Raw genomic sequence first — 57,286 nt, forward strand, 5'->3', positions numbered from 1 at the left:
GGCCGGGTGTTCGACGATTTTGCCACCGTCGATTCCTCCTATGGCCGCGCGGCTGGCGGTACCGGGCTGGGGCTTGGCATCGCGCGACGGCTGGCACAGGCGATGGGGGGCAGCATCGGCGTTGAAAGCAACCCCGGCGAAGGCAGTCTGTTCTGGCTGCGCCTGCCGCTGCCAGCCGTCGCCCCGGCACCACCACTGGCAGACCTGCCGGTTCCAGCCCTGCGGCTCGCGCCCGCAAAGCAGGAACTGGATATTCTTCTGATCGAAGACAACAGCATCAACCGCTTTTTGCTGCGCCGCACCCTGAGTGACCTGAACCACCGGGTGACCGAGGCTGAAGACGGCATCGAAGGCGTCGCCATCGCAGCCCGGACCCGGTTCGATCTGATCATCACCGATATTTCGATGCCACGCCTTGACGGGATCGACGCGGCGCGGCGCATTCGCGGCGGTGGTGCGTCAATGCAGGCGCGGATCATCGCGCTGACCGCACATGCGCTGCCCGAAGATGTCGAGGCGTTCCGGCAGGCGGGGCTGGATGCCTGTCTCACCAAGCCCGTCACGCGTGAGGCGCTGCTGGCGCAGCTTTATGGCGACGCTGATCCGGCGGCGTTACCGACCCGCGACAAGTTGGAAAACACCGCCCTTGATGAACTGGCCGAGGCGTTGGGAAAGCCCGTCGCGGCCTCGCTGATCGACCGGATGGTGGCCGAAGGCGACGACACGCTGGCCCGGATCTGCGCGCACCCGGCACCGGATGCCGAAACCGCCCGGATCGCCCACCAACTGGCGGGCGGCTGCACAACCTTCGGCGCGATTGCGCTGCGCGATGCCTTGGCGGCATTGGAGCGGGCCATTGATGATGCCAACCGGGCAGAGGCAGCGCGGCTGATTGCAACGCTGCCGGCGCTCTGGGCCGACACAAGACAGGCGCTTGCCACGCGCAGTGGCTTACTGGTCGCCTGACCCACCGCGCAAAGCGCTGGCAATCAGTCCGGGCACCCGCGCATCGCGCCCCAGCGCGGGCAGCACCCGGCCGGTGAACCCGGCCTCGGCCAAGGCGGCGGGCAGATCATCGGTGACGTGTTCCCCTTCTGCGGCAAAGAACGGCAGGCAGACCGCGTCGGCGGGGAATCCGCTCACCTCGGCCAGTCGGGGGTGCTGGTCGATAAAGGCGGCATCACACCGGGCCAGCAGCAGACCCTCTTTCAGCCGCCCGGCGACCGCATTGGCCACATCCGACGGGGCCGAACTGCGGCCCGAGCCATGGGCGGCAAGCAACACCTCTCCGCCCGGCGGCACCCCGGCTTCGTGCAGCACGCGCAGCGCAAGGTTCTGCACGTCAAGGTCAAGCCCGAAGGGCGGCAGGCAGCGCCACCGCGCACAACCCGCCGCCCCGCCGCAGCCGTCCCGGTCACAGGGGCCGGCCTCAAACAAGGCCGCACGGCAGGCTTTGGCCAGACGTTCGGGCAGATGCTGGCGGGTGAACCAGCCATCGGCCATGAACATCGGGTAGACCAGTCCGCCGTCGCCGCCTGCCCGCGCCAAGGCCGCCGTCAGCCTGCCCTCGGCGGCCAGTGTCGCCGACTCTACCTGCCAGCCGGGCAGGTGCGCCGCCACATCAGCGGCCAGCGCGGCAAGCGCCGCCTCGGCAGGTTCCGGGTCAGAGGGTTGGCCATGGGCCACGATCAGGGCGGTTTGTGTCATATACTGGATTTAGGGGCGCGATACGGCGCGACAAGGGGGTTAACGCGGTGGGGGTCACAGGGGCGCGACGTCACAGCTCATACGGCCATGTCGCCTGCGAAAACACCCCGCCATCGACCCAGATTGTCTGGCCGGTGACAAAGCTGGCGGCATCCGAGCACAAAAACAGCAAGGGGCCCGTCAGATCTTCGGGCGTGCCCACCCGGCGCAGCGGGGTGACCTTTGACCATGTGCCTGCGTAATCGCCCGCCTCTGCCGCCGTGCGGTCGGTGGCAATGGCGCCCGGCGCAATGCAGTTGACGCGGATACCATGCGGCCCCAGCTCCACCGCCGCCGATTTCGTGAACTGTTCGATCCCGCCCTTGCTGGCGGTGTAATCCACCAGTTTCGGGAAGGCGAGCTTGTTGCAACCAGACCCAAGGTTCACGATGCTGCCCCCCTTGCCCGCCGCCACCATGGCGCGGCCCGCGGCTTGAGTGTTCAGAAACGTGCCGCGCAGATTGGTGTGCATCACCGCATCCCACTGATCGGCCCGCAGGTCCAGCAGGCCTGCCCAGGTCTGAATGCCCGCGTTGTTCACCATCACATCGGGCGCGTCGCCCGCCCAATCGGCGGCCTCGGCATGCAGGCGTTGCACGGCACCTTCGTCGCCGGCATCCGCTTCCCACGCCCGGGCGCGGCGGCCAAGGCCCTGCACCTGCCCCACCAGATCGGCGGCGGCGGCCTCTGCGCCCAGATGGGTGAAGGCCACATCATACCCGGCCCCGGCAAGCGCCGTGACCAGCCTGCGTCCGATGGCCGATGGCCCTGCTGTAACAATGGCAAACATGGTGATTCCTCCGCTTGCCCCATGCTTCGCGCGCGAAACATCTGGCGGCAAGGGGTCAACTGGCCCGATCAGGTAGCCGGGCGGCGGATCAGCGGGGCCGCGTCGATGACCAAGGGCCGCAGACCCGCGCCGCCCGCATCCAGCATCTCGAACAGCTGGCGCCGCATACGGGGTTCCCAGAAATCATTGATATGGCTGGCAAGACCTTCGCGCCCTTCGGCGTGGGGCTTGCTTTCCATGAACTTTGCGATCTGGTTGGCCATCACGATCAACTTGGCCTGCGGATTGTGGTCACGCGGCGCGTCGTTGGAAAACGCTGCAGTGGTTTCAAGCGACATCAGCCACCTCCTGACCCCCGCGCAAACGGCGGGGGTGCGTGTAACAGTCAAACCTATCGGGGCGCGCATTTGCAATAAGCGTCAGCCCCGCCGCTTCGGCCATCGTCACCGCTGCCGCTGTCGGGGCCGACACCGCGATCAGCACCGGAAAGCCCGCCGTGCAGGCCTTTTGCACCAGATCAATTGACACGCGGCTGGTCAGGATCAGCGCAGCGCGGTCGGCGGGCTGCGTCATCGCGCCGACCAGCTTGTCGACCGCATTGTGCCGCCCCACATCCTCGCGCGACAGCGCGATGCCGTCAGCGGTCCACAGCGCCGCGCAATGCGCAGCGCGGGTGATGTCGTGCAGCGGCTGGTGCTGCGGCAGGTCTGCCACCGCCGCCATCACCTGCGCGGGCGTCATCCGCAGCGCGCCCTGCACCTGTGGTGCATCACGCACCGCCTCTTCCAGAGAGTCCAGCCCGCACAACCCGCAGCCCACCGGCCCCGCCATGCTGCGCCGCCGCTGCGCCTGACGCGCGGCTGCCCCTTCGGTCAGCCAGATCTGCAGATCAACCCCCAGCGGGGTTTCCACTGCGTCAATCCGCTCAATCTCTTCCAGCGTCGCGATGCCTTCGGCCAACGTGAACCCACGCGCGAAATCGGTCAGGTCGGCGGGCGTCGCCATCATCACCGCATGGGTCGACCCGTTGTAGGACAGCGCCACCGCCACTTCCGCAGGCAAAACCCGCTGGCTTTGCCGCCCGACCCCGCCCGGGAAGGACAGCCGCGCAAAGGGTGCATGGGACTGCATCATTCCGCCGCTGGCAGAATGCGCCGGGCAAGTGCTGCCTGCTCGGCATAGTCTTCCTGCCATTCCGATGGGCCGTTGGAGGGGCTGACCTGCACCGCTGTTACCTTGTATTCCGGGCAATTGGTCGCCCAGTCGCTGAAATCGGTGGTGATGACATTGGCCTGCGTTTCGGGGTGGTGAAAGGTGGTATAGACCACGCCCGGCGACACCTTGTCGGTGATCTCGGCCCGCAGCGTCGTGACACCCGAGCGTGAGGCCAGCCGCACCCAATCCCCTTCGCGGATGCCGCGCACCTCGGCGTCATGCGGGTGCACTTCCAGCACATCCTCGGCATGCCAGACCACATTCGCCGTGCGCCGGGTCTGCGCCCCGACGTTGTACTGCGACAGAATACGCCCGGTGGTCAACAGCAGCGGAAAGCGCGGGCCGGTTTTCTCATCCGTGGCCACGTATTCGGTGCGGATAAACCGCCCCTTGCCGCGCACAAAGCCATCGACATGCATCAAGGGCGTGCCTTCGGGGTTGGCCCCATTGCAGGGCCACTGCACAGACCCAAGCGTTTCCAGCCGCTCATAGCTGACCCCGGCAAAGCTGGGCGTGGTCAGGGCGATTTCATCCATGATCTGGCTCGGGTGAGTGTAGCCCCAGCTGGCACCCATGGCGTTTGCGAACAGCTGCGTCACCTCCCAGTCGGCATAACCCTGCTTTGGGGCCATCACCTTGCGCACGCGGTTGATGCGGCGTTCGGCGTTGGTGAAGGTGCCGTCTTTTTCCAGAAAGGACGATCCGGGAAAGAACACATGCGCGTAGTTCGCGGTTTCATTCAGGAACAGGTCGTGCACGATCACACACTCCATCGCCGCCAGCCCCGCCGCGACGTGCTTGGTGTCGGGGTCCGATTGCAGGATGTCTTCGCCCTGACAATACAGCCCCTTGAACGTGCCCTCGACCGCTGCATCCAGCATGTTGGGAATGCGCAGGCCGGGTTCATTGTCGATCTGCACCCCCCAGACCCGTTCAAACACCGCGCGGGCGTCATCCAGCTTCACATGGCGATAACCCGGCAATTCGTGCGGGAATGACCCCATGTCGCACGATCCCTGCACGTTGTTCTGGCCGCGCAGCGGGTTCACGCCCACACCGGGCCGCCCGATATTGCCGGTCAGCATGGCAAGGTTGGCAATGGCGATCACGGTGGTCGATCCTTGGGAATGCTCCGTCACGCCCAGCCCATAGTAAATCGCCCCATTGCCGCCCCTGGCAAACAGCCGCGCCGCCGCCCGCACCTCTGCCGCCGACACGCCTGTCAGCAATTCCACCGCTTCGGGGGCGTGATGCGGGGCCGCAATGAAGTCTGCATAGTCCTGAAAAGCATCCCAATCGCAGCGGTCACGGATAAACGCCTCATCCATCAGCCCTTCGGTCACAATCACATGCGCCATGGCCGAGACGATGGCGACATTCGTACCGGGCTTGAGCGCAAGGTGGTGGTCGGCCTTGTAATGCGCGCCCTCCACCATCTCGGTCCGGCGCGGGTCAATCACGATCAGCTTCGCGCCTTGGCGCAGGCGTTTCTTCAACCGGCTGGCAAAGACCGGGTGGCCGTTCACCGGATTTGCCCCGATCACGATCACCACATCGGTTTCTTCAACCGAGTCGAAATCCTGCGTCCCCGCGCTGGTTCCAAAGGTCTGGCCCAGCCCATAGCCGGTGGGGGAATGGCATACCCGCGCGCAGGTGTCGGTGTTGTTGTTCAGAAACACCGCCCGGGTCAGCTTCTGCACCAGATAGGCTTCTTCATTGGTGCAGCGGCTGGAGGTGATCACCCCCACCGATTGCCGCCCATACTGTTCCTGAAGGCCCTTCATCCGGTTGGCGGCAAATTCCATCGCCTCTTCCCACGACACTTCCCGCCAAGGGTCAGTGATTGCCTCGCGGATCATCGGTGACAGGATGCGGTCCTTGTGGCTGGCATAGCCATAGGCAAAGCGGCCCTTCACACAGGAATGACCCCGGTTGGCCTTGCCATGTTTATAGGGCACCATGCGCACCAGCTCATCCCCGCGCATCTCGGCCTTGAAGCTGCACCCCACCCCGCAATAGGCGCAGGTGGTGATGACCGACCGTTCCGGCGTGCCGATGTCGATGATCGAGTTTTCCTGCAAGGTCGCGGTCGGGCAGGCCTGCACGCAGGCCCCGCAGGACACGCAATCAGAGGTCAGCGCGGTGTCAGTCTTGGCCCCGAAAGACACCCGGCTGTCAAACCCGCGCCCTTCGATGGTCAGGGCAAAGGTGCCCTGCACCTCTTCACAGGCGCGCACGCAGCGGCTGCAGACGATGCATTTGGCGGGGTCATAGGTGAAATAGGGGTTGGAATCATCCTTTGGGTTCCACTGCGGATTGGCCTCACCGCTGGTGTTTTTCGGCTTGAAATGCGTATCCACAGCCTCATACCGCACATCGCGCAGGCCCACGGCCCCCGCCATATCCTGCAACTCACAGTCGCCATTGGCCGAACAGGTCAGACAATCCAGCGGATGGTCGCTGATATACAGCTCCATCACTCCGCGCCGCAGTTTTTTCAGCCGGGCATTCTGGGTGGAAACCTTCAGCCCCGCCGCCACCGGCGTAGTGCAGCTGGCCGGCGTGCCATTGCGGCCCTCTATCTCGACCAGGCACAACCGGCAGGACCCGAAGGCATCCACCGAATCCGTCGCGCACAGCTTTGGCACCGAAATCCCCGCCTCCGCCGCAGCCCGCATGATGCTGGTGCCTTCCGGAACCGTCACATCAAAGCCGTCAATCGTCAGCGTGACCATCACCTTCGACTTCGCCGCAGGCGTGCCGAAATCGCGGTCCGGGATGATGAAATCCTTCATTCGGCAGCCTCTCTTGCGCGGGCAAAATCATCCGGAAAATGGGTCAGCGCCGACAGCACCGGATAGGGCGTAAAGCCCCCCAGCGCGCACAAAGACCCGGCTTTCATCGTGTCGCACAGATCATGCAGCAGCGGGATAGCTGCCGCGTCGCCCTGCGCGATCCGGTCCACCGTTTCCACCCCGCGCACCGCGCCAATCCGGCACGGCGTGCACTTGCCGCAGGATTCGATCGCACAAAACTCCATCGCAAACCGTGCCTGCGCCAGCATGTCGGCACTGTCATCAAACACCACAATCCCGGCATGGCCGATCAGCCCGCCCTGCCCGGCATAATCCTCATAGCCAAACGGCACATCGAACAGTGCCCGCGGGAAATAGGCCCCCAGCGGCCCGCCGACCTGCACCGCCTTGACCGGACGGCCAGTGGCGGTGCCGCCCGCCAACCCGTCCACAATCTCTCCCAAAGACAGGCCAAAGGCTGCCTCGAACAACCCGCCCTGCGCCACATTCCCGGCAATCTGCAACGGAATCGTCCCGCGTGATCGCCCGATGCCATGCGCGGCATAATCCGCCGCCCCGCGCTCAAAGATCACCGGGATGGTCGCCAGTGAAATCACGTTGTTCACCACGGTCGGCTTGCCCATAAAGCCTTCCAGCGCCGGCAGCGGCGGCTTGGCCCGCACCACCCCACGCTTGCCTTCAAGGCTGTTCAGCAGGCTGGTCTCCTCGCCGCAGACATAGGCCCCGGCCCCGACCCGCACCTCGATATCTAAGGCCAGCCCCGAGCCCATGACCGAACCACCCAGCATCCCCGCCGCCCGCGCCGCCAGAATCCCCCGGTTCATCATCGCAATCGCATCGGGATACTCGCTGCGCAGATAGACGAACCCCTTGGTCGCGCCCACCGTGATCCCGGCAATCACCATGCCTTCTATCAGCGACAGCGGATCGCCTTCGATGATCATGCGGTCAGCAAAGGTGCCGCTGTCGCCCTCATCCGCGTTGCACACGATGTATTTGCGGTCAGCCACCGCCCCCGCCACCGTGCGCCACTTGATGCCGGTGGGAAAGCCCGCCCCGCCCCGCCCGCGCAGGCCCGAGGCTGTGACCTCGGCCAAGCGCTCTTCACCGCTCATCGAAAGCGCGCGCATCAGCCCGGCAAACCCGCCATGCGCGCGGTAATCGTCAGCCGACAGTGGATCAATCACACCGCAGCGCGCGAATGTCAGCCGGGTCTGCGCCTTCATCCACGGCAGGTCTGCAACCGGCCCAAGCGCCAAAGGACCGCCATCAAATACCTGCCCCACCGCCTTTGGCACCATCGGGCCAAAGCCGATACGCCCATTCGGCGTCTCCACCTCGACCAGCGGCTCCAGCCAGACCATCCCCCGGCTGCCATTGCGCACGACGGTCAGGTCAATCCCGCGCCGCCCGGCCTCGGCCTGCAACGCCGTCACCACCTCATCCGCGCCAAGCGCACGGGCGGCGGCATCCAGGGGCACATAGATCTTCATGCCTGCCCCCCGGCCACAGCCGCCACAACCCGCGCCGCATCGGCCCGCCCGATCAGCCGGCCAGCCACCTGCGCCGCCGGTGCACAGGCGCACAGCCCCAGACAAAACACCGGCTCCAGCGTCACCGCGCCATCGGCGCTGGTGTCATGCCAGCCCAAGCCAAGCTGGGCCTGCACCTGGGCCGCAAGCTGGTCGCCGCCCATCGCCTGACACGCCTCGGCCCGGCACAGACGCACGACCGTCGCCCCGGCAGGCACCTCGCGGAAATCGTGGTAAAAGCTGACAACCCCGTGCAATTCCGCCCGCGTCACCCCCGCACCTGCGGCGAGCGCAGGCATCGCGGCCTGCGGCACATGGCCAAACTCGGCCTGCACGGCATGCAGCATCGGCAAAAGCGCACCTTCAACACCCTGATGCGCCTGCACAATTTCTGCTGTGCGTGTCAGGATGGCGTGATCGTCAGGCATGGCTGCTCCCGTGGCTCTGCTTTGCGCCGCATCCTAGCCAGCCTGACAGGCAAATCAATATCGATATACCGTCACATGATAGACAAATCCTATCAATCTGACCCCCCAGCCATCCGCCGCGCCGCCTCCATCAGCGCCTCGATCAGCGGCGTCGGCGGATCGCGTCGCGCCGCAATCAGCCCGACCAGATGCTCGGCCTCCGGCTCCACAATCGGCACCGCCCGCACCGCGCCCGATTGCGCGAACAGATCGGCCAGCGCTTTCGGCAGAACCGACACCCACTGCCCGGTGGCCACATGCGCCATCAGAGCAATCGTCGAATTGCTCTCGATCCCGGGCTCTGTGCGCACGCCAGCCTCGGCCAGATGCTGGGCCACGATGCGCCGGTTCTGCATGTCGCCGGTCAGCAGACACAGCGGCAAGCCCGCCAGATCGGCCCAGCGCAGCTGCGCCCGGTCCGCCATCACGGTGCCCGGCGCACAGATCAGCCGGTAGAACTCGGCATAAAGCGGCAGGCTCAGCACCCGCCCCAGCGGCTCGTTGTCCAGATAGGTGATGCCCGCATCCAGCTCCAGCCGCTCAATCCCGGTCAGGATCTCGGCACTGGTGCGTGACAGAATGGTCACCGATACCGCCGGATGGCGCCGTGTGAAGGGCACAGTCAGCTGCGCCACCATCGGCAAGGCGGTGGGGATCACCCCGATCCGCAGCTTACCCGCCAGCCCCTGCTTGGCAAAGCGCATCTCGTCGCGCAGTGCCCGCACCTCGGCCACAATCCCCTGCGCCCTTTCAAGCACATGCTGGCCCTCGGGCGTCAGCCCCTGATAGCGTGCGCCGCGAAACACCAGCTGCACGCCCAGCTGCTCTTCCAGCTGCTTGATCGCCGCCGAAAGCGAGGGCTGCGACACCCCGCACGCCTCTGCCGCACGCCCGAAATGCCGCGCGCGGGCCAGCGCAATGAACATCTCCAGCTTGTCGATCAACGGCCAACCGCCCCGGCTTGCAGCTTTCCCAAATACTCCCGCCGGAGGCCCCGGCCTGCCCCGCGCGCAACGCCCGTCGCATGTCCGCGGCAGTGCGGCCGAGCGGGGGCTCGATGCCCCCCGAGGCCGCCCCCGTGGCAGGTCACGGCATCACCTCGAACCGGTCCACATCCACCATCCCCATATCGGTGATCTTCAGATGCGGGATCACCGGCAGGCACAGGAAGGCCAGCTGCAGAAACGGCTCTTCCAGCTCCACCCCCAGCCCTTTCGCCGCTGCCCGCAAAGCGATCAACGCATCCCGCACCGTCTCGAACGGCTCAAGGCTCATCAGCCCTGCCACCGGCAGCGCCAGTTCGGCCAGCACCTCGCCGCCTGCAACCACCACAAACCCGCCCTCGATCTCGCCCAGCCGGTTCGCGGCCAGCGCCATGTCGCCATAATCCGCGCCCACCACCGCAATGTTATGATGGTCATGGCAGACGGTCGAGGCGATGGCCCCGCGCTTCAGACCAAAGCCCTGCACAAAGCCGGTGGCCATATTGCCGTTCACCCCATGCCGCTCGATCACTGCGATCTTGACCAGATCGCGCGCTATATCCGGGCGCTTGTCACCATCCACCGGGGCGATCTCAAACGTCAGGTGTTCGGTGATGATCTTGCCCGGCAGAATGCCGATCACCGGCGTCTCAATCCGGTTGCCGCCGGTGCGGAAATCCTGCGCCACCACCCGCGGCGCCTTGACCGAGTGCCGCGCCACCGGCTCAACCCCGCCGCGTGCGGCAAAAGCTGCTGCATCGGCCAGAACGCCGCCCGCCAGCACCATGCTGGCATGGCATCCCTCCAGCGTGTCGATCACCGCGATATCGGCACGCTTTCCGGGTGCGATCAGCCCGCGATCCTTCAGCCCGAAAGCCTCTGCCGCCGACAGGCTGGCCGCGCGGTAGACCGCCAGCGGCGGGCAGCCAAGGGCAATCAGGGTGCGGATCATGTAATCCAGATGGCCATGCTCGGCGATGTCCAGCGGGTTGCGGTCATCGGTGCACAGGCACAGATATGGCGCGTGCCGTTCGGTCAGCAGCGGGGCCAGCGCGTGCAGGTCCTTGCTGACCGAGCCTTCGCGGATCAGCACCCGCATCCCCTTGCGCAGCTTTTCCAGACCCTCTTCTGCCGTGGTCGCCTCATGCTCGGTGCGGATCCCGGCACTGATATAGCCGTTCAGCTCATTGCCCAGCAGCAGTGGCGCATGGCCGTCGATGTGGCGGCCCTGCCAGGCTTCCAGCTTGGCCATGCAGCCCGCGTCCTGCATCAGCACGCCCGGAAAGTTCATGAATTCCGCCAGCCCGATCCCGCGCGGATGGTCGCGCAGCGGCAGCAGATCCGCCGCCACCAGCCGCGCCCCGGCGGTTTCCATATGGGTCGAGGGCACGCAGGACGACAGCTGCACCCGGATGTCCATCAGGCAGTGCAGCGAGGCTTCAAGAAAGTAGTTCACCCCCGTGATGCCGCAGACATTGGCGATTTCATGCGGATCGCAGATCGCCGTCGTCACCCCGCGCGGGGTGACGCAGCGGTCAAACTCGAACGGCGTGACCAGGGACGACTCGATATGCAGATGGGTGTCGATAAATCCCGGCACCAGAATCTTGCCCGAGACATCCAGCTCGCGTTGCCCTGTATAGTCGCCGAACACGCCCACAATGGTATCGCCACAGATCGCCACATCGGTTTGCACCAGATCGCCGGTGATCAGGTCGAACACCCGCCCGCCCTTCAGCACCAGATCGGCAGGCTGTTGCCCCCGGCCTTGGGCGATCCGGGCAGAGAGCGGGGCAGAGGGGGCGATATGCGGCATGGGACGACTCCTTTGGCGACAGAAAACCAGACCTGCCCCGGATTTGCCACCGGCAAAGCAAGCCATGCACTGGCGGCCAAGCCGCATTGTGCCGGGGACAATCCCACCCCTTGCGGCACCGCGCCTTCCCCGCCACCATGGCGCATCATGAATCCGTTGCGCGGCATTGCCCTTAAAATCATTTCTGTCCTGTTGTTCATCACGATGTCGGCGATGATCAAGGCCACCTCTGAGCACATTCCACCGGGCGAGGCGGTGTTTTTCCGATCCTTTTTCGCCATCCCTGTCATCCTGATCTGGCTGACCTGGCGGCGTGAATTGTCGACCGGATTGCGCACCAGAAATCCGTTCGGGCATTTCTGGCGCGGGCTGATGGGCACCATGGGGATGGGGCTTGGCTTTGCCGCCCTTGCGTATCTGCCGCTGCCCGAGGTGACCGCCATCGGTTACACTGCGCCATTGCTGACGGTGATCTTTGCCGCGATGTTTCTGGGCGAAGAGGTCCGCGCCTTTCGCATCACCTGCGTTATATTGGGCATGGCGGGGGTGCTGATCATCGTCTCGCCGCGGCTGAGCGTGCTGAACGGCGGCGGCAACCCGGCTGAGGCGTTCGGCGCGATGATGGTGCTGAGCAGCGCGGTGTTTTCCGCGCTTGCGCAGGTGTTTGTGCGCAAACTGGTGCAGACGGAACAGACCGCAAGTATCGTGTTCTGGTTTTCCGTCACCGCCACCCTGCTGTCGCTGATCACCCTGCCCTATGGCTGGGTGATCCCGACCCGGACCGAGGCCGCACTGCTGGTCACCGCCGGGCTGATCGGGGGCCTGGGGCAGATTTTCCTGACCTCATCATATCGCAGCGCCGATGCTTCGGTGATTGCGCCCTTCGACTATGCCTCGATGCTGTTTGCGCTGCTGTTTGGCTGGTTCTTCTTTTCCGAGGTGCCGACGCTGACCATGCTGGCCGGGGCGGCGCTGGTGATCACGGCGGGCGTGCTGATCATCTGGCGCGAGCGGAAACTGGGTCTGGAACGCGCGCGCCAGCGCAAGGCGATGGCACCGGGGTCTTAAGCTTTCGGGCGGCGCGCCGGTGGCTGTCGTCGCAAGGGGGCTGCCGCCCCCCTCTTGGCGCAAGCGCCAATTCACCCCCTGCGAGTATTTTGGTCAAGATGAATGACAAAAGCAGGGCGCGGGCCGGTCAGGACCAGCGGACCTTTACATCCGCCGGACGCGAGGCTGCGATGGTGCGGCGGATGTTGGGCATATCGTTGCTGTCGATCCACGCCCGCGCCTGTTGCGCGGTTTTGCCATGGTGCAGCCAGCGCTGCATCAGGCGGCGGTCGAGTTCCGCTTCGGGTACGTCGATCCAGACCGTCAGGTCAAAGGCACGCGACACGGCCTGCCATGGCGGTTCGTTGAGCAAAAGGTAATTGCCCTCAATCACCAGAAAGCGGTCTTGCGCCAGCACCACATCAGCGGCGGCGCGGGACAGCTCCCTATCGCGGTCAAAGACCGGGATCGCGACTTCGCCCTCATCGCGCAGGCGCCCGATCAGATGGGTGAACCCGGCCACGTCAAAGGTTTCGGGGGCACCTTTGCGGGCGCGCAGGCCACGCGCGGTCAGCACCGCATCGTCATAGTGAAACCCGTCCATCGGCACCACGCGGGCCCCGGGGCCAAGCGCTGTCACCACCGCATCGGCAAGGGTGGATTTGCCCGCACCCGGCGGGCCTGCAAGGGCGGTCAGGAACCGCCCCTGCCCCAGCACCCGTCCTGATGCCCGCGACCGGATCAGATCGGCCAGAGCGTCGGGTGTCATGCCGGTTCTGCCACACCTTCGGGCAGCTTCGCCCCGGTCATATAGGCCACCGCGTCCGACATCGAATGCTCGCCCGGCTTGATCACGCACAGCCGCTTGCCCAAACGGTGAATGTGGATGCGGTCGGCCACTTCGAACACATGCGGCATGTTGTGGCTGATCAGGATGATCGGGATGCCGCGCGCCCGCACATCGCGGATCAGTTCCAGCACCCGGCGGCTTTCCTTGACGCCCAGCGCGGCGGTGGGTTCATCCAGGATCACCACCTTGGAGCCGAACGCCGCCGCCCGCGCTACCGCGACGCCCTGACGCTGACCGCCCGACAGGGTTTCCACCGCCTGATTGATGTTCTGAATCGTCATCAGCCCCAGCTCGTTCAGCTTTTCGCGGGCGAACTTTTCCATCCGTGGCCGGTCCAGCTTGCGGAACACCGATCCCATGATCCCGGGGGCGCGCAATTCGCGGCCCATGAACATGTTGTCGGCAATCGACAGCGCGGGCGACATGGCCAGCGTCTGGTACACGGTTTCGATCCCCGCCGCCCGCGCCTCGATCGGGGTGGAGAAGCGGATCGGCTTGCCCTCCAGCGTGATTTCGCCCTCATCCGGAATGACAGCGCCGGAGATGGCCTTGATCAGCGTGGATTTGCCCGCCCCGTTGTCGCCAATCACCGCCAAAATCTCGCCGGGGTAGAGGTCAAAGTCGCAATGGTCGAGTGCCGTGACCTTGCCATAGCGCTTGACCAGATTTGTGCCTTTCAGAAGCGGTTCCATCAGCTTGCCACCTTTCTGATCCACTGATCCACGGCGACCGCAAAGATGATCAGCACGCCGATAAGAAAGAACGTCCATTGCGGGTCGGTGCCCACCAGCCGCAGGCCCATTTCAAACACGCCGACGATCAGCGCGCCAAAGAACATGCCGACGATACTGCCACGCCCGCCAAACAGGGAGATGCCGCCGATCACCACAGCCGTGATCGACTGGATATTGCCCAGCTGCCCGGTTGAAGCGGTGGGCGAGACGGACCCGAAACGCCCGATCATCACCCAGCCGGCGACGGCACAGAAAAACCCGGCCAGCGCATAGACCTGAATGAGCACGCGTTTGGTCGGCACCCCGGCCAGTTCTGCCGCCTGCGGATCATCGCCGGTGGCATAGACATGGCGGCCCCAGGCGGTATTGCGCAGAATCCACGCCATGATGGCGACCAGTGCGATCATCAGAAACACGGCATACAGAATCTTCACACCGCCCGGCTCGATCGAGCCGCCCCATAACTGCAAGGCAGGGGCGTTTGCGGCGATATCGGATGATCGTATCGTCTCATTTTTCGAAAAGATGAAGTTCGACGCCAGCAGAACCTGCCATGTGCCCAGAGTCACGATAAAGGGCGGCAGCTTCATCCTTGCGATCAGAAAGCCGTTCATCGCCCCCATGCCGGTGCCAAGGATCAGGCCGATAAGGATTGCCAGTTCCGCCGGAATGCCGAAGCGAAAGGTGATCTGCCCCATCAGCACCGATGAGAAGACCGCAATCGCGCCAACCGAAAGGTCGATCCCTGCGGTCAGGATCACGATGCTTTGCGCGCAGCCCAGGATTCCCACAATGGCAATCTGCTGCAAAATAACAGACAGCGTCCCCGCCTTGAAGAAATTCTCGGACAGCAATCCGAACACGATCAGCGCCGCCACCAGAACAATCAGCGGCACCGCCGAAGGAGTCTGATGCAGCCAGTGCTGCAGCTTTTTCAGCAGGCTCTGCTCTTCATGAAACTCGGCCACTTTGTCCGAAGCGCCTTTCAGGCCCTCTTCAAAACTGGACCCGGTTTTTGCATCTGATGCCATGTCGTTCCCCTCCCCGGCACAGCGGTCGCGCGGCTGTGCGTTGGTTGTGACAAGGGCGGCGCGATGGCCGCCCTTGCGTTAGTCTGAGGTCAGGTAGCGCCGCAAATCAACAGCGACGTCCCTTTGGTGCCGGGTTCAGCCCCAGCACAGCTCCATGCCCTGCGTGGTGTCGAGCGATTCGACGCCGTCAACCGGGTTGTCGGTGATCAGCGCGACGCCGGTATCAAAGAACGCCTTGCCTTCGGTCGGCTCCGGCTTGGTGCCATCTGCCGCGAATTGCGCAATGGCTTCCACACCCAGCGCCGCCATCTGCAGCGGGTATTGCTGGCTGGTGGCACCGATCACGCCGTCCTTGACATCCCGCACGCCCGGGCAGCCGCCATCGACGGAGACGATCAGCACGCCTTCCTTGCCTGCCGCCTTCAGCGCCTCGAACGCGCCGGCAGCCGAAGGTTCGTTGATGGTATAAACCAGGTTGATATCCGGGTCTTTGGCCAGCAGCGATTCCATCGCCTTCAGCCCGCCCTCTTCGTTGCCCGAGGTGACTTCGTTGCCCACGATGCGCGGGTCAGTTTCATCGCCCCATTTGTTCGGGTCGGCCAGATCGATCCCCATGCCCTGCAGGAAGCCCTGGTCGCGCAGCACGTCGACCGACGGTTGTGCGATGGACAGGTCCAGCAGCGCGATCTTGGCATTGGCGGCCTCAGCCCCCAGCGTGGCGTTGGCCCACTGGCCGATCAGCAGACCGGCCTGAAAGTTGTCGGTCGCAAAGGTGGCGTCGGCGGCGTCAATCGGGTCCAGCGGGGTGTCAAGCGCGATGACCAGAACCCCGGCATTGCGGGCGGCCTGAACGGAATCGACAATCGCCTTGGTGTCGGATGCGGCAATCAGAATGCCCTTGGCCCCATCGGCAACACAGGCTTCAACAGCAGCGACCTGGCTTTCGTGGTCACCGTCGATCCGCCCGGCATAGGATTTCAGGGTCACGCCCAGCTCGGCAGCCTTGGCTTCGGCACCTTCCTTCATCTTCACGAAGAACGGGTTGGTATCGGTTTTGGTGATCAGACAGGCGCTGGTCTGTGCGGTGGCGGTGGTCGCCATCAGCGCAAGCGCGGCCGAGCCCAAAAGGGCTGTCATTGAGTGTTTCATGCGGTTCCTCCCAAGGATGTCAGGGGTGATTGCCCCTGCTGCAAGCGTGTTTCGCAGCCGTTCCTCCTGCTGCGGTGGGGTTACAAAACCCGATTCGGGGCATCGCGTCAATATAAATAAATAAGAGTGATTTAATATTGACAGACCCCCGCAATCGCCCTCAACGTGGACCCGGGGAGGAAGCCTTCCGGCACAGCGCCGGGGGTGACATCAAGACATGCTGATCGGGATACCATCCATTCTGGGGCCAGAGCTGCTGGCCACCCTGCGCGCCATGGGCCATGGCGACGAAATCGCCATCGTCGACGGCAATTACCCTGCGCAAGACCATGCGCGCAGGCTGGTCCGTGCCGATGGCCACGGGTTGCTGGCACTGCTGCAGGCGATCCTGACCGTGCTGCCGCTGGATGATGACGCGCCTTTCGCCATTCTGCGCGCCAGCCTGCACAACGATCCCGATCAGACCGCAGCAATCCACCATCGGATAGAGACGCTGTGTGGCCGCCTGAAACCCGGCTATGCCGTGCAGGCGATGGCAGGCGATGCGCTCTATCCGCGCATCCGGGCCGCGCATACCATCGTTGCCAGCAGCGAAACCGCACTTTATGCCAACGTCATTCTGCGCAAGGGCGTGATCAGGGGCGATGATGATACCACCGGGTGACGCAGCAGCCATTGCCGACCGCACCGGCCCCGATGATCCGGTGCTGCGGGGCACCAATCAATCGGGTATGCGCGCCCAGAATGAGCGGCTGGTGCTGACGCTGGTGCGTCAGCACGGGGCGCTGGCGAAATCCGATATTGCCCGCATCACCGGCCTGTCGGCGCAGACCGTGTCGGTCATCATGCGGGCGCTGGAACAGGACGGGCTGCTTATGCGCGGCGCGCCGCAGCGCGGGCGCATCGGGCAACCGTCGATCCCGATGTCGCTGGCACCCGAGGGGGCGTTTTTCTTCGGTCTCAAGATCGGTCGGCGCTCGGCCGATCTGACTCTGGTGAACTTTCTGGGCCAGATGCAGCGACTGGAGCGACAGGTCTACCGCTACCCCACACCCGGCGCGGTGGTGGATTTCGTCGCCGCCACCCTGCCCCGAATGATCGCAGATCTGCCAGCCGAGTTGCGCGGGCGCATCGGCGGTCTGGGCGTGGCAATGCCGTTCCAGCTGTGGAACTGGGTGCAGTCGCTTGGCGCGCCGCAATCCGAGATGGACGCCTGGCGCAGCCGCGACATTCAGGCCGAGCTGGCGGCGCTGACCGATATGCCGGTGTTTGTGCAGAATGACGCGACCGCTGCCTGCGGGGCCGAACTGGTGTTCGGCACCGGCGAGAGGCCAAAGGATTTCCTGTACTTCTACTTCGGCACCTTTATCGGCGGCGGGCTGGTGCTGAACGGCCAGCTCTTTACCGGGCGCAGCGGCAATGCCGCCGGGGTGGGGCCGATCCCCGTTCCCGGCCCCGACGGTCAGACCCGGCGGCTGCTGGATGTCGCCTCGATGTCGGTGCTGGCCGACGCGATGGAGGCGGCGGGCGAGCCGTCTGATCATCTGTGGGCCCAGCATCAAAGCTGGCGGGTCAGCCCCGCCGTGCTGGACACATGGCTGGACGGGGCCGCGCGCGGGCTGGCGCATGCCATCCTGTCCGCCGCCGCCCTGATCGAGCTGGAGGCGGTGCTGATCGACGGCTGGATGCCCGCCAGCATCCGCGCCGAGCTGACCACGCGCACCCACGCCGCGCTGCATGCGCTGGATCTGGCCGGCATCGACCCGCCCGCAATCCGCGAAGGCACGGTCGGGGCCAATGCCCGGGTTCTGGGGGCTGCGGCGATTCCGCTGTCGCAACGCTATCTGATCGACCAATACGCGTCTGGCCGCGACACCTAGCCGCGTTTTTGGGGGTTGCGGGGGATTTGAGTGCCGAAAATGCTTTCCGTCCGTGGTTCTGGGCCCTAAAGGTCTTGAAAATGTGTTTGCAAGGTCTTTGATCGGCACCAACCCGCCGCGACGATAATGACCAAAAAACGCCACGCCACGACGAGGGAACGTCCGCTTTATGTCACTCGCCCTGATTGCCGCGCTGCCTTTTCTCGGAGCGCTTCTTCCCGGTCTGATGATCCGCGCAGGCAAGAATGCCTGCGCTTTGGTCACTGGGTCGGTGACGGCCCTTGCGCTTTTGCTGCTGGGCCTGAACGCCCCCGCCGTCCTGCGCGGCGAGGTGGTGCAGACCCGGATCGAATGGATCCCGTCACTGGGTCTGAACGCCAATTTCTTCCTTGATGGTCTGGGGCTGCTGTTCGCGGGCCTGATCCTTGGCATCGGCCTCTTGATCATCCTTTACGCGCGGTTCTACCTCGCGAAGTCTGATCCGATGGGGCAGTTCTACACCTATCTCATGCTGTTTCAGGGCGCGATGGTGGGCATCGTTCTGTCTGACAACATCCTGCTTTTGCTGGTGTTCTGGGAGCTGACCTCGCTGTCCTCCTTCCTGCTGATCGGCTATTGGAAACACCTGCCCGAAGGGCGTCAGGGCGCGCGGATGGCGCTGACCGTCACCGGCGGCGGCGGGCTGGCGATGATTGCGGGCATGCTGATCCTTGGCAATATCGTCGGCAGCTACGACCTGTCGGTCATTCTGGAAAACAAAGAGGCGATCCAGTCTTCCGACTGGTATCTTCCCGCGCTGATCCTGATCCTGCTGGGGGCCTTCACCAAATCGGCGCAGTTCCCGTTCCACTTCTGGCTGCCGCACGCCATGGCCGCGCCCACCCCGGTTTCGGCCTATCTGCATTCGGCCACCATGGTGAAGGCCGGGCTGTTCCTGCTGGCCCGCATGTGGCCGGTGCTGTCGGGCACGCCGGAATGGTTCTACATTGTCGCCACCACCGGGCTGATCACCATGGTGATGGCCGCCAAGATCGCGCTGTTCAAGGACGACCTCAAGGCGCTTCTGGCGTTTTCCACCGTATCGCACCTTGGATTGATCACCATGCTGCTGGGCTTTGGCACCAAGGCGGCGGCGACAGTGGCGGTGTTCCACATCATCAACCACGCCACCTTCAAGGCCGCCCTCTTCATGTCGGCGGGCATTGTGGACCATGAGGCGCACACCCGCGATCTGAAACGCCTTGGCGGCTTGCGCACGCTGATGCCGATCACCTTTACCATCGTGACCATCGCGTCGCTGTCGATGGCGGGCATTCCGCCGCTGAACGGCTTTCTGTCCAAAGAGCTGATGCTGGAAGAGGCCGCGAATACGGCATGGATGGCGAACCCCTGGCTGCTGGGGGTGCTGGCCACCATCGGCGCGCTGTTCTCGGTCGCCTACAGCTTTCGCTTCATCGCGCACACCTTCCTTGGCCCAGTGCGCACCGATTACCCCAGCAAACCGCATGATCCCGGCTTTGGTCTCTGGGCGGCCCCGGCGCTGCTGGCCGGTCTGGTGATCGTGATCGGTCTGTTCCCGATGCTGACCGCCGCCTGGCTGGTGAATGCCGCAGCAAGTGCGGTGACCGGCGAAGCCATTGCCGTCAATATCACCCATTGGCACGGGCTTTACGCCCCGGCGCTGTGGATGTCGCTTGCGGCCATCGGTGGCGGTCTGATGCTGCTGGGCCTGCACCCACGCCTGATGGCGATGTGGCTTGCCGCCCCCCGGCCCGAGGCGAAGCCGATCTTTGACGGCATTGTCGAACCCTTTGCCGCCCTCGCCGCCCGCATCGCCAACACCCTGCATGACGGCGCGCTGACCCGCTATATCGCCATCGGCACGCTGGCGATTGCAGCGGTCGCCTATTACGCCTTTGACACCGGCACCCATGCCGTCGGCACCCGGGATCTGATGCCGGTGACGGCGGTTCCTGCGCTGGCCTGGCTGTCGCTGGTGCTGGCGACGGTGGCCATCGTGCTGTATCACCGCAACCGGCTGGTCACGCTGGTTCTGGTCGGCATCATCGGGCTGATGGTATCCTTTGCCTTCGCCTATTTCTCGGCCCCCGATCTTGCGCTTACGCAGATCTCGGTCGAGGTGGCGACGATCATCCTGATGCTGCTGGCGCTGAACTTCCTGCCAAAGGCGACCCCGGCCGAAAGCGGTGCCCTGCGCCGCACATGGGATGGCGCGATTGCCGTTGTGGCGGGTGTTGGCGTCGCCGCGCTGGCCTATGCGCTGATGACCCGCGACCCGGCCTTCCAGTCCATTTCCGACTTCCACATCGCCAATTCCAAACCGGGCGGCGGCGGTACCAATATCGTCAACGTCATTCTGGTCGATTTCCGGGGCTATGACACTTTTGGCGAGATCATCGTGCTGGGCATCGCCGCACTGGTGATCTTTGCCCTGACCGAGGCGCTGCTGCGCGCCGGCCCGGCCAACGACAGGTTGCTGGCCTGGCGGCCCGATCAGCGGCGCGCGGGCGACCGCCACCCGATGATGCTGGTGGTGGCCACGCGGGTAATGCTGCCCATTGCGGTGATGGTCGGCGTCTTCATCTTTTTGCGCGGCCATAACCTGCCCGGCGGCGGCTTCATCTCGGGCCTGATCGTCGCCATCGCGCTGATCATGCAATACATGGCGTCAGGCTTTGCCTGGACGGCGGCGCGGCAAAAGGTCGACTATCATGCTCTGATCGCCGCAGGTGTGCTGATCGCGGCAGCCACTGGCATCGGATCGTGGCTTGCCGGGATGCCATTCCTCACCTCGGCCTTCGGCTATGTGACGATCTGGCCGCTGGAGGAATTTGAACTGGCCACTGCCGCCCTGTTCGACCTTGGCGTGTTCCTGACCGTGCTCGGCGCGGTGATGCTGGCGCTGGCCTCGCTGTCGCGGATCGGTCTGCGGGCTGGCGAAACCGTAAACGTGCAACCGTTTGACATCGACCCGTCCGAAGGCCGCACCCTGAACACCAAGGAGGCCCGCTGATGGAGGCTCTTGTCGCATCCGCAATCGGGCTTCTGACGGCTGCCGGAATTTATCTGATGCTGCGTCAGCGCACATTCCCGGTGATTGTCGGGCTGACCCTGCTGACCTATGCGGTCAACGTCTTTCTGTTCACCGCTGGCCGTCTGGCCACCAACATGCCCGCGATCTATGGCGAGGGCGCGCCGGGCTATGCCGACCCGCTGCCACAGGCGCTGGTGCTGACCGCCATCGTGATTTCCTTCGGGATGACCGCGGTGATCGTGATGATGGCGTTGGGGGCATTTCTTGAATCAGGCCATGACAAGGTGGACATGAATACCGACGACACCCCGACCGATGGGGGCCAGAAATGATGTACCACTGGATTTCGGTGCCGGTCCTGCTGCCCGCCGTCATGGGTGCGGCCATGGTCCTTTTGATGCGCAACGACCTGTTGTTGCAGCGCGTGTTTTCGCTGGTGTCAACGCTGGCTCTGCTTGGCGTCAGCGTGGCGCTTCTGGTTGCCGCCAGCAACGAGGCGCCCGAGGCCTACCGCCTTGGCAACTGGCCCGCGCCCTTTGGCATCGTGCTGATGCTGGACCGGCTGTCGGCGATGATGGTCACCCTGACAGCGGTTCTGGCGCTTGCGGTGCAGATGTATGTCATCGGCACCGGCTGGGATTCGCGCGGGCGGCATTTCCACGCCCTGTTCCAGTTTCAGCTGATGGGCATCTGCGGGGCCTTCCTGACCGGCGACGCATTCAACCTGTTCGTGTTCTTCGAGATCCTGCTGATCGCGTCCTACGGGTTGATGATCCATTCGGGCGGCAAGGACCGGCTGCGCGCGGGCGTGCAATATGTGGCGTTCAACCTTGTCGGCTCGTCGCTGTTCTTGTTTGCGCTTGCGGCGATCTATTCGATCACCGGCACGCTGAACATCGCCGATCTGGCGGTCAAGGCGGCAGAGCTGCCCGAAGGCGACGCGGCCCTGTTCCGGGTGGCCGCCGTGATGCTGATGATGGTCTTTGCCATCAAGGGCGCGCTGGTGCCGCTTCAGTTCTGGCTGCCGGGCACCTATTCCAACGCTCCCGGCCCGGTGGCAGCGCTGTTTGCGGTGATGACCAAGATCGGCGCCTATTCGGTGATTCGCTTCGGGGTGATCGTGCTGCCCCCCACCCATCCGATCACCGGCACGCTGATTGCCGATCTGATGCTGCCCGCCGCCCTGCTGACCCTGATCATCGGGGCCTTGGGCATTCTTGGTGCGACCACCCTGTCGCGGCTGGCGGCCTTTGCTGCCGTGGCATCGATGGGCACTGCGTTCATCGCGATTGCGGCCTTTACCCCGGCGTCCACGGCAGCAGCGCTGTATTACATGGTGCATTCCACCCTTGCCGGGGCGGCGCTGTTCCTGATCGTTGATCTGGTGGTGGACCGTCGCGCGCATGACAACCTGCACAGCCCCCTGCCCCCGATTGCGCAGGCCGGGCTGATCTCGGCGCTGTTCATGACCTCGGCCATCGCCACCGCAGGCATGCCGCCGCTGTCGGGCTTCATCGGCAAGCTGCTGATCCTTGACGCGCTGCGCGAGCAGGCGGCGCTGGTGTGGTCGGTGGTGCTGGTCACCTCGCTGATCACCATCGTCGGCTTTGCCCGCGCCGGGTCGGCTGTGTTCTGGAAGGCCCATGCCTCTGCCCCCGAAGGCGATGCACCCGGCCACCCGACCGAGGCACTGTCCTTTGTCGCCGTCGGCACCTTGCTTGCGGGTCTGGTCGCGCTGACCGTGTTCGCAGGCCCGGTCATCGCCTGGATGGAAGTAACTTCCGCCAGCCTTTATGATCCCAGCGCCTATATCGGCGCCAACCAGTTGCAGGAGGTGAAGTAACATGCTGCGACGCCTCTTCCCCCACCCGCTGATGTCGCTTTTGCTGTTCGTGACCTGGATGCTGCTGGTCAACCAGTTCAAGATCGGCAGTATGGTGATGGCCCTGATCCTGGCCATCATCATCCCGATGCTGACCGCGCCCTACTGGCCCAACCGCCCGCCCCTCAAACATGTGCCGCGCTTTGCCGCCTATGTGCTTCTGGTGATGTGGGACATCGTCAAAGCCAATATTCAGGTGGCGCGGATCGTGCTGTTCATGCGCAACGAAAACATCCGCTCCGGCTGGATCGCCGTGCCGATCGAGCTGAAAACGCCCGAGGCCATCACCATTCTGGCCGGCACCATCACCATGACCCCGGGCACCGTGACATCCGACATGTCGTCCTGTGGCCGGGTGCTGCTGATCCACGCGCTGCACGCGCCCGATCCGGACAGCATCATCCGTGACATCAAGACCCGCTACGAGGCCCGGCTGAAAAGGATATTCGAATGATCCTGAACTATGCTCTTGATTTCGCCTTCCTCTGCTTCGGCCTTGGACTGGCGATGAACCTGTACCGCGTGTTCCGCGCGCCCGGCGTGACCGACCGCATCCTCGCGCTGGACACCATGGTCATCAATGTGCTGGCGCTGATCGTGCTTTACGGCATGCGCACCAGCTCTGGCGTCAATTTCGAAGCGGCGCTGCTGTTTGCCATGACGGGGTTTGTCTCTACCGTCGCCTATTGCAAATTCGTCCTGCGCGGCGACATCATCGAGTGAGTGGCATGGACCTGATTGTCGAATACATCCTTGCGGCGCTGCTGGTGATCGGTGGCATCTTTGCCATCGTCGGCAGCTTCGGCCTGCTGAAACTGCCGACCATGATGCAGCGTCTGCACGCGCCCACCAAGGCCACGACCGTCGGCGTCGGCTCGGCGCTGATCGCCTCGATGCTGTATTTCTGGTTTTACGAAAACACCATCAGCTGGCACGAGCTGATGATCACGCTGTTTTTGTTCCTCACCGCCCCGATTACCGCGAATTTCATTGCCAAGGCGCAGTTACACCGCGCGATAGACAAGCAAGACCTGCCCGCCACCGGCGTCGGCACCGAATGGGCGACGTATGACCCGGAAGTGGAAAGCGTGAACCCCGCGCTGCTGCACGACCGCGATCCCGGCTGATTTCTGACCAAAAGGTCAAAGATGCGCAGCGTCAGACTTGCCCGGCCGCAGTGCCCATGCCACATTGCACGCACCCCATTGCAGCAAAGGGCTTGCCGTGACCGCGCCTTCCCCTGACATGCCCGCCACAACCACCCAGCTTGTGCATCTTGCCCATGACCGAAACCCCGGCATGGCGCTGGATCTGGATTGGGTCGCGGGCGTGCAGGCCAACACCTCGGCCATCGAACGGCGCGCGGCGATGCTTGGCGGCAGGCGCTCAGTCAAAAAGGACCATCAGGCGGCGTGGCTCTTGAAAGCGGTCAGCCTGATCGACCTGACTACGCTGTCGGGCGACGATACCCCCGGCCGGGTGCAGCGCCTCTGCGCCAAGGCGCGCCAGCCGGTGCGGGCCGAAACCCTGCACGCGTTGGGGATGGACGGGCTGACCGTGGGGGCTGTCTGCGTCTATCACGACATGGTCGAAACCGCCGTCCGCGCGCTGGAAGGCACCGCAATCCCCGTCGCAGCCGTCTCCACCGGCTTTCCGGCGGGCCTGTCGCCCTGGCATTTGCGGGTGCAGGAAATCCGCGAAAGCGTGGCCGCAGGCGCGGCAGAGATCGACATCGTGATTTCCCGCCGCCACGTGCTGACCCAGAACTGGCAGGCCCTGTATGACGAGATGCGCGAAATGCGCGCCGCCTGCGGTGACGCCCATGTCAAAGCCATCCTCGCCACCGGCGAGCTGGGCACCCTGCGCAACGTCGCGCGCGCGTCGCTGATCTGCATGATGGCGGGTGCCGATTTCATCAAGACCTCCACCGGCAAGGAAGGCGTCAACGCCACCCTGCCCGTCAGCCTGACGATGATCCGCGCCATCCGCGACTACCAGAGCCGCACCGGTATCAAGGTCGGCTACAAACCGGCGGGCGGGATATCCAAGGCCAAGGATGCGCTGCTGTATCTGGCGCTGATGAAGGACGAACTCGGCCACCCCTGGCTGCAACCCGACCTGTTCCGCTTTGGTGCCTCCAGCCTGCTGGGCGATATCGAGCGTCAGCTGGACCATCACCTGACCGGCCACTACTCCGCCGCCAACCGCCATGCGATGGGTTGAGCATGGCCAGCCTTGCCCCAGCTGCACCGTTGCACTCGAGTATTTGGATCAAGATGAAATCCCCCCGCATTCATCTTGACAAAAATACTCCCGCGCGGCGCGCGCAGGGTCAGGCCGGGCGTTCCCGCCGGGGCATTGTGAGATGATTTCTGAAAGGACCAAAGCGTGAGCTCTGTGCGTGAGATTTTCGACACCATGGCCTACGGCCCCGCCCCTGAATCCAACGCCGAGGCGCTGGACTGGCTGGCGCGGCACGACCATCGGTTCGGGCATTTCATCGACGGTGGTTTCACCGCGCCCGAAGCGCTGTTCGACAGCAAAAACCCTGCCACCGGCAAGGGGCTGGCGCAGGTCAGCCAAGGCTCTGCCGCCTCAGTCGACAGGGCTGTGGCCGCCGCCCGCCGCGCGCAGCCGAAATGGGCGCGTTTGCCCGCGCATAAACGCGCGCAATATCTCTATGCCCTCGCCCGGCTGACCCAGAAACACGCCCGCCTGCTGGCGGTGCTGGAAACGATGGACAACGGCAAACCGATCCGCGAATCGCGCGACATCGACCTGCCCCTCGTCGCCCGGCACTTCTACTACCACGCGGGCCTTGCACAACTGGCCCCGACCGAGCTGCCGGGGATGGAACCTTTGGGCGTTTGCGGCGCGGTGATCCCGTGGAACTTTCCGCTCTTGATGCTGGCGTGGAAGGTGGCCCCGGCGCTGGCGGCGGGCAATACGGTGGTGCTCAAACCCGCCGAATACACCCCGCTGACCGCCCTGCTGTTCGCCGAAATCAGCCGTGAGGCGGGCCTGCCGAAAGGCGTCCTGAACATCGTCACCGGCGATGGTGAAACGGGCGCGGCACTGGTCGCCCACCCCGGCGTCGACAAGATCGCCTTTACCGGATCGACCTCTGTCGGCAAAGCCATCCGCCGCGCCACCGCAGGCAGCGCCAAAGCGCTGACGCTGGAGCTGGGGGGCAAATCGCCCTATATCGTCTTCGACGATGCCGATCTCGACTCGGCGGTCGAGGGCCTTGTCGATGCGATCTGGTTCAACGGCGGGCAGGTCTGCTGTGCGGGCAGCCGGCTTCTGGTGCAGGAAGGCGTGGCCGAGCGGTTCCACGCCAAACTGAAACGCCGGATGGATGGCTTGCGGATCGGCGATCCGCTGGACAAATGCATCGACGTGGGGGCGGTGGTCGATCCGGTACAGCTGGCCACCATCACCCGGCTGGTCGATGCGTCAGACGGTGACAAATACACCGCCGATACGCCCGTCCCACAGGGCTGTTTCTACCCGCCCACCCTCATCACCGGCCTGTCTGCCGCATCCCCCCTGATGCAGGAGGAAATCTTTGGCCCGGTGCTGGTCAGCATGACCTTCCGCACCCCGGCGGAAGCGGTAGAACTGGCCAACAACACCCGCTACGGGCTGGCGGCAACGGTCTGGACCGAGAATGTGAACCTCGCGCTCGACATCGCGCCCAAGCTGCGGGCGGGGGTGGTCTGGGTCAACGGCACCAACATGTTCGACGCCGCCGCCGGGTTCGGCGGCCTGCGTGAAAGCGGCTTCGGGCGCGAAGGCGGCTGGGAAGGTCTGCACGCCTATCTGCGGCCCAGGGGTAAGACGGCAGCGCTGAAACCACTCGCCGCGATGCCCGCGCCGAAAGCGGCCACAGTCGATGGCCTCGACCGCACCGCGAAACTGTTCATTGGCGGCAAGCAGGCCCGGCCCGATGGCGGCTATTCCAACCCCGTCTACAGCCCCAAGGGCGCACTGCTGGGCCATGTCGGGATCGGCAACCGCAAGGACATCCGCAACGCGGTCGAGGCAGCGCAGGCCGCCAGGGGCTGGGGCCGCGCCACAGCCCACACCCGCGCGCAGATCCTGTTCTACATCGCCGAAAACCTGTCGGCCCGCGCCGAGGAATTCGCCGCAAGACTCAAGGCGCAGACCGGCAGCTCCGGCACCGCAGAGGTCGAGGCTGCGATTGCCCGGCTGTTCACCTATGCCGCATGGGCCGACAAATTCGACGGCGCAGTGAAATCCGTGCCGGTCCGTGGCGTGGCGCTGGCAATGAACGAACCCTGCGGCGTGATCGGGGCTCTTTGCCCCGATGAGGCCCCGCTCTTGGGTCTGATTTCGGTCATGGCCCCGGCGATTGCCATGGGCAACACCTGCGTTCTGGTGCCATCGCAGCCCTTCCCGCTGTCAGCGACAGATTTCTATCAGGTGCTGGAAACCTCTGACCTGCCCGCCGGCGTGGTCAATATCATCACCGGGCCGCATGCCGACCTTGCCAAGCCCCTCGCCGGTCACATGGATATTGACGCGGTCTGGAGTTTTTCATCGACCGACCTTTCCAAAACCATAGAGGCGGAATCGGCCACCAATCTGAAACGCACCTGGGTCAACACCGCCCGCGCCCGCGACTGGTTCGCGCCCGAGGCCGAAGGCCGCGCCTTTCTGCGGCACGCAACGGCAGTGAAAACCGTCTGGGTGCCCTACGGCGAATAGCCCGAACGATCAGGCATGCCCCGCTGTCGCAGACAGCGTCAGCGGGTCGATGCCCAGCGTTTTCAATGCCTTGACCCATTTGGCGCTGTCGTCAGCAGAAAACACCAGATCGGCGGGCGCATCTGCCAGCAGCCAGTCGTTGCGCGAAATCTCATCCTCCAGCTGGCCCGGTCCCCAGCCGGAATAACCCAGCGCCAGCAGCGCCGCGTCCGGCCCTTCACCGCGCGCGAGCGATTCCAGAATATCCAGGGTGGCCGTCATCAGAAACCCGCCCGGCACCGCCATCGTTGCAGGCCCGCGCGGGTAATCGGGCGAATGCAGCACAAAGCCGCGCCCGCGTTCCACCGGACCGCCGACATGCACCCGGATGTCGCGCCCCTCGGCCTCGCGCGAGATGTCCAGATGATCCAGCAATCCGGCAAAGCTCAGATCCGGGGTCGGCTTGTTGACGATCAGCCCCATGGCACCGTCTTCGGAATGGGCGCAGATCAGGATGACGCTGCGGTCAAACCGCGCATCGCCCATCCCGGGCATCGCAATCAACAATTTTCCGCCAAGATCCATTTGCCACTCCCGCACCTGACCCACTTCCTAACATGGTCCTGATGCAACTGTGCCTCAAGGGGGATGTTCCGTCCAAGTGCTACAACCGCTTCCCGTCTTTGTGACTTTCCATTCCGGGGCCAGTGCTTATCTTCCGGGCATGATCCGCGCCCTTGCCCTTTGTCTCGCCCTCACCCCCGCTGCCGGTCTTGCGCAAGCGCAATCCGATGTGGTGCGGGGCGAATTCCGGTCTGGCTGGCAGACAGCGACCGGCACCCATATGGCCGCGCTGCACCTGCAACTTGCCCCCCGGTGGAAGACCTATTGGCGCGCGCCGGGCGATGCGGGCATTCCGCCGCAGTTCGACTGGTCCGGGTCGGAAAACCTTGGGTCGGTGCGGTTTCACTGGCCCGCACCCGATGTGTTCCGCACCAATGGCATGCAGACCGTGGGCTATCATGACGAGTTGGTGCTGCCGATAGAGATCACTCCGAAAGACCCGCGCAAGCCGGTGCGGCTGCGGGCGTCAATCGATCTCGGCGTGTGCAAGGATATCTGCATTCCGGCCACTCTGCTGCTGGGCAGCGCGCTGGCGTCGCCGGGGCAGTCCGACAGCACCATCAACGCCGCCCTGCGCGCCCGCCCCGCCACCGCAGCCGAGGCGGGGCTGACCCGCATCACCTGCAAGATCGAGCCGATCCGCGACGGCATGCGCGTCACCGCCCGCATGGACCTGCCGGTTCAGGGGAGCCAGGAGGCGGTGGTGTTTGAACCGGGCATCGCCAATGTCTGGGTGTCCGAATCTCAGGTCAGCCGTGACGGGCGCAGCCTGACGGCCACGGCCGAAATGGTCCCACCCTCAGGCCAGCCCTTTGCGCTGAACCGCTCTGCGATGGTGGTGACGGTGATCGGCGGTCAGGGACGCGCGGTAGAAATCCGCGGCTGCCCGGCAGACTGACGGACTGACGGGCCGCCCGCCGCTAGCGGCGCACAGGCACCAGCCGCACGATCCAGAACGCCGCCACACTCACCGCCGCCGCCCCCAGCGCAAACAGGCCAAACGCCGTGCCCACAGGCATCGCGGGCAGGGCACCGCCCAACCAGCCGTCCAGCAGCGCCGGGGCCAGCGTGATTGCAAACAGCACCGCAAGCACAGCCCCTGCCCCCAGCAACACACCGCGCGCCTTGTCCGCGCGCAAGCCCCGTGACAGCGCCCGGAACATCTGGCCGATGTCGGCCTGCACCGCCATCAGCGCCGGCACCATGATCAGCACCAGAAACATGCCGAAGGCCAGACCATAGACCAGCGTGATCACGGTCGGCTTCAGAAACTCGGCCTGCGAGCTGCCCTCGAACAACAGCGGCGACAACCCGATCACGGTGGTCAGCGTCGTCAGCAGCACCGCGCGGAAGCGGTCGGCCACGCCATCGACAATCGCCGGAAACAGTCCACGCTTTTCGGCATATTCGTCAATCGTCGACACCAGAACGATGGAATCATTGATGATGATCCCCGACATGCCAATCAGCCCGACGACCGAAAACAACGACAGCGGCACCCCCCAGTGGACATGCCCCCACATCGCCCCGATCAGGCCGAACGGAATCACCGACATCACCACCAAAGGCCGGGTCCAGCTGGCAAAGATCCAGGCAAGGCACAGGTAGATCCCCAGCAGGCACAGGATGACAGCAGACCCGGCATCGCTCAGGAATTCATTTTGCTGCTGGACCAGCCCGCCCTGACGGCTTTCAATGCCGAACTGCTGTTCAATCTCGGGCAGGATCGTCTCGCGGATGGTCGCCTGAATTTCCGCTGCCCGCGCCGGATCATCCTCGGCCAGATCGCCCGACACCGACACAATGCGCAGCCCGTTTTCGCGGCGGATGGTCGAGAAGCCGGCGACCTGTTCCACTGTCACGATATCAGCCAGCGGCACATAGCTGCCGCTGGCGGTGCGCAGCAGCGTGGCGTCCAGAAAATCAGCCGTCAGCTCATGGCGCGGCAGTTCCAGCCGGATCGCGACCGAGCGGGTTCCCTGCGGATAGGTCGCGGCCTCGATCCCGTTCAGCCGGTCGCGTAAAGTGCGGCCCAGCTCGTCAATCGCAAAGCCCAGCGACTGGCCCAGCGGGGTCAGGTTCAGGACCAGCTCTTCCTTGTCATAGGCCAGCGAATCCTCCAGCGCTGATACTTCCGGATACACCGCCAGCCGGGTTTTCAACGCTTCGGCTGCGGCTTTCAGCTCGCCTGCCTCGGCACCGAACAGGTCAATCGCCAGCGCATCGCCGCCGGGGCCGAACCGCCCGCCCCGGAACGACAGCTCTTCCATCAACGGATGGCCGCGCACCTCTTCCTGCAGGGCCTGCACAAAGACATTGCTGGAATAGGGTCGCGAATCCGGGTCGATCAGCTCGATCGAGATGCTACCCAACTGGTCGGCATCCTTGCCTTCGGCACTGGCCAGCCCACGCCCGCCAGACCCACCGATTTCGGCCATGGCAAAGGTAATGGGATTCGCGCCATGTTCGGCCTCGAACCGTGCGCCCACGCTTTCCGCCGCGCGTTGCACTTCGCGCATCATCTCCAGCGTATCGCTGCGCTCTGCCCCCGGCAGCATCGAGAAGTTGCCGGTGACCGACGCCTGTTCCGGCGCGTTAAAGAAACGGAACGGCAGATCGCCCCGGATGAACAGCGCCGCCGACGCCGCCAGCAGACAGACCGCCCCCGCCAGCACCGGATAGCGGGCCAGAAGCAGCAGGCGCATCAGCGGTTTGACCGCATTCGCCCCTAGCCAGACCATTCCCCGGTTGACCTGCCGCGACGGCCAGTCATACCATTTTTCAACCCGCGCCGCGGCGATGGCATGGGCCATGTGGTTGGGCAGGATCAGAAAACATTCGACCAGCGATGCAATCAGAACCGCAATCACCGTAAACGGGATATCGCTGATCAGATCGCCAAACCTGCCGCCGATGGCGACCAGACCAAAGAACGCAATCACCGTGGTCAGGCTGGACGCCATCACCGGCTGCGCCATGCGCAAAGCGCCCCGCTCAGCCGCCACCACCGGATCTTCGCCCAAGGTCCGCCCGCGGAAATCGGCGTGTTCGCCCACCACGATGGCATCGTCAACCACAATCCCCAGCATGATGATCAGCGCGAACAGCGACATCATGTTCAGCGTCAGCCCGGCGGCATACATCACCCCCACCGCCGCCAGCATCGCCACCGGAATCCCGGCAGCCACCCACAGCGCCGTGCGCGCGTTCAGGAACAAAAACAGCAGCACCACAACCAGCGCCAACCCGCTCAGCGCGTTGTCCAGCAGCAGATACAGCCGGTCGGTGATCTCTTCCGCGCGGGCGCGCACCAGATCGACCGTCACACCCGGCGGCAGCGTCAGCTGCATCTGCGCTGCCACATCCTCGACACTGGCCTGCATACGGATGGCGTCGCCCTCGGCATTGCGGTCCACCCGGACGGTCACCGCCGGGTTCACCCCCACAAAACTTGCCCGCCCGGCATCCGCCCCGATGGCGGTGACCGTCGCAATATCCCCCACCGTCAGCTTGGTGCCATCCGGCAGACTGCGCAGCACCACGCCGTCGATTTCCGCCGCTGTGCGCCGTTCCGACCCGGTCCGCACCCGCGCCGACCCGTCGCCGACATTCCCCGCCGGATTGGTCCGCACCGCCGCACCGATTGCTGTGGCGATTTCGCGCATGGTGATGTCATGGCGGATCAGCGCGACCGATGGCACCTCGACCACGGTTTCCGGGTCCGCCATGCCGCGGATTGTGGTGCGCGTCACCCCCGCCTGAAACAGCCGCCCGACGAATTCATCGGCAAAGCGGCCAAGCTGATCGACACCCACCGGCCCGGTGATCACCACATCGGTCACCTGATCGCGCCACTGGCTGCGGCGGATCACCGGCTCTTCAGCCTCTGCCGGCAAGTTTGAGACAGAATTCACCGCCGTCTGCACATCCTCGACCGCCTGCGCCAGATCCCTGCCGGGTTCGAACTCCAGCGAGATCCGGGCCGAGCCCTCATTGGCGCGGGATGTGACATCGGCCACGCCGTCCACCGTCAGCAGTGTCGATTCCAGCACCTGCACGATGGCGCGGTCCACATCCTCGGCCCCGGCCCCGCTCCAGGCGACCGACACGTCGATCTGGCTGATGATGACATCAGGAAAGTACTGCGCCCGGATGCGCGAGGCCGACACCAGACCGGCCACGATCATCAGCACCAAAAGCAGATTGGCCAATGTGCGGTGCCGCGTGAAATAGGAAATCAGACCGCCACCGCCCGCCGGGATACCCTTTGCCATGGCTCAGCCCCCCATCCGGTCTTCAAGCCGGGCCACCACCTGTGCGGGCACCTCGTCCTGCGCCAGCTGTTCCAGCATCCGCACCTTGGCCTCATCCGGCATCCGGGCATTGCCCTCGACATAGGCGATCAGCCCGGCCCGCCGTTCTGGGGTCAGGGCGATGGTATCGGTCAGCGCGGCGGGCAAGGCGGCGGGCTGTGCCTGCGCGCGGGCATCCGGCGACGCGTCAGCGGCGGCAGAGCCGGGGCGGATCGGGTTGATCCTGATCCCCGCCCCCAGCAGGGGCGAGCGTTCCACAACCACCTCACGCCCGGCAATGCCGCGCACATCGACGATCACATCATCGCCCTGCCTGCGCAGAACCGGCACCAGCTGCACCTCCAGCCGGTCGTCGGCCCCGACCACCAGAATGCCGCCGGTGCTGTCCACCGCCGTGGCCGGCAACAGCGCCACGCCGTCAATCTCTGGCTCGGCGATGCCCACGGTCACGAAATCGCCGGGGCGAAAGCCGCGCGCGCCGTCCAGCGAGGCATAGATCAGCCGCCCCGTCGCCCCTTCGCCCACGGCGGCCCCCACGCGCTCCACCCGGCCCACGGCGGCAATCTCGGCCCCCAGCACATCCAGCGACACCGCCACCGGCGCGGCGATCAGGCTGCCATCTTCATCCAGCAGCCGCGAAAACTGCGCGGTCGACAGGCGGAACGACACTTCCAGCCGGTCGGGGTCAATCAGTTCGGCCAGTCGCTCATTGGCCCCGACCAGCCCACCGGCCACCACCGTCACGCCGTTCAGCCGACCCGTAAAACTGGCGCGGATCACGGTATCATCCAGCGTGCGCTCTGCCTCGGCCAGCGCAATGCGCGCCCGTGCCAGACCCGTTGCCGCCTGATCCACCCGCGCCTCGGCCTGCGCCAGCGCGGACCGGCGCGACAACACCGCCTGCTCGGCCGATGACAGTGCCAAAGCCGCTGTCTCCACCGCTGCGGGGGAACCGACGCCACGGGACTGCAAATCTTCTTGCCGGGTCAGGGCCTGACGGCGCAGCGTGGCCTGCGCCTCTGCCGCCGCCAGATCATCGCGCGCCAGCAGCAGGCCACGGTCTCCATCGCGCACCTCGGCCTCTGCCTCGCGCAGGCCCGCCTGTGCCAGATCGCGGGCCGATGTGGCATCCACCGGGTCCAGCCGCACCAGCACCTGGCCTTCGGTCACCGTGGCCCCATCCTCGACCCCGTCTGCAATCTCCAGCACCCGGCCACCGCCCGGCGCGCGCAGTTCCAGCGTGCGGCGCGACCGGATCTCGCCAAAGGCCACAGTCTGCGGTGTCAGCACCCCCGGTGTTACCGTCTGCACATTGGCGGAAAACACCCGTTCGCGGGCGGGCTGCGCCGGCCGTTCCGTGGACAGCCTTTGCGTCAGCGCGCCCGCAATCAGGCTGGCCCCAAGCGCAAGCAAACCCACCGTCAGGGCGGCCAGAAACAGGCCGGTCAGGGAACGCGCCAAAAATCGCATAAAAACTCCGCTTCAGAACAAGACCAGACAGTAATGCAGGCCGTCCTTGCGTCCAGCCACAAGACTGTTACGCCGCAAGTCTGCCGTTCCGTCGTTACTTCCTTCGCAGATGTTCATCCAGCCGGGGCATGATCTCGACAAAGTTGCAGGGCCGGTGCCGGATATCCAGCTGCCAGCGCAAAATCTCATCCCAGGCATCGCGGCATGCCCCGGGGCTGCCCGGCAGCGCAAACAGATAGGTGCCACCCGCCACACCGCCACAGGCCCGGCTTTGCACGGCTGATGTGCCGATCTTTTGCATCGAGACGATGGTGAACACCGTGCCGAACGCCTCGATCTCTTTCTCATACACGTCGCGGTGCGCCTCGACCGTCACATCACGGCCCGTCAGTCCGGTGCCGCCGGTGGTCAGGATCACGTCGACATCCTTGTCCGCGATCCAGTCCCGCAACTGCCCGGCAATCAGGGCCCGGTCATCGGTCACAATCCCGCGCGCCGCCAGCACATGTCCCGCGCCCGCGATCCGTTCGACCAGCCTATCGCCCGACCTGTCATCGCCAGCGGTGCGCGTGTCGCTGACCGTCAGCACCGCGATGCGCACCGGGACAAATGCCATCGTCTCATCAATCCGGCTCATTTTGCCAACCGCGCCTCCAGCGCCAGCAGATCATCCCACGCCTCGCGCTTGGCAACGGGTGTGCGCAGCAGGCTGTCGGGGTGGATCATCGGCAAGACTGCCCGCCCCCCGGCCTGCTGCCACTGCCCCCGCGCCCGCGCGATGCTCTGCACCCCGGTCAGCGCCGACAGCGGCGTATTGCCCATCACCACAATCACCTCCGGGGCCACCAGGTCGATGTGACGCATCACAAAGGGCAGCATCATTGCCACATCCTCCGCCAAAGGCGCACCATTGCCCAGGCAACGCCACGGCAGGATATGCGCCAGATACAGCCCCGCCCGCGCATCCTGCGCGTCGCGTGACAGGCCAATGGCCGCAAACATCTCGTCCAGCAAGGCCCCGGCGCGGCCCACAAAAGGCCGCCCCTCGCGGTCCTCCTCCGGCCCCGGCGCCTCCCCCAGCACCATCACCCGCGCGCCCGGCACGCCATCCGCAAACACCAGATTGCGCGCGCCGCGCCGCAGATCGCAATGCTCAAAACCGGCAATTGCCGCGCGCAATGCGTCCAGCGTGCCCGCCCTTGCCGCAAGCGCCTGCGCTTCGGCCACCGCATCCACCTTCGCCACCTCGGGCAAGGCCACAGGTGCCGCCACCCGGGTCGCAGGCGCAGCCGCCGGGGCCACCATCGGCGCAGGCTTCACCGCCTCGGGCAGATCATACCGGTTCAGCGGGTCATCCAGCAGCCATTCGTCAATACCCAGATCCACCTGCCACAGCAGCGCCGCCTGTGAGGCATGCCAGTCCGTCAGAATGTCCGTCGCGATTCCCATGCCGCAAAGGGTAGGCTGGCCGCCGCGCCCCCGCAAGGGACGGATCACCGTTGCCCATTGCGCGCCCCTTTGGCATAAGCACCCCAAACCCGCAGCCAGCCGTAAGGAGACTCCGATGTTCCGCGCACGCCATCTGCTGGGAATCGAACACCTGTCACCGCAGGAAATCCTTGCCGTGCTTGATCTGGCGGATCGCTACGTCGATCTGAACCGCCGCACGGTAAAGCAATCCGACGCCCTTGCAGGCATGACTCAGATCAACATGTTCTTCGAGAACTCCACCCGCACCCAGGCCAGTTTTGAGCTGGCAGGCAAACGGCTGGGGGCAGATGTGATGAACATGTCGGTCTCGCAATCCTCGGTGAAAAAGGGGGAAACCCTGATCGACACCGCGATGACCCTGAACGCCATGCACCCAGATTTGCTGGTGGTGCGGCATGGATCATCCGGCGCGGTCAACCTGCTGGCGTCAAAGGTGAATTGCGCGGTGCTCAACGCGGGCGACGGGCGGCATGAACACCCCACACAGGCCCTGCTTGATGCCCTCACCATCCGCCGCGCCAAGGGCCGCATCCAGCGCCTGACCGTGGCGATCTGCGGCGACATTGCGCATTCGCGCGTGGCGCGGTCAAACCTGATCCTGCTGGGCAAGATGGAAAACCGCATCCGCCTGATAGCACCCCCCACCCTGATGCCCGCCGGTGTGGGTGATTTCGGGTGCGAGCTGTTTGACGACATGCGCAAGGGGCTGGAAGGTGCCGATGTGGTGATGATGCTGCGCCTGCAACGCGAACGCATGGACGGCGGCTTCATCCCGTCGGAACGGGAATACTACCACCGCTATGGCTTGGATGCTGAAAAGCTGGCTCATGCCAAGCCCGATGCCATCGTCATGCACCCCGGCCCGATGAACCGGGGGGTGGAGATTGACGGCGAACTCGCCGATGACATCAACCGGTCGGTCATTCAGGAACAGGTCGAAATGGGTGTCGCCGTGCGCATGGCCTGCATGGACCTGCTGGCCCGCAACCTGCGCGCCGACCGTGGGGCCAAGGCGGCGGAGGTGATGGCATGAGCGATACGCTCTCCATCCCCCCCGGCCCCGAGCGCTGCGTCTGGGTCTTCGCCATTGACCCGCCCGACGATCAGGCGACCGCCCTCGCACGCGGCCCGCTGGCCGAAGCTCTGGGGGTTGACGCGGTTGACCCCGCCCATACCGAACTGATCGATGCCGACACCTTCACCGAATACGGCCTCTCGCGCTACCTGACGGAAGGTCAGGGCATCGCCGAGGAAAGCCTCGCCGCCGACACGGCCACCCTCGATGCCCTGCGCGGCCCGCTCCTGCTGGTCTTCCGCCCCGCCCTTGGGCAGGGCCAGCTGTCGCCCCGCCCGCCCCTGCGCCTGATCGGGCGGTATGACGAGGTGCCCTCGCCCGCCCGCACCGGCATGGCCGCCTATGACGCCGAAGCCGACATCCTGCCGGTGCAGACCCCGAAGCGTCCCTCAGACGCCGCGATGTCGGGCCGGGTGGCCACGGTGGTGCTGATCCTGCTGGCGATCTTTGTCACGCTGTTCGTCTGGGGGGCCGGATGACCCCTCCCGTGCTGGCGACCGGGGAAACCCTTGTCGCCACCTTCACCCCCGACCGCCTGACCTACTGGCGCGCGCATCTGATCATGGCCATCGCCCTTGGCGCGGCGGTCGGCCTGTGGCTGCTGTGGCAGGGCAACCCCTATCCGGTCATGGGTCCCATCGGGGCCGCCCTCGCCATCGCTGCCCGCGCCTCTTATGTCGCGTCAGAGGCGCTGACGGATCTGTGGTATCTTACCAGCCAGCGTCTGATCGGCCCGCGCGGCCTGACCATCCCCCGCGCACAGATCAAGACCGCGCGGCCGTTCCTTGGCTCGGTGCAGATCACCACCCTTACGGGCGACAGGCACCTGATCAAATACCTCGCAGCCCCCGCCGCCGACGCGGCCCGCCTGACGGAAAGACTGCGATGACCCCCATGCTGCACAAAGGCCCGCCGATGACCCTGTTTCTGGAAAATGCCCGCATCATTGACCCTGAAGGCGATACCATCACCACCGGCAATGTGATCATCGACGCAGGGGTGATCGCCGCAATCGGTGCTGCCTCCGCCCCCAAGGGCGCGCAGGTGATCGACTGCGGCGGGGCCTGCCTTGCCCCCGGCATCATCGACTGGGGCGTGAAAATCGGCGAACCCGGGGAACGGCACAAGGAATCCTTCCGCTCGGCGGGCCTCGCCGCCGCTGCGGGCGGTGTCACCACCATGATCGCCCGCCCCGACACCACCCCCGCCATCGACACGCCCGAAGTGCTGGAATTCGTCACCCGCCGCGCGGCAGAGGCGTCGCCCATGCGCATCCGCCACATGGCCGCCCTGACCAAGGGCCGGGACGGGCGCGAGATGACCGAGATCGGCTTTCTTCTGGATGCAGGTGCCATCGCCTTTACCGATGCCACCCGCGTCACCACCGACCCAAAGGTGCTGTCCCGCGCGCTGACCTACGCCCGCAGCCTCGGCGCGCTGGTGATCGGCCACCCGCAGGAACCGGGCCTGTCGCACGGGGCCGCCGCCACCAGCGGCAAGTTCGCATCACTGCGCGGCATCCCGGCGGTGCATCCGATGGCCGAACGCATCGGGCTGGACCGTGACCTCGGGTTGATCGAGATGACCGGCGCGCGCTACCACGCCGACCAGATCACCACCGCCCGCAGCCTGCCCGCACTGGAACGCGCCAAGGCCAACGGGCTGGATGTCACCGCCGGCGTGTCGATCCACCACCTGACGCTGAACGAATTCGACGTGGGCGATTACCGCACCTTCTTCAAGCTGACCCCGCCCTTGCGGTCGGAAGATGACCGTCTGGCGATGATAGAGGCGGTGGCAAGCGGATTGATCGACGTGATCGGCAGCTTCCACACCCCGGCGGATGAGGAATCCAAACGCCTGCCGTTCGAGGATGCCGCCAGCGGGGCGGTGGGCCTGCAGACCCTGCTGCCCGCCGCCCTGCGCCTTCTGCACGCAGGCCAGCTGACGCTGCCGCGGCTGTTCCGCGCCCTGTCCCTGAACCCCGCGCGCCGCCTTGGCCTGCCCCAAGGCCGCATGGCGGAAGGTGCGCCCGCCGATCTGGTGCTGTTCAACCCCGACACGCCCTTTGTGCTTGACCGTTTCACCCTGGCGTCGAAATCAAAGAACACGCCGTTTGACGGCACGCGGATGGAGGGTAAGGTTCTGGCAACCTTTGTCGCCGGCCATCAGGTTTACGGAGCCTAAAGCGAAATGCCCGATTTCACCTCTGCGCCCCTGCTGCTGGCCCTGACCGCCGTGCTTGCCTATCTGCTGGGCTCGGTGCCCTTTGGCATTGTCATCACCCGCCTGCTGGGACTGGGCGATCTGCGCGCCATCGGCTCGGGCAATATCGGGGCCACCAATGTGCTGCGCACCGGCAACAAGGGCGCGGCACTGGCCACGCTGCTGCTGGACGCGGGCAAAGGCGGCGTCGCAGTGCTGATCGCCCGCGCGGCTTTGGGGCCGGATGCGGGACAGGTGGCGGCGCTGTTTTCCTTTCTGGGCCACCTGTTCCCGGTCTGGCTCGGGTTCAAAGGCGGCAAGGGGGTGGCGACTTTCCTCGGCACCCTGCTGGCGCTGGCATGGCCCGTCGGCCTTGCCGCCTGCGCCACCTGGGCGGTGGCGGCGGCGCTGAGCCGTATTTCCTCACTCTCGGCCCTGATCGCCGCCGCCCTGACCCCTGTCTGGCTGGCGGTGCTGGGCTATCCGCAGATGTCCCTGCTCGCCATCATCCTCGGCGCGCTGATCTTCGCCCGCCACAGCGCGAATATCGCGCGCCTGCGTCAGGGTATTGAGCCAAGGATCGGCAAAAAATAACACCCGCCGCGCCCGCCTTCGACACCTGATCCGATTGAGCGGCTGCGCCGCGTTGGTTTTATCTCGTCGCGCGGGCTGCGCCGCGTCTCCTCGGATACGCCTCCGGCGGGAGTATTGGGGAAAGCTGCAATCGCAAGGACTGCGCTCATTGCATTGCAGCTTTCCCAAATACTCCGAGGGGGGCGCGGCACGCGCGGGGGGCTGGCCCCCCTCAGAGGCTGGCCGCCTGATAGATCGGGGTCAACTGATGATTCCATTCCGTTTCATACAGGCGGAGCCAGCGATCGGCCTGCACCTCGCCCTGCGCCAAAGAACGGTGCAGCGGGGCCAGGTAGATATCTTCGCCTAGGCCGCGTGCCACCAGCCCTGCCTGCGACAGCTCTACTGCCGCGCGCGCCAGCGCATTAAGCTGCACTCCGCCCGATTCGCCCTTCAGGGCCGCGACCGAGGCGGCAATGCGCAGGCCTTCGCGGGTTGCCGCATCGAACCCCTTGACCAGATCCCAGGCGGCATCCAGCGCGTTCTGGTCATACATCAACCCCAGCCAGAAGGCGGGCAGCGCGTTGATATGCGCCTCGTCGCCGCAATCGGCACCGCGCATTTCGATGTATTTCTTGACCCGTGCCTCGGGGAACACCGTTGTCATGTGGTCGGCCCAGTCGGACAGGGTGGGCAGCGCGCCCGGCAGTGCCGGCAGCTGGCCTTTGAGGAAATCGCGGAACGACTGGCCCAGCGCATTGATATACTTGCCGTCGCGGTAGACGAAATACATCGGCACATCCAGCACCCAGTCGACGTATTGCTGAAAGCCGAACCCCTCGTCAAAGGCGAAGGGCAGCATCCCGGTGCGGCTGTCATCCAGGCCCCGCCAGATCCGGCTGCGCCAGCTGCGGTGGCCGTTCGGCCCCCCGTCAAAGAACGGGCTGGAGGCGAACAGCGCGGTGGCCACCGGCTGCAGCGCAATCGCCACCCGCAGCTTTTTCACCATATCCGCCTCGGAGGCGTAGTCGAGGTTCACCTGCACGGTCGAGGTGCGGTACATCATCTGCGTGCCATGAGTGCCGACGCGGCCCATGTAATCGGTCATCAGCCGGTAGCGCCCCTTTGGCATCACCGGCATCTGCGCGTGGCTCCATTCGGGGGCGGCCCCAATGCCCATAAAGCGCACGCCCATCGGGTCTGCAATCGCCGCCACCTCTTCGAGATGCAGGCGCAGCTCTGCCGCTGTTTCGTGCATGTCGGGCATCATCGCGCCCGACAATTCGAACTGGCCGCCGGGTTCGAGGCTGATATTGGCCCCGTTGCGCTGCAGGCCGATCACGTTGTCGCCTTCGCGCACCGGGGTCCAGCCAAAGCGCGACTCTAGCCCCGCGAACAGGGCCGAGATCGAGCGGTCACCGGCATAGGGCAAGGGGGCAAAGCTGCCCTCCAGCCAGCCGAACTTTTCATGTTCGGTGCCGATGCGCCAGTCGGCCTTGGGCTTGTTGCCCGACTCCATCAGCTCTGCCAGCTGATGAAACGATGTGATCTGACCGCCGCCGGACTGTGGAATGGACATGGGGTTCAGGCTCCGGCTGGGGTCATTGTTTGCGCCTCACAGGTGTCTTGCGGCGTGGCCCGAGTCAAGACGGCGCGATGCAGCGGCGGCGACATATCACAAATCGTTATTCGTCAGCCGGGCGCGCGCCGCCTTGCGCGACCACGCCGCGCCCGGACGTGCGCCAGACCACACGGTTTTCGCCGCCCGCCAGCACCGCACGGCTGCCGGTGCCGGGGGTTGGGGCCAGTGCTGCCAGCAGATCGGCACTCGACAGGCCGGGCAGGCTGGAGAACGCATCGAACAGCGCCTCGGCCCCCGCCGCCTCGACCGGGATCAGCAGCGCCTGCCCGTCGGTCTGCTTCAGCCGCCACAGCCGCCGCCCACGGATGCTGATCAGCCGCAGTTCGGCCAGATCGCGCAAGCTGACAAATCCGCCGACCTGCGGGCCCATATAGCTGACCTGCCCCTCATCCACGTGAACCACGCCCGGTGCCTCGCCCACCGGCACAAAGCGCAGCCGCCGCCAGGCGAGCACGCCCAGCGCGACGCCGCCAAGGCCCACCACAGCCCCCAGCGGCAGCAGCAGATAGCCGCCCAGCCGCATCAGCCACAGGCCAAAGCCCAGCACCGCCACGCCCACGCCCACCTCACGCCAGCGCCACAGCGCCGCCTGCACCTCGGGGCGGATCATCGCCAGTCTCCCGCCGCCATCTGCCATAACACCAATGCGGCCACCGCCGCCGTCTCGGCGCGCAGGATGCGGGGGCCAAGGCTGATCGGGCGCACAAAGGGCAGGCCGCGCAGCAGCGCCTTTTCATCGTCGGAAAACCCGCCCTCGGGCCCGACCAGCACCGCCCCCGGTGCCCCCGCAGCGACACTGCCCGTCAGGGCCGATGCCTGCCCCGCCAGTGCCTCATCGGCCCACAGCAGCACCCGGCCCTCGGGCCAGCCCGCCAGCGCCCGCTCCAAGGGCTGCACCTCGCCGACCTGCGGCACTGATGTGGCCCCGCATTGCTCCGCCGCCTCAATCGCATGGGCCAGTTGCTTGTCCTGCCGCCAACGCTCGGATTGGGTGAACCGCGTGGTCACCGGCATCAGCCGTGCCACGCCCAGCTCCACCGCCTTTTCCACAATGAAATTGGTGCGCTCTTTGCGGACCGGCGAAAACAGCAGCCACAGGTCGGGCACCGGCAGCAGCGGCCGGGTCTGCGCCTCGCACAGCAGCGCGCCGCGCCGCTTGCCCGCATCCACCACCCGCGCCAGCCATTCGCCGTCCCGCCCGTTGAACAGCAGCACGCCCGCCCCGACCGGCAGACGCATCACCGCAAACAGATAGGTGGCCTGCTCGGGGCCGACCGCCACGGCTTGCCCCGCGCCCAAGGGCTGATCTACATAGAGTCTGACCTTTGCATCCATAGGCGCCACGCTATGACCCAATTTCCGGAAACGCCAGAGGCCGCGCACACTGCGTCAGCGGGCACCGTCGCCGACGCGCCAAAGGACAACTGGGTTGACCGTTTTGCGCCCCCCCCCATGCGCCCCTATCTGCGGCTCAGCCGCGCTGACCGGCCCATCGGCACCTGGCTGTTGCTGATGCCCTGCCTGTGGGGCATCGCGCTTGCGGCGGCGGTGGATGCCCCCCGGCTCTGGGATCTGTGGCTGGTGGTCAGCTGTGCGGCGGGGGCGTTTCTGATGCGCGGCGCGGGCTGCACATGGAATGACATCACCGACCGCCATATCGACGCCTCGGTCAGCCGCACGCGGTCGCGCCCGATTCCCTCGGGTCAGGTCACGGTGCGACAGGCGCTGGTCTGGATGGTGGCGCAGGCATTGTCGGCCGCGCTGATCCTGTTCAGCTACAACTGGCTGGCCATCGGCCTTGGCATCGCCTCGCTTGCGCTGGTCGCGATCTACCCCTTTGCCAAGCGCTTCACATGGTGGCCGCAGCTGTTTCTGGGGCTGGCCTTCAACTGGGGCGCGGTGCTGGCATGGGCCGCCCATGCGGGCGAAGTGCCGCTGGCCGCCGTGGTGCTCTATGCCTCGGGCATCACATGGACGCTGTATTACGACACGATCTACGCCTTGCAGGACCGAGAGGATGACGCCCTGATCGGCGTCAGATCCACCGCGCGGCTGTTTGGCGACAACACCGGCTGGTGGCTGAAGCTGTTTCTGCTCTCTACCATCGCGCTGATGGCGCTGGCGGTGATTCTGGCATTGCTGCCCGCGCGCGATCCGGTTCAGCTGGCGCTGGCGCTGGCCGGGGTCTGGGCCTTTGGCTGGCATATGGTGCGGCAGATGGCGCGGCTGAAACCCGATGATCCTGCGTCCTGCCGCAGCGAATTCCTTGCAAACCGCGATGCCGGGCTGATCGTTGCGCTGTTTCTTGCCGCCGCCGCCGCGCTTTGATTGATCACGGCGGCTCCGGCTTTTAAACCGGCAGGGGAATCATCGGCCCCCGGCCGCGCCATCCCCTTCCCCACCCCGCCAGGACCCTCAGTCAGGAATCCGCCTTGCCCAAGCGCCTGCTTCACCGCACCACAGCTCTGGTGTCCACCACCCGCGCCCAGCTTGACAGCGGCCACCTGCCCCATGCGGTGATCGCACTTGCGGCAGTCTCCGGTGCCGGGGTCGTGGCCGCCTTCGCCGCCTGGGCCTCGGCCCTGTGGATCGAGGGGCGCTCGGAACAGGCCGTCACCTCGCGCCTGCTGGACGCCGGCATCACCTGGGCCACACCACATGCCGACGGGTTGCAACTGCATCTGGCCGGCACCGCCCCGAATGAGGCCGCCCGTTTCCGCGCCGTCAATCTGGCGGGCACGGTCATCGACGCGTCCCGCGTGCGCGACATGCTGGATGTCACCCCGGTCAAGGCGATCGAGGCCCCGAAATTCTCGGTCGAGATGCTGCGCAATGATGATGGCATCCAGCTGATCGGCCTGCTGCCCACCAGCGATTCCGCTGATGCCCTGCTGGCCGAGGCGCAATCGCTGCGCACCGACGGGGCGATTTCGGACATGCTGGAAACCGCAGCCTATCCGGCCCCCGCAGGCTGGGACGATGCCTTTGCCTTCGGGATGGAGGCGGTCAAGCGCCTGCCCCGGTCCAAGATCTCGGTCACGGCGGGCCGGGTCAGCATCACCGCCATCGCCACCAGCGCCGAAGAGCAACGCCGCCTGACGAATGAGCTGAACGCCGCCAGACCGCAGGGGCTGGAGGTTTCCATCGAGATTTCGGCCCCGCGTCCGGTGCTGACGCCCTTTACCATGCGCTTTGTACTGGACGAACAAGGCGCGCGGTTTGATGCCTGCGCCGCCGATACCGACCGCGCCCGCGCCCGCATTCTTGCGGCAGGTCGGGCTGCCGGAGTGCCGGGACGGCCCAATTGCATCGTCGGCCTTGGCGTCCCCACCCCCAGCTGGGCCGATGCCGTCGCCATCGCGATCAACGCAGTCTCCTCGCTCGGCGAGGCGACCATCACCTTTTCCGATGCCGATGTCTCGCTCGTCGCTGCCGATTCTGTGTCGCAGGCCGATTTCGACCGCATCGTTGGTGAACTCGACTCGGCCCTGCCAGAGGTGTTTTCTCTGACCGCCACGCTGGAGCGTGCCTCTGATGCAGCCCTCGGCCCCGCCGAATTCACCGCCACCCTGTCCGCCGAAGGCCGGGTCGAACTGCGCGGCCGCGTCACCGACGAGCTGCTGCGCAATGCCGCTTCCAGCTATGCGCGTGCCCGCTTCGGCGTCGGCAAGGTCTATTCCGCCACACGGCTCGACAATGACCTGCCCGACGGCTGGCCGGTCCGCGTTCTGGCGGGGCTGGAAGCGCTGGGCGAGCTGGCCGAAGGCCGCCTGCTGGTGCGCGCCGACACGGTCGAGGTTGAAGGCGTCACCGGATCACAGATCGCGCGCAGCCGCATCTCGCAGGTGCTGTCGGACAAGCTGGGTCAGGGCCAGACCTTCCGGGTCTCGGTCCGCTATGATGAAAAGCTCGACCCGCTCGCCGCGCTGCCCACCCCGCAGGAATGCGCCGCACGGGTGACGGCGGTTCTGGAACGCCGCAAGATCACCTTCCCGCCCGGCTCCGCCGAAATCGACGGCCAGACCGTCGGCATCATGGACGCGCTGGCCGAGGCGCTGGAAGACTGCCCCGCCGTGCGCATGGAAATCGCGGGCTACACCGACAGTCAAGGATCTGACAGCGGCAACCTCGCGCTCAGTCAGGCCCGCGCCGATGCCGTTCTGCTGGCGCTGCAAGGCCGGGGCGTCACCGTCGATGCGCTGAAAGCCACCGGCTATGGCGAGGCCAACCCGATTGCCGACAACGCCACCGAAGCCGGTCGCGAAGCGAACCGCCGGATTGAATTCGTGCTGCTGGATCAGCCCGCAGCCGCCGCCGCCGGGGCCACATCCGGCACCCCGGCCCCCGCGCAGGTCGACGCCGCGGCAGAACCGTCAGGCGATGACGACCCCTCGGTCGCGCCCACAGAAAAGACCCGCCGCCCCCTTGCGCGCCCGGCGCGTGACGGCTAGGCCAAAGGCACAGCTCAGGCCCTCGCCCTTCACAAAGCAGACCGAATGAACCGCACCGAATTCATCATCGTCACTGCAATCATCCTGATGGCCGCCTTCGCGCTGGGCTGGTTCTCGCATTGGATCATGCACCGCTTTGCCCGCGTTCCGGGCGGCGACATGGGCGAGATGGACCGGCTGTCCACCATGCTGCACGACGCCGAAGAAACCCGCGATCAGGCGATCATCTATCTGGAACAGCGCGAAGCCGAGCTGATGAACCAGATCGCCCAGACCGAAGCCGAACTGCGCGCCGCCATGGGCGGCCTGCGCGACGCCCGGCACGAAGCCGAAGAAATGCGCGCCTATATCGAACGGATGCACGCCAACTCCTGACCGCTCACATCCCGTCCAGACAGGCCGCCATCAGCGCAGACCCGGGGTCGGCCAGCCCGTCGATCACATCAAAATGATGCCGCCCCGGCTCGACCGTCCACGGGCAGTCCCACACCTCGGCCAGCAGCCGCGCCTGACACAGGAACGCCGGGCGCTCCTGCGCGCCGACCCAGACATGGCAGCCCACCCCGTCGCGCAGGCGCAGCAGCGCCGGGCTCTCCGCCGCCGCCTCTGCCGCATCCAGCCGCAGGACCGGTGCCATCCGCGTCGCCAGCAGCGGCCGCAGATCGGCCAAGGGCGAGATCGGCACCACCCGCGCCACCTCCGGCCCATCCACGCAGGCCATCCGCGCCGCCAGATGCCCGCCTGCCGAATGCCCGGCCACCACCACCGGCCCTGCCACCCGCGCCACCACTGCCCGCACCGCCGCCGCCACCTCGCGCGTCATCTGCGCTATCCGCGCCTCAGGGGCCAGCGTGTAGGACAGCACCGCACAGGCCCAGCCCCGCGCCACCGCGCCCGCCGCCAGATGCGACCAGTCGGCCCGGTCGAAATCCATCCAGTAGCCGCCATGCACGAACATCAGCACCCCCTTCGGCACCGCGTCCGGCAGGAACAGATCAAACCGCTGCCGCACCCCCGGACCGTAAGCCAGCCCCAGATCGCCCCGCATGCCCGCCCGGAACGCCGCCGCCGCTGCCCGCCACCTGGGCACAAACTGATCGGCCCCTGCAATGAATGCGCCATTGGCATAGGCCCGGTCGGCTTCGCTTGCAAATTCCATCCGGTCCGCCCCGATTTGATCAAAATTCCGGCGCTATCCTGCCCCGCCCCCCGACAGAACTGGACAGCCCGCCGCTCCCATGCTTTGCATGGACAAAACCGAAATGGGAGACCCCACATGCTCGATTCCGTGACCGATCTCGCGTCGCTGCTCAAAGACCCGACGCTGCTTGCCACCAAAGCCTATGTCGCAGGCGACTGGATCGACGCCGATGACGGCGAGACCTTCGCCGTGGTCAACCCGGCCCGTGGCGATGATATCGCCCGCGTGCCCAACCTTGGCCGGGCTGAAACCGCCCGCGCCATCGCCGCCGCCAATGTCGCGATGAAAGACTGGGCCGCGCGCACCGGCAAGGAACGCGCACAGGTGCTGCGCAAATGGTTCGATCTGATGATGGAAAATCAGGACGATCTTGGCACCATCCTCACGGCTGAAATGGGCAAACCCCTCGCCGAAGCCAAGGGCGAGGTGGCTTACGGCGCCAGCTTCATCGAATGGTTCGGCGAAGAGGCCAAGCGCGTGTACGGCGAAACCGTCCCCGGCCACCAGCGCGACAAACGCATCACGGTGCTCAAACAACCCATCGGCGTCGTCGGCTCGATCACGCCGTGGAACTTCCCCAACGCGATGATCGCCCGCAAGGCCGGCCCGGCGCTGGCCGCAGGGTGCGGCTTCGTCGCCCGCCCCGCGGCTGAAACCCCGCTGTCGGCCCTCGCCATGGCAGTGCTTGGCGAACGCGCCGGGCTGCCAAAGGGCATCCTGTCGGTGATCACCTCAAAGAAATCCTCCGACATCGGCAAAGAGTTCTGCGAAAACCCTCTGGTGCGCAAACTCACCTTTACCGGCTCCACCGAAGTGGGCCGCATCCTGCTGCGGCAGGCGGCGGAACAGGTGATGAAATGCTCGATGGAACTGGGCGGCAACGCGCCCTTCATCGTGGTTGACGACGCCGATCTGGATGCCGCCGTCGCCGGTGCCATGATGTCGAAATTCCGCAACAACGGCCAGACCTGCGTCTGCGCCAACCGCATCTATGTGCAGGCCGGGGTCTATGACGCCTTTGCGCAAAAACTGCAGGCCGCAGTCGCCAAAACCCGCGTCGGCGACGGGTTGTCCGAAGACGTGCAATTCGGCCCGCTGATCAACGAAGCCGCCGTTGAAAAGGTCGAAGAACACATCGCCGACGCCACCGCCAAAGGTGCGAAAATCGAGACCGGCGGCAACCGCCACGCACTCGGCGGCAATTTCTTTGAACCCACCATCCTCACCGGCGTCACCGATGACATGATGGTCACCACCGAAGAAACCTTCGGCCCCCTCGCGCCCCTGTTCAAATTCGACACCGAGGAAGAGGTCGTGGCCAAAGCCAATGACACCATCTTCGGCCTTGCCAGCTATTTCTACAGCCGCGAGATCGGCCGCATCACCCGGGTACAAGAGGCGCTGGAATACGGCATCGTCGGTGTCAACACCGGCATCATCTCGACCGAAGTCGCCCCCTTCGGCGGCGTCAAGCAATCCGGTCTGGGCCGCGAAGGCAGCCATCACGGCATGGATGACTATATGGAGCTGAAATACGTCTGCCTGTCGATCTGATCAACGGGCGGGCCGCAAAATGCCCGCCCCTTCATCTTGATGAAAATACGCGCGGGGGTCCAAGGGGGCGGCAGCCCCCCTTGTCCTCAGCTCCCCACAGAGCGCGTCGCCGCCGACCCGCCAAAGCCGCCCCGGCTGGCCACCGCCGCCCGGCTCATCGGTGGCTGGCCTGCGGTCGTTGGCCCCTTGGCAAAGGCCGCCGTGCCCATCTTGCCCGCGGCATTCAGCCGTGACATCTGCGTGCCGCCGGTCGGCGTCGCAAAGCCGCCACCGGCTTTTGGCACCACCGGCTGCGCCATCGCGCGGCCACCGCCCAGCGCCTGCCCGATCAGATAGCCTGCCAGCAACGGCATGAAGATGCCGCCACCGCCGCCCGACCCGGCCACCGTATCGCCGCCACAGGCCCCGGGCCCGTGTTCCTCTTCACACAACTCCCGGCTTTCATAGCGCGGCGCGGTTTCGGCATGTATCGCCTGCGCCTCGGCAAAGGTCTCGGCGCAGTCTTCGCGCGTGAACCAACCGCTTTGCGCCGAAGCGGCGACACAGCTTTCAATGTCGGAAAAGGCGGCGGCGTCGGTCTGTTCCTCGGACTGGCATCCCGCCAGACCAAAAGCGGCGGCCCCCAGAATCCCCAGCGAGACGGCTCGTGATCGTTTCATGGCTTACCCCTCAATGAAATGCGGTTTGAACCGCGACAGGTCTTGTGTGATCAGGGCGCGGTCTTCGCGCAGCCCCATGCCGACGCAGGTTTCCCCCACCACCCAGGCCCCGATCACCGGGCGAAAGCCGCCCATGACCGGCAGCGGCTGATAGCCCTGCACAATCATCGGATGCCGGTCGTATGCGCGGTTCACCGCCCGCTCCAGCACGCGGCCCTGCGCGGTGATCGTCACCGAAGCACCCTCGCGCGAAAAGATCGGCTTGGTCACATGGCCGGCCAGCATCAGATGCGCGGCATCGGCCAGCCCCTTGGTATCATCGGCGAAGAACGAGGGCAGCAGGTTCGGATGGCCCGGATACATCTGCCACAACACCGGCAGGATCGCCTTGTTCGACAAAAGCGCCTTCCATGGCGGTTCGATAAACCGGCATTGGGCTGACGCCAGATGCGCGGAAAATTCATCGGTGAACAGATCTTCCCACGGATACAGCTTGAACAGCGTCCCGATCACCCGGTCGTCGGCATCGGTGAACTGGCCCTCTTCGCTGATGCCGATCTTTTCCAGATCGGTGTAATGCGCGCCCATCCCGGCCTCTCGCGCCGCCCAGGCCATGGTTTCCACCGTGGCATAATCCTCGGGCGTGCCGGACATGGCGGCAAAATGCAGGTCGGTGTCGGCGGGAAAGATCTCGGCAAACCGCTCGACCAGCGCCTCATGCAGGCGGTTGAACTGGTCCGACCCCTCGGGCAGCACCCGTGCCGCAAGCTGATCTTCATACCACAGCCACTGAAAGCTTGCGGATTCGTACAGCGATGTTGGCGTATCTGCGTTGTATTCCAACAGCTTGGCCGGCCCCTTGCCATCATAGGCCAGATCGAACCGGCCATAAACCTCCGGCTCCCCCGCCTCCCAGCTGTCACGGATGAACTCCCACCGCAAACGCGGCAAGCCCATCCGCTCCATCAGCGCCTCATCGGCCAGCACGGTGCCCACCGCCTCTCGGCACATCGCGTGCAACTCGGTGCAGGGGTCTTCAATCCGGCCCTCGATCTCCTCCAGCGTAAAGCTGTAGGCCGAGGTCTCGTCCCAATAGGGCTCGCCATGCATATCGGCAAAGGTAAAGCCAAGCTCTGCCGCTTTCGCACGCCATTCGGGGCGTTCGGGCAAGGTGATACGGTCCAAATCTCTCTCCTGTGGTCGCCCCTGATATGGCGGCGCGGGTGCCCAGAGGCAACCGGGTCTGACGCAGGCGTGTCAGATTGTCCTGTCAGAACGTGCGGAAGGTCATCGTGGTCAGGGTGCGGCTGATGCCCGGAATGTCAAACAGCGCCGTGTTCAGGAACTGGCCGACATCTTCCTCATCGGGGATATACACCTTGGCCATCAGGTCATATTCGCCGCTGGTCGAATACATCTCTGACACCACTTCGCGGTCCCAGATGGTACTGGCCACCTCATAGGTCTTGCCGGGGATGCAGCGGAACTGAACGAATACGCAGCGCATGGGGCCTCCTGTCCTGTGCTGCACCCTAGCGTGCGGGGCGCGGGCGGAAAAGCCCTTGACGCATATTCTAGCCGTCGGTTTCCGTGGTCAGCGTCAGCGGCACCGATGCCGGTTTCAGGTCATCGACCACCAGCGGCCCCAAAGGCCGCGCCAGCCGGGCGCGCACCACCCAGAACAGCCGCTTTTCGGCCCGCGTAATCGCCACATAGGCCAGCCGCTTCCACAGCGGCAACCCGGCCTCACTCCGGCCTGCCTGCGCTGCGGCAAACAGATCGGGCGCAAAAACCTGCACATTTTCCCACTGGCTGCCTTGCGCCTTGTGAATGGTCACCGCCGCCCCGTGCAGAAACGCAGCCCCCATGGTGGCGGCACTGGCGATGAAGGGTTCATCCTCATCGGGCCGTTCAATCTTGATGATGCTGGCGGCAGACACCTGCGGGTCTTCGGCGCCCACCACATGGATCTTGGCAAAGCCGGGCCGGTTGCCGGGGCCAAGGTAGATCACCTGCGCGCCCTTGATCAGCCCCCGCGCCTCCAGATCGATGCGCTTTTTGCGATGCTTCAGCGGCAGCTCGATCCCGTCACAGATCAGCGGCTCACCCGGCAGCAGCGCATCATCCGGCGCGCCATGCGCCGCCCGGAACGCGGTGATCAGCCTGATCCGCGTCGCATTGCGCCAGACCAAGGCGGGGGATCGCGCCATCATGTCGGCATCCACCCGTTCGGCCCAGACCACGCGTTCATCGCGTTTGGATGCGTCTTCCACCATCCGCTCAAACTGATCGAACCCGATATCCGGGTCCGCCAGCGCATGGGCCAGATCCAATATCGGGTTGTCCTGCGCCTGCCGGTGCACCCGGCTGAGCATCAGTTTCTTGCCATCCCCCAGCCGGTCGAACACCATCGACCCGGACTGCCCCACCGGGGCCAGCTGTGCGGGGTCGCCAAACAGCACAAGCGTCGGGAAAATCTCGCGCAGGTCGTCAAACTGCCGCTCATCCAGCATCGAGGATTCGTCGATGAACCCCACATCCAGCGGCTCTTCGCGCCGCTTCCAGCCCTTGATAAAATCAGACCCGCGCAAACCCGCCGCCGCCAGGGCCCCCGGAATCGACGCCACCTGCTGATAAAACGCAAAGGCCCGGTCCAGCGCCAGATCGGGCAGGTCCTCGACCACCGGGCGGTCGCCCACCCCGGTCAGCCATTCGGCAATCTTCTCATACTGCGGGTCATACAGCGGCGTATACAGAATGCGGTGAATGGTGGTCGCCGGCACCCCGCGCATCCGCAACACCGACGCCGCCTTGTTGGTCGGCGCCAGCACCGCCAGCGTCCGCCGTTCCTTGCGCCGCTTGCCCTCATAATCGCCCGAGACGATCTCGACCCCCGCCTCGATCATCGCCCGCGTCAGCTGCGCCAGCAGCATGGTCTTGCCCGACCCCGCCTTGCCCATCACGGCAAGCACGGTCGATTTCCCCTCCCCCGGCGGCGTCAGCCCGCCATGAACAAGGTCAATCCCCGCCGCCAACAGGTCAGCAGCCACACGGTCATGCGCTTCGGCCTGATCGTCGGAAAGGGTCAATGCGGCCGTGGCGCGTGCGAGCGTGTTCATGCGCGCGACCATAAGGGCAAGGCCGTCCTTGCACCAGAGCACAGCACGGCAAAACTCGGCCCAACCAGAACGCAGGCCCGCCTGCGCCAAGCGGTAGGGCGGGGTTCACCCCGCCATGCGCCACCAAAGGCGGGGTGAACCCCGCCCTACCGCTTGCCAACCAGGCACCCTCACCCTGTAGGGCGGGGTTCACCCCGCCCCGCGTCATCAGGATGCGCCCGCATCACCCCCGCCTGCTCGCCTCCAGCGTATCATCAAACGTGCGCAAACCCGTCACCGGCGCCTGCACCAGCACCGCCATATTCCCCGGCTTGTGCTGATTGCGCAGCATCTTGGTATGGGCCTTCGGGATATCTTCCCACGGGAAGACTTCCGACATGCAGGGGTCCAGCCGCCGTTCGACCATCAGCTTGTTCGCCGCCGCCGCCTGTTTCAGATGCGCGAAGTGGCTGCCCTGCAGGCGCTTCTGGTGCATCCACATATAGCGCACGTCAAAGGTGCAGTTGAACCCGGATGTCCCCGCACAGATCACCACCATGCCGCCCTTCTTGCACACCAGCGTGCTGACCGGAAACGTCGCCTCGCCCGGGTGTTCGAACACCATGTCCACGTTCACACCCTTGCCGGTGATGTCCCAGATCGCCTTGCCGAACTTGCGCGCCTCGGCAAACCAGACGGCGTATTCCGGGCTGCCCACCTTCGGCAACTGCCCCCAGCACTTGAAATCATTGCGGTTGATCACGCCCTTGGCGCCCATCGACATCACAAACTCACGCTTGCTCTCGTCGCTGATGACGCCAATCGCATTGGCCCCCGCCGTGTTGATCAGCTGGATCGCATAAGACCCAAGGCCACCCGATGCCCCCCAGACCAGCACATTCTGCCCCGGTTTCAGATCATGCGGTTCATGCCCGAACAGCATCCGGTAGGCGGTGGCAAGCGTCAGCGTATAACAGGCCGACTCCTCCCAAGTCAGGTGCTTGGGCCGCGGCATCAGCTGCTGCGCCTGCACCCGGGTGAACTGCGCGAAAGACCCGTCATGCGTCTCATAGCCCCAGATCCGCTGGCTGGGGGAAAACATCGGGTCGCCGCCGTTGCATTCCTCGTCATCGCCGTCATCCTGATTGCAGTGGATCACCACCTCGTCGCCGACTTTCCAGCGCTTCACCTTGTCTCCCACCGCCCAGACAATGCCCGACGCATCCGACCCGGCAATGTGAAAGGGCTGCTTGTGGCTGTCGAACGGGCTGATCGGCTGGCCGAGGCCCGCCCAGACGCCGTTGTAATTCACGCCTGCCGCCATCACCAGCACCAGCACCTCGTTGCTGTCGATGGTCCAGGTGTCCACCACCTCCTGCAGCATCGCGACTTCCGGCTCGCCATGACGTTCGCGGCGGATGGCCCAGGAATACATCTGGCGCGGCACATGACCCAGGGGCGGCATCTCGCCAATCTCATACAGGTCTTTTTTCGGCGCCTCATAGGCGGCGATGGCGGGTTGCGTGTCCAGAGCCATGGGGGCCTCCATCCAAAGGGTCAAAATGCCGCGCCGCAGAATCGGCGGGTCTGGAGCCAAGGATTATGAGGCATCACGCAACATTGCAATAGTCTGGCGGCAGTTTTTGTAATTTTATGTCCGCCGCGTTGCAGAAAAATTCAGTCCGCCGCCGCTTCCCCCAACCGTTGCCGCACGGGCGCTGCATAAAACGCCAGCAAATCCTGCATCTCCGGCACAACGGCGCCACGGGCATCCAGAACACCGCGCGTCTGCAGCATGGCCCGCCCCTCTGCCTCGGCCTGAACCGCCCCTGCGGGGGGCAAACGCATCACCGCCCCCACCGCCTCCAGCCGCACCACCAGGTCCGCTACCGGCACCCCCATCGCCACCGATGCCGCCACCAGCGGCACCGCCAGCACCGGCACCACGCGTTCGACATCACCCATCAGCCGCACGCCCAGCGCGTCCAGATCACCGCCCTCTGCCTGATACGCACGCAGCGACACCGGCGCGCCAAAGCCCGCCGCTGCGGTGCCGAACAGGAACCGCCGCCCGCCCGCGCGCTTCAGCCCAATCCGCAACGCCTCCCACAGCACCCGCAACAGCGGCGCGCGGAACCGCCGCCCGCCCTCACGCGCCGCGCGCACCAGCAGCGCATCCTCCAGCACCCGGTCGTAGGCCAGCCCGACCGGCACAAAGACCACATCGCGCCCCGCAGGATCAAACCCGGCCCAGATGTACGACAATAGCCCCATCCGCGCCGCGCCCACCCGGCCCGTCAGGCTCAGCCGGCCTTCGGGAAACACCGCCTGCGTGGTGCCTTCCGCCGTGGTCATCTGCACATAGCGCGACAGCACCCGCCGGTAGAGCGCATTGTGGTTCCCCCGCCGGATGAAATAGGCCCCCATCGCCCGGATCAGCCGCGACAGCGGCCAGACCCGCGCCCATTCCCCCACCGCATAGGAAATCGCCGCCCGCCCCGACACCAGCCATGTCACCAGCACATAATCCATGTTGCTGCGGTGGTTCATCACGAAGATCACCGTGGCGCGCGGATCAATCTGGCGCGCGGCCTCGGCCACCACGCCGACCCGCACCCGGAAAAACACCGCCGACAAGGCCCGCGCCGCCCGTGTGGCAAAGCCGAAATAGAACAGCGCCGAAAACCCCGGCACAATCTCGCGCGCATAGGTCCGCGCCTCTTCCAGCGCCACCTCGCCCGGCACGCCCCGTGCCGCCGCATGGTCTGCCACCGCCTCCAGCACCGCCGGGTCATACAGCAGCCGCACCACCATATCCTGCCGCCGCATCAGCTTGAACGGCTCGATCTTGCGCTCCAGCCGGGCGTTCACCTGTGCCAGCAACCGCTCCAGCCGGCGGCGGAAAAACCAGCGCACCCCCGGCCCGATGATCCGGTCCAACGCCGCCACACCCGGCAGCGCAAACAGCACCACCACCAGCCATACAGGAATTTCCACGGTCTGAAACATTCGCCAACCCTAGCCAAACCACGCCCCCGCGCAAATGAATTGCACCTTTTCCAAATACTCCGGGGGGGGCGCGACGCGCGGGGGGCAGCGCCCCCTCCGCATGTTCGACCCGCAATGCCGCGTTGCGGCGAATTGACAACGCCAGATTATTTCCCCTATCTGACACAAAGCGAAACATTATTGCGCGAACCCTGAGTCGCGCGGTGGAGGCCGGACATGACCCAACCAGCAAAAGACGCCCCCTGGCTGTTCCGCACCTATGCCGGGCACTCCACCGCCAGCGCCTCCAACGCGCTCTACCGCAACAACCTGTCCAAAGGGCAGACCGGCCTGTCGGTCGCCTTCGACCTGCCCACCCAGACCGGCTACGACTCCGATCACGAACTGGCGAAGGGTGAAGTGGGAAAGGTCGGTGTGCCGGTCGCGCATCTGGGCGACATGCGCGCGCTGTTCGATGCGATCCCACTGGAAAAGATGAACACCTCGATGACGATCAACGCCACGGCACCCTGGCTGCTGGCGCTTTATATCGCGGTGGCGGAAGAACAGGGCGCGGATGTGGCGGCGCTCAACGGCACCGTGCAGAACGATCTGATCAAGGAATACCTGTCGCGCGGCACCTATATCTGCCCGCCCAAGCCCAGCTTGCGGATGATCACCGATGTCGCCGCCTATACGCAAAAGCACCTGCCGAAATGGAACCCGATGAACGTGTGTTCCTACCACCTGCAAGAGGCGGGGGCGACGCCGGAACAGGAACTGGCCTTTGCGCTGGCCACCGCCTGCGCGGTGCTCGATGATCTGAAAGGGAAAGTTTCCCCGTCCGAATTCCCCAATATGGTCGGCAGAATATCGTTTTTTGTCAACGCGGGCATCCGCTTCGTGACCGAGCTGTGCAAGATGCGCGCCTTTGTCGACCTGTGGGATGAAATTACTGAGTCGCGCTACGGCATCCATGAGCCCAAATACCGCCGCTTTCGCTATGGCGTGCAGGTCAACTCGCTTGGCCTCACCGAACCGCAGCCCGAAAACAACGTCTACCGCATCCTGATCGAAATGCTGGCGGTGACCCTGTCGAAAAACGCCCGCGCCCGCGCCGTGCAACTGCCGGCGTGGAACGAGGCGCTGGGTCTGCCCCGCCCGTGGGATCAGCAATGGTCGCTGCGGATGCAGCAGATCCTGGCCTATGAAACCGACCTTCTGGAATATGACGACCTGTTCGACGGCAACCCGGCGATTGACCGCAAGGTCACCCAGCTCAAGGAAGGTGCGCGCGCCGAACTGGCGCAGATCGACGCCATGGGCGGCGCGGTCGCCGCCATCGAGTATATGAAATCCCGTCTGGTCGAGGCCAATGCCGACCGCATCGCCCGCATCGAATCCTCTGAGACCACCGTCGTCGGCGTCAACCGCTTCACCACCACCGAACCCTCACCGCTGACCACCGGCGATGGCAGCATCATGGCAGCCGACCCCGAGGCCGAGGCCGACCAGATCGCCCGCCTGCACACATGGCGCGAAGCCCGCGACGCCGCCGCCGTCACCGCTGCGCTCAAAGCCCTCGCCCAAGCCTGCACCGATGGCACCAACGTCATGCCCGCCTCGATTCTCTGCGCCCGCGCTGGTGTGACCACCGGCGAATGGGGCGCTGTGGTGCGCCGGGCCTTTGGCGAATACCGCGCCCCCACCGGCGTCAGCCGCGCGCCCTCCAACCGCACCGAAGGGCTGGAACCGATCCGCGAGGCGGTGGCCACCCTGTCGTCGAAACTCGGCCGCCCGCTGAAATTCCTCGTCGGCAAACCGGGCCTTGACGGCCATTCCAACGGCGCCGAACAGATCGCCGCCCGCGCCCGTGATTGCGGCATGGACATCCATTACGAAGGCATCCGCCTGACTCCGTCGGAAATCGTCGCCGCCGCGGTCGATCAGGACGCCCATGTCATCGGCCTGTCGATCCTGTCCGGCAGCCACCTGCCCCTGATCACCGAAACCCTGGCCCTGATGCAGGCGGCGGGCTTGTCGCACATCCCGCTGGTCGTCGGCGGCATCATCCCCGAAGCCGACGCCACCCAGCTGCGCGCGCTGGGCGTCGCCGCCGTCTACACGCCCAAGGATTTTGAGCTGAACCGCATCATGCTCGACATCGTCGGTCTGGTCGACGCCGCCCCGATCGCTGCCGAATAGACCGGTCCCCGCACCGCACACACGTCATGACGTA

General features: G+C 65.5%; 50 protein-coding genes and 1 pseudogene (1 of these 51 cut by a window edge). 23 read left to right on the plus strand and 28 right to left on the minus strand.

Features of this window, described 5'->3' with window-relative positions; translation table 11 throughout:
- Nucleotides 1-966, plus strand: the final stretch of a protein-coding gene (locus Q7J44_RS14865) for an ATP-binding protein (protein ID WP_304881175.1). The gene continues 1,593 nt to the left of window position 1, outside the view; only the last 966 of its 2,559 coding nucleotides appear in the window; its start codon lies off the left edge, out of view; its stop codon occupies nt 964-966.
- On the opposite strand, the gene Q7J44_RS14870 is transcribed toward Q7J44_RS14865, so the two are convergent.
- The 9 genes from Q7J44_RS14870 to ade form a co-directional block, all read right to left on the minus strand.
- Entirely contained in the window at nt 952-1,707 is a 756-nt protein-coding gene (locus tag Q7J44_RS14870) for a cobalamin biosynthesis protein CbiX (protein WP_304881176.1), read from the minus strand. The two genes, Q7J44_RS14865 and Q7J44_RS14870, sit on opposite strands and share 15 nt — an antisense overlap.
- 70 nt (nt 1,708-1,777) lie before the next feature.
- Nucleotides 1,778-2,536: an SDR family NAD(P)-dependent oxidoreductase gene (locus tag Q7J44_RS14875; RefSeq protein ID WP_304881178.1), complete on the minus strand. Its 759-nt coding sequence runs from the start codon at nt 2,534-2,536 to the stop codon at nt 1,778-1,780.
- Nucleotides 2,537-2,604: 68 nt separating this feature from the next.
- Nucleotides 2,605-2,799, minus strand: coding sequence for a formate dehydrogenase subunit delta (locus Q7J44_RS14880; RefSeq protein WP_304881278.1), 195 nt, complete (start codon nt 2,797-2,799; stop codon nt 2,605-2,607).
- A gap of 64 nt (nt 2,800-2,863) precedes the next feature.
- Nucleotides 2,864-3,670 (minus strand): formate dehydrogenase accessory sulfurtransferase FdhD, encoded by an 807-nt coding sequence (gene fdhD / locus Q7J44_RS14885; RefSeq protein ID WP_370693014.1) that lies wholly within the window; start codon nt 3,668-3,670, stop codon nt 2,864-2,866.
- Nucleotides 3,667-6,546 carry a formate dehydrogenase subunit alpha gene (gene fdhF, locus Q7J44_RS14890; protein WP_304881181.1) on the minus strand — a complete coding sequence of 960 codons (2,880 nt, stop codon included), beginning with the start codon at nt 6,544-6,546 and terminating at the stop codon, nt 3,667-3,669. The genes fdhD and fdhF overlap by 4 nt, the downstream gene beginning before the upstream one ends.
- The gene (locus Q7J44_RS14895; RefSeq protein WP_304881183.1) at nt 6,543-8,060 is read right to left on the minus strand and encodes an NADH-quinone oxidoreductase subunit NuoF; all 1,518 of its coding nucleotides are present in this window, start codon (nt 8,058-8,060) and stop codon (nt 6,543-6,545) included. Before Q7J44_RS14895 ends, fdhF begins: the two co-directional genes overlap by 4 nt.
- Nucleotides 8,057-8,527: a formate dehydrogenase subunit gamma gene (locus Q7J44_RS14900; protein ID WP_304881185.1), complete on the minus strand. Its 471-nt coding sequence runs from the start codon at nt 8,525-8,527 to the stop codon at nt 8,057-8,059. The genes Q7J44_RS14895 and Q7J44_RS14900 overlap by 4 nt, the downstream gene beginning before the upstream one ends.
- A 92-nt stretch (nt 8,528-8,619) precedes the next feature.
- On the minus strand, nt 8,620-9,510 hold the full coding sequence (locus tag Q7J44_RS14905; protein ID WP_304881187.1) for a LysR family transcriptional regulator: 891 nt from the start codon (nt 9,508-9,510) through the stop codon (nt 8,620-8,622).
- Between the two features lie 142 nt (nt 9,511-9,652).
- Nucleotides 9,653-11,365 carry an adenine deaminase gene (ade, locus tag Q7J44_RS14910; RefSeq protein WP_304881189.1) on the minus strand — a complete coding sequence of 571 codons (1,713 nt, stop codon included), beginning with the start codon at nt 11,363-11,365 and terminating at the stop codon, nt 9,653-9,655.
- Between the two features lie 147 nt (nt 11,366-11,512).
- Between ade and Q7J44_RS14915 the strand changes: the two genes are divergently transcribed.
- Entirely contained in the window at nt 11,513-12,433 is a 921-nt protein-coding gene (locus tag Q7J44_RS14915; protein ID WP_304881191.1) for a DMT family transporter, read from the plus strand.
- A gap of 127 nt (nt 12,434-12,560) precedes the next feature.
- On the opposite strand, the gene Q7J44_RS14920 is transcribed toward Q7J44_RS14915, so the two are convergent.
- The 4 genes from Q7J44_RS14920 to Q7J44_RS14935 all read right to left on the minus strand — a co-directional run bounded on the left by Q7J44_RS14920 (nt 12,561) and on the right by Q7J44_RS14935 (nt 16,164).
- Nucleotides 12,561-13,181 (minus strand): nucleoside triphosphate hydrolase, encoded by a 621-nt coding sequence (locus Q7J44_RS14920; protein ID WP_304881193.1) that lies wholly within the window; start codon nt 13,179-13,181, stop codon nt 12,561-12,563.
- On the minus strand, nt 13,178-13,954 hold the full coding sequence (locus Q7J44_RS14925; RefSeq protein ID WP_304881195.1) for an ATP-binding cassette domain-containing protein: 777 nt from the start codon (nt 13,952-13,954) through the stop codon (nt 13,178-13,180). The genes Q7J44_RS14920 and Q7J44_RS14925 overlap by 4 nt, the downstream gene beginning before the upstream one ends.
- Nucleotides 13,954-15,027: an ABC transporter permease gene (locus Q7J44_RS14930; RefSeq protein WP_304881197.1), complete on the minus strand. Its 1,074-nt coding sequence runs from the start codon at nt 15,025-15,027 to the stop codon at nt 13,954-13,956. The genes Q7J44_RS14925 and Q7J44_RS14930 overlap by 1 nt, the downstream gene beginning before the upstream one ends.
- A gap of 135 nt (nt 15,028-15,162) precedes the next feature.
- Nucleotides 15,163-16,164, minus strand: coding sequence for a sugar ABC transporter substrate-binding protein (locus Q7J44_RS14935; RefSeq protein WP_370693016.1), 1,002 nt, complete (start codon nt 16,162-16,164; stop codon nt 15,163-15,165).
- Between the two features lie 229 nt (nt 16,165-16,393).
- Between Q7J44_RS14935 and Q7J44_RS14940 the strand changes: the two genes are divergently transcribed.
- The 10 genes from Q7J44_RS14940 to Q7J44_RS14985 all read left to right on the plus strand — a co-directional run bounded on the left by Q7J44_RS14940 (nt 16,394) and on the right by Q7J44_RS14985 (nt 27,724).
- On the plus strand, nt 16,394-16,840 hold the full coding sequence (locus Q7J44_RS14940; protein ID WP_304881199.1) for an RbsD/FucU family protein: 447 nt from the start codon (nt 16,394-16,396) through the stop codon (nt 16,838-16,840).
- Complete coding sequence (locus Q7J44_RS14945) at nt 16,824-18,056, plus strand: ROK family transcriptional regulator (protein ID WP_304881201.1); 1,233 nt, start codon at nt 16,824-16,826, stop codon at nt 18,054-18,056. Before Q7J44_RS14940 ends, Q7J44_RS14945 begins: the two co-directional genes overlap by 17 nt.
- A 169-nt stretch (nt 18,057-18,225) precedes the next feature.
- Complete coding sequence (locus tag Q7J44_RS14950) at nt 18,226-21,090, plus strand: monovalent cation/H+ antiporter subunit A (RefSeq protein WP_304881203.1); 2,865 nt, start codon at nt 18,226-18,228, stop codon at nt 21,088-21,090.
- Nucleotides 21,090-21,443, plus strand: coding sequence for a Na+/H+ antiporter subunit C (locus tag Q7J44_RS14955; RefSeq protein ID WP_304881205.1), 354 nt, complete (start codon nt 21,090-21,092; stop codon nt 21,441-21,443). Before Q7J44_RS14950 ends, Q7J44_RS14955 begins: the two co-directional genes overlap by 1 nt.
- Nucleotides 21,443-22,954, plus strand: coding sequence for a monovalent cation/H+ antiporter subunit D (locus Q7J44_RS14960; RefSeq protein WP_304881282.1), 1,512 nt, complete (start codon nt 21,443-21,445; stop codon nt 22,952-22,954). Before Q7J44_RS14955 ends, Q7J44_RS14960 begins: the two co-directional genes overlap by 1 nt.
- A gap of 1 nt (nt 22,955) precedes the next feature.
- Nucleotides 22,956-23,447: a Na+/H+ antiporter subunit E gene (locus tag Q7J44_RS14965; RefSeq protein ID WP_304881207.1), complete on the plus strand. Its 492-nt coding sequence runs from the start codon at nt 22,956-22,958 to the stop codon at nt 23,445-23,447.
- Nucleotides 23,447-23,716, plus strand: a complete 270-nt coding sequence (locus Q7J44_RS14970; RefSeq protein WP_304881284.1) for a K+/H+ antiporter subunit F — start codon at nt 23,447-23,449, stop codon at nt 23,714-23,716. Before Q7J44_RS14965 ends, Q7J44_RS14970 begins: the two co-directional genes overlap by 1 nt.
- A 5-nt stretch (nt 23,717-23,721) precedes the next feature.
- On the plus strand, nt 23,722-24,120 hold the full coding sequence (locus Q7J44_RS14975) for a Na+/H+ antiporter subunit G (protein WP_304881209.1): 399 nt from the start codon (nt 23,722-23,724) through the stop codon (nt 24,118-24,120).
- Nucleotides 24,121-24,238: 118 nt separating this feature from the next.
- Complete coding sequence (gene deoC, locus Q7J44_RS14980; RefSeq protein WP_304881285.1) at nt 24,239-25,216, plus strand: deoxyribose-phosphate aldolase; 978 nt, start codon at nt 24,239-24,241, stop codon at nt 25,214-25,216.
- Nucleotides 25,217-25,411: 195 nt separating this feature from the next.
- Nucleotides 25,412-27,724: an aldehyde dehydrogenase family protein gene (locus Q7J44_RS14985; protein WP_304881287.1), complete on the plus strand. Its 2,313-nt coding sequence runs from the start codon at nt 25,412-25,414 to the stop codon at nt 27,722-27,724.
- A 9-nt stretch (nt 27,725-27,733) separates the two neighbouring features.
- On the opposite strand, the gene Q7J44_RS14990 is transcribed toward Q7J44_RS14985, so the two are convergent.
- Nucleotides 27,734-28,288 (minus strand): YqgE/AlgH family protein, encoded by a 555-nt coding sequence (locus tag Q7J44_RS14990; RefSeq protein WP_304881211.1) that lies wholly within the window; start codon nt 28,286-28,288, stop codon nt 27,734-27,736.
- 76 nt (nt 28,289-28,364) lie between these two features.
- Here Q7J44_RS14990 and Q7J44_RS14995 point away from each other — a divergent pair, with 76 nt between their 5' ends.
- On the plus strand, nt 28,365-29,225 hold the full coding sequence (locus Q7J44_RS14995) for a protein-disulfide reductase DsbD domain-containing protein (protein WP_304881213.1): 861 nt from the start codon (nt 28,365-28,367) through the stop codon (nt 29,223-29,225).
- A gap of 22 nt (nt 29,226-29,247) precedes the next feature.
- On the opposite strand, the gene Q7J44_RS15000 is transcribed toward Q7J44_RS14995, so the two are convergent.
- The 4 genes from Q7J44_RS15000 to Q7J44_RS15015 form a co-directional block, all read right to left on the minus strand.
- Entirely contained in the window at nt 29,248-32,601 is a 3,354-nt protein-coding gene (locus tag Q7J44_RS15000; protein WP_304881215.1) for an efflux RND transporter permease subunit, read from the minus strand.
- A gap of 3 nt (nt 32,602-32,604) precedes the next feature.
- Nucleotides 32,605-34,110: an efflux RND transporter periplasmic adaptor subunit gene (locus Q7J44_RS15005; RefSeq protein ID WP_304881216.1), complete on the minus strand. Its 1,506-nt coding sequence runs from the start codon at nt 34,108-34,110 to the stop codon at nt 32,605-32,607.
- 94 nt (nt 34,111-34,204) lie between these two features.
- Nucleotides 34,205-34,747: a molybdenum cofactor biosynthesis protein B gene (moaB, locus tag Q7J44_RS15010; protein ID WP_304881218.1), complete on the minus strand. Its 543-nt coding sequence runs from the start codon at nt 34,745-34,747 to the stop codon at nt 34,205-34,207.
- Complete coding sequence (locus tag Q7J44_RS15015; protein ID WP_304881289.1) at nt 34,744-35,559, minus strand: uracil-DNA glycosylase family protein; 816 nt, start codon at nt 35,557-35,559, stop codon at nt 34,744-34,746. Before Q7J44_RS15015 ends, moaB begins: the two co-directional genes overlap by 4 nt.
- A gap of 115 nt (nt 35,560-35,674) precedes the next feature.
- Here Q7J44_RS15015 and Q7J44_RS15020 point away from each other — a divergent pair, with 115 nt between their 5' ends.
- Genes Q7J44_RS15020 through plsY form a run of 5 tightly spaced genes read left to right on the plus strand, consistent with a single transcriptional unit; the run spans nt 35,675 to nt 39,475 of the window.
- Nucleotides 35,675-36,634 carry an aspartate carbamoyltransferase catalytic subunit gene (locus tag Q7J44_RS15020; RefSeq protein ID WP_304881220.1) on the plus strand — a complete coding sequence of 320 codons (960 nt, stop codon included), beginning with the start codon at nt 35,675-35,677 and terminating at the stop codon, nt 36,632-36,634.
- On the plus strand, nt 36,631-37,155 hold the full coding sequence (locus Q7J44_RS15025) for a hypothetical protein (protein ID WP_304881222.1): 525 nt from the start codon (nt 36,631-36,633) through the stop codon (nt 37,153-37,155). Before Q7J44_RS15020 ends, Q7J44_RS15025 begins: the two co-directional genes overlap by 4 nt.
- Nucleotides 37,152-37,565: a hypothetical protein gene (locus Q7J44_RS15030; protein ID WP_304881223.1), complete on the plus strand. Its 414-nt coding sequence runs from the start codon at nt 37,152-37,154 to the stop codon at nt 37,563-37,565. Before Q7J44_RS15025 ends, Q7J44_RS15030 begins: the two co-directional genes overlap by 4 nt.
- Nucleotides 37,566-37,591: 26 nt before the next feature.
- Nucleotides 37,592-38,863, plus strand: a complete 1,272-nt coding sequence (gene pyrC, locus Q7J44_RS15035; protein ID WP_304881291.1) for a dihydroorotase — start codon at nt 37,592-37,594, stop codon at nt 38,861-38,863.
- A gap of 6 nt (nt 38,864-38,869) precedes the next feature.
- On the plus strand, nt 38,870-39,475 hold the full coding sequence (gene plsY, locus Q7J44_RS15040; RefSeq protein WP_304881225.1) for a glycerol-3-phosphate 1-O-acyltransferase PlsY: 606 nt from the start codon (nt 38,870-38,872) through the stop codon (nt 39,473-39,475).
- A gap of 211 nt (nt 39,476-39,686) precedes the next feature.
- On the opposite strand, the gene Q7J44_RS15045 is transcribed toward plsY, so the two are convergent.
- The 3 genes from Q7J44_RS15045 to Q7J44_RS15055 form a co-directional block, all read right to left on the minus strand.
- On the minus strand, nt 39,687-41,033 hold the full coding sequence (locus Q7J44_RS15045) for a glutamate--cysteine ligase (protein ID WP_304881227.1): 1,347 nt from the start codon (nt 41,031-41,033) through the stop codon (nt 39,687-39,689).
- Nucleotides 41,034-41,139: 106 nt separating this feature from the next.
- Nucleotides 41,140-41,706 carry a hypothetical protein gene (locus tag Q7J44_RS15050; protein WP_304881228.1) on the minus strand — a complete coding sequence of 189 codons (567 nt, stop codon included), beginning with the start codon at nt 41,704-41,706 and terminating at the stop codon, nt 41,140-41,142.
- Nucleotides 41,703-42,431 carry a 16S rRNA (uracil(1498)-N(3))-methyltransferase gene (locus Q7J44_RS15055; RefSeq protein ID WP_304881230.1) on the minus strand — a complete coding sequence of 243 codons (729 nt, stop codon included), beginning with the start codon at nt 42,429-42,431 and terminating at the stop codon, nt 41,703-41,705. The genes Q7J44_RS15050 and Q7J44_RS15055 overlap by 4 nt, the downstream gene beginning before the upstream one ends.
- Nucleotides 42,432-42,443: 12 nt before the next feature.
- Between Q7J44_RS15055 and ubiA the strand changes: the two genes are divergently transcribed.
- The 3 genes and pseudogenes from ubiA to Q7J44_RS15070 form a co-directional block, all read left to right on the plus strand.
- Entirely contained in the window at nt 42,444-43,424 is a 981-nt protein-coding gene (gene ubiA / locus Q7J44_RS15060; protein ID WP_304881232.1) for a 4-hydroxybenzoate octaprenyltransferase, read from the plus strand.
- A gap of 176 nt (nt 43,425-43,600) precedes the next feature.
- On the plus strand, nt 43,601-45,547 hold the full coding sequence (locus Q7J44_RS15065) for an OmpA family protein (RefSeq protein ID WP_370693017.1): 1,947 nt from the start codon (nt 43,601-43,603) through the stop codon (nt 45,545-45,547).
- Between the two features lie 21 nt (nt 45,548-45,568).
- Nucleotides 45,569-45,922: pseudogene (locus tag Q7J44_RS15070) on the plus strand (hypothetical protein); the annotation flags it as partial.
- A gap of 4 nt (nt 45,923-45,926) precedes the next feature.
- Here Q7J44_RS15070 and Q7J44_RS15075 read toward each other — a convergent pair.
- Nucleotides 45,927-46,706, minus strand: a complete 780-nt coding sequence (locus Q7J44_RS15075) for an alpha/beta hydrolase (protein ID WP_304881235.1) — start codon at nt 46,704-46,706, stop codon at nt 45,927-45,929.
- Between the two features lie 117 nt (nt 46,707-46,823).
- Here Q7J44_RS15075 and Q7J44_RS15080 point away from each other — a divergent pair, with 117 nt between their 5' ends.
- Nucleotides 46,824-48,302, plus strand: coding sequence for an NAD-dependent succinate-semialdehyde dehydrogenase (locus Q7J44_RS15080; RefSeq protein WP_304881237.1), 1,479 nt, complete (start codon nt 46,824-46,826; stop codon nt 48,300-48,302).
- An 86-nt stretch (nt 48,303-48,388) separates the two neighbouring features.
- On the opposite strand, the gene Q7J44_RS15085 is transcribed toward Q7J44_RS15080, so the two are convergent.
- The 6 genes from Q7J44_RS15085 to Q7J44_RS15110 form a co-directional block, all read right to left on the minus strand.
- The gene (locus Q7J44_RS15085; RefSeq protein WP_304881239.1) at nt 48,389-48,961 is read right to left on the minus strand and encodes a DUF1190 domain-containing protein; all 573 of its coding nucleotides are present in this window, start codon (nt 48,959-48,961) and stop codon (nt 48,389-48,391) included.
- A gap of 3 nt (nt 48,962-48,964) precedes the next feature.
- The gene (locus Q7J44_RS15090) at nt 48,965-50,146 is read right to left on the minus strand and encodes a glutathionylspermidine synthase family protein (RefSeq protein WP_304881241.1); all 1,182 of its coding nucleotides are present in this window, start codon (nt 50,144-50,146) and stop codon (nt 48,965-48,967) included.
- An 85-nt stretch (nt 50,147-50,231) separates the two neighbouring features.
- A complete protein-coding gene (locus Q7J44_RS15095) occupies nt 50,232-50,468 on the minus strand; it encodes an Lrp/AsnC ligand binding domain-containing protein (protein WP_304881243.1) in 237 nt (78 codons plus the stop codon).
- A 67-nt stretch (nt 50,469-50,535) separates the two neighbouring features.
- Nucleotides 50,536-52,080 carry an ATP-dependent RecD-like DNA helicase gene (locus Q7J44_RS15100; protein ID WP_304881244.1) on the minus strand — a complete coding sequence of 515 codons (1,545 nt, stop codon included), beginning with the start codon at nt 52,078-52,080 and terminating at the stop codon, nt 50,536-50,538.
- A gap of 223 nt (nt 52,081-52,303) precedes the next feature.
- Complete coding sequence (gene ccrA, locus Q7J44_RS15105) at nt 52,304-53,596, minus strand: crotonyl-CoA carboxylase/reductase (protein WP_304881246.1); 1,293 nt, start codon at nt 53,594-53,596, stop codon at nt 52,304-52,306.
- Between the two features lie 140 nt (nt 53,597-53,736).
- Nucleotides 53,737-55,068: a 1-acyl-sn-glycerol-3-phosphate acyltransferase gene (locus Q7J44_RS15110; RefSeq protein WP_304881248.1), complete on the minus strand. Its 1,332-nt coding sequence runs from the start codon at nt 55,066-55,068 to the stop codon at nt 53,737-53,739.
- Nucleotides 55,069-55,284: 216 nt separating this feature from the next.
- On the opposite strand from Q7J44_RS15110, the gene Q7J44_RS15115 reads away from it, so the two are divergent.
- A complete protein-coding gene (locus Q7J44_RS15115; RefSeq protein WP_304881250.1) occupies nt 55,285-57,252 on the plus strand; it encodes a protein meaA in 1,968 nt (655 codons plus the stop codon).
- Nucleotides 57,253-57,286 lie beyond the last annotated feature (34 nt).

Source organism: Pseudotabrizicola sp., from assembly GCF_030656345.1.
Lineage (GTDB): Bacteria > Pseudomonadota > Alphaproteobacteria > Rhodobacterales > Rhodobacteraceae > Pseudotabrizicola.

Coding starts and splice junctions, on each gene's coding strand:
- Q7J44_RS14870 (WP_304881176.1), bottom strand. CDS start 1,707: ATGACACAAACCGCCCTGATCGTGGCCCATGGCCAACCCTCTGACCCG.
- Q7J44_RS14875 (WP_304881178.1), bottom strand. CDS start 2,536: ATGTTTGCCATTGTTACAGCAGGGCCATCGGCCATCGGACGCAGGCTG.
- Q7J44_RS14880 (WP_304881278.1), bottom strand. CDS start 2,799: ATGGCCAACCAGATCGCAAAGTTCATGGAAAGCAAGCCCCACGCCGAA.
- fdhD (WP_370693014.1), bottom strand. CDS start 3,670: ATGATGCAGTCCCATGCACCCTTTGCGCGGCTGTCCTTCCCGGGCGGG.
- fdhF (WP_304881181.1), bottom strand. CDS start 6,546: ATGAAGGATTTCATCATCCCGGACCGCGATTTCGGCACGCCTGCGGCG.
- Q7J44_RS14895 (WP_304881183.1), bottom strand. CDS start 8,060: ATGAAGATCTATGTGCCCCTGGATGCCGCCGCCCGTGCGCTTGGCGCG.
- Q7J44_RS14900 (WP_304881185.1), bottom strand. CDS start 8,527: ATGCCTGACGATCACGCCATCCTGACACGCACAGCAGAAATTGTGCAG.
- ade (WP_304881189.1), bottom strand. CDS start 11,365: ATGCCGCATATCGCCCCCTCTGCCCCGCTCTCTGCCCGGATCGCCCAA.
- Q7J44_RS14915 (WP_304881191.1), top strand. CDS start 11,513: ATGAATCCGTTGCGCGGCATTGCCCTTAAAATCATTTCTGTCCTGTTG.
- Q7J44_RS14920 (WP_304881193.1), bottom strand. CDS start 13,181: ATGACACCCGACGCTCTGGCCGATCTGATCCGGTCGCGGGCATCAGGA.
- Q7J44_RS14925 (WP_304881195.1), bottom strand. CDS start 13,954: ATGGAACCGCTTCTGAAAGGCACAAATCTGGTCAAGCGCTATGGCAAG.
- Q7J44_RS14930 (WP_304881197.1), bottom strand. CDS start 15,027: ATGGCATCAGATGCAAAAACCGGGTCCAGTTTTGAAGAGGGCCTGAAA.
- Q7J44_RS14935 (WP_370693016.1), bottom strand. CDS start 16,164: ATGACAGCCCTTTTGGGCTCGGCCGCGCTTGCGCTGATGGCGACCACC.
- Q7J44_RS14940 (WP_304881199.1), top strand. CDS start 16,394: ATGCTGATCGGGATACCATCCATTCTGGGGCCAGAGCTGCTGGCCACC.
- Q7J44_RS14945 (WP_304881201.1), top strand. CDS start 16,824: ATGATACCACCGGGTGACGCAGCAGCCATTGCCGACCGCACCGGCCCC.
- Q7J44_RS14950 (WP_304881203.1), top strand. CDS start 18,226: ATGTCACTCGCCCTGATTGCCGCGCTGCCTTTTCTCGGAGCGCTTCTT.
- Q7J44_RS14955 (WP_304881205.1), top strand. CDS start 21,090: ATGGAGGCTCTTGTCGCATCCGCAATCGGGCTTCTGACGGCTGCCGGA.
- Q7J44_RS14960 (WP_304881282.1), top strand. CDS start 21,443: ATGTACCACTGGATTTCGGTGCCGGTCCTGCTGCCCGCCGTCATGGGT.
- Q7J44_RS14965 (WP_304881207.1), top strand. CDS start 22,956: ATGCTGCGACGCCTCTTCCCCCACCCGCTGATGTCGCTTTTGCTGTTC.
- Q7J44_RS14975 (WP_304881209.1), top strand. CDS start 23,722: ATGGACCTGATTGTCGAATACATCCTTGCGGCGCTGCTGGTGATCGGT.
- deoC (WP_304881285.1), top strand. CDS start 24,239: ATGCCCGCCACAACCACCCAGCTTGTGCATCTTGCCCATGACCGAAAC.
- Q7J44_RS14985 (WP_304881287.1), top strand. CDS start 25,412: ATGGCCTACGGCCCCGCCCCTGAATCCAACGCCGAGGCGCTGGACTGG.
- Q7J44_RS14990 (WP_304881211.1), bottom strand. CDS start 28,288: ATGGATCTTGGCGGAAAATTGTTGATTGCGATGCCCGGGATGGGCGAT.
- Q7J44_RS15000 (WP_304881215.1), bottom strand. CDS start 32,601: ATGGCAAAGGGTATCCCGGCGGGCGGTGGCGGTCTGATTTCCTATTTC.
- Q7J44_RS15005 (WP_304881216.1), bottom strand. CDS start 34,110: ATGCGATTTTTGGCGCGTTCCCTGACCGGCCTGTTTCTGGCCGCCCTG.
- moaB (WP_304881218.1), bottom strand. CDS start 34,747: ATGAGCCGGATTGATGAGACGATGGCATTTGTCCCGGTGCGCATCGCG.
- Q7J44_RS15015 (WP_304881289.1), bottom strand. CDS start 35,559: ATGGGAATCGCGACGGACATTCTGACGGACTGGCATGCCTCACAGGCG.
- Q7J44_RS15020 (WP_304881220.1), top strand. CDS start 35,675: ATGTTCCGCGCACGCCATCTGCTGGGAATCGAACACCTGTCACCGCAG.
- Q7J44_RS15025 (WP_304881222.1), top strand. CDS start 36,631: ATGAGCGATACGCTCTCCATCCCCCCCGGCCCCGAGCGCTGCGTCTGG.
- Q7J44_RS15030 (WP_304881223.1), top strand. CDS start 37,152: ATGACCCCTCCCGTGCTGGCGACCGGGGAAACCCTTGTCGCCACCTTC.
- pyrC (WP_304881291.1), top strand. CDS start 37,592: ATGACCCTGTTTCTGGAAAATGCCCGCATCATTGACCCTGAAGGCGAT.
- plsY (WP_304881225.1), top strand. CDS start 38,870: ATGCCCGATTTCACCTCTGCGCCCCTGCTGCTGGCCCTGACCGCCGTG.
- Q7J44_RS15045 (WP_304881227.1), bottom strand. CDS start 41,033: ATGTCCATTCCACAGTCCGGCGGCGGTCAGATCACATCGTTTCATCAG.
- Q7J44_RS15050 (WP_304881228.1), bottom strand. CDS start 41,706: ATGATCCGCCCCGAGGTGCAGGCGGCGCTGTGGCGCTGGCGTGAGGTG.
- Q7J44_RS15055 (WP_304881230.1), bottom strand. CDS start 42,431: ATGGATGCAAAGGTCAGACTCTATGTAGATCAGCCCTTGGGCGCGGGG.
- ubiA (WP_304881232.1), top strand. CDS start 42,444: ATGACCCAATTTCCGGAAACGCCAGAGGCCGCGCACACTGCGTCAGCG.
- Q7J44_RS15075 (WP_304881235.1), bottom strand. CDS start 46,706: ATGGAATTTGCAAGCGAAGCCGACCGGGCCTATGCCAATGGCGCATTC.
- Q7J44_RS15080 (WP_304881237.1), top strand. CDS start 46,824: ATGCTCGATTCCGTGACCGATCTCGCGTCGCTGCTCAAAGACCCGACG.
- Q7J44_RS15085 (WP_304881239.1), bottom strand. CDS start 48,961: ATGAAACGATCACGAGCCGTCTCGCTGGGGATTCTGGGGGCCGCCGCT.
- Q7J44_RS15095 (WP_304881243.1), bottom strand. CDS start 50,468: ATGCGCTGCGTATTCGTTCAGTTCCGCTGCATCCCCGGCAAGACCTAT.
- Q7J44_RS15100 (WP_304881244.1), bottom strand. CDS start 52,080: ATGAACACGCTCGCACGCGCCACGGCCGCATTGACCCTTTCCGACGAT.
- ccrA (WP_304881246.1), bottom strand. CDS start 53,596: ATGGCTCTGGACACGCAACCCGCCATCGCCGCCTATGAGGCGCCGAAA.
- Q7J44_RS15110 (WP_304881248.1), bottom strand. CDS start 55,068: ATGTTTCAGACCGTGGAAATTCCTGTATGGCTGGTGGTGGTGCTGTTT.
- Q7J44_RS15115 (WP_304881250.1), top strand. CDS start 55,285: ATGACCCAACCAGCAAAAGACGCCCCCTGGCTGTTCCGCACCTATGCC.